Source organism: Gordonia sp. (in: high G+C Gram-positive bacteria) (genome assembly GCF_047600565.1).
Taxonomy (GTDB): Bacteria; Actinomycetota; Actinomycetes; order Mycobacteriales; family Mycobacteriaceae; genus Gordonia.
The window spans coordinates 911,017-968,687 of record NZ_JASGKN010000001.1 but is presented as its reverse complement, the minus strand read 5'-3'; the positions used below and the strand labels follow the sequence as shown (position 1 = coordinate 968,687).

The window sequence follows — 57,671 nt, the reverse complement described above, 5'->3', positions numbered from 1 at the left end:
CGGGCTGGAACCCGGCTACGACCGGATCCTCGTCGACGCACCCTGCTCCGGGCTCGGCTCGTTGCGCCGCCGCCCGGAAGCGCGCTGGCGCCGGAGTCCGGGTGACGTGCCGGAGCTGGTCGAACTGCAGAAGCAGCTGCTCTCCGAGGCACTCCGGCTGGTCCGCCCCGGCGGCGTGGTGGTCTACTCCACCTGTTCGCCGCACCCCGCCGAGACCACCGAGGTGATCGAGTCGGTGCTCGCCGAGCATCCGGAGGTCACTCAGGTCGATGCACGTCCGTTCGCGGCAGGCGACCTGATCGACCCGGAGACGCTCGGTACCGGCCCGCACGTGCAGCTGTGGCCGCATCGGCAGGACACCGACGCGATGTTCCTCGCGGTGCTGCGGCGAAGCTAGTGGCCGTACGTACACTCTGACGCATGTGTAATCGCCCTGACGCTCCTCGGCCCGCCGCCGGCCCGATGATCGCGCCCTCGATCCTGTCCGCCGACTTCGCGAACCTGCAGTCGGAGATCGCCGCCGTCGGCCCGTCGGACATCGATCCGGGCGTCGACTGGGTGCACGTCGACGTGATGGACAACCATTTCGTACCGAATCTGACCCTCGGCCTGCCGGTCGTGGAGTCACTGCTCAAGGCGACCGACATCCCGCTCGACTGCCATCTGATGATCGACGATCCGGGCCGCTGGGCGCCCCCGTACGCCGAGGCCGGCGCCTACAACGTGAGCTTCCACGCCGAGGCCACCGACGATCCGGTCGGCGTCGCGCGCGATATCCGCGCGGCCGGCGGCAAGGCGGGACTCGGCATCAAGCCGGGCACCGCTCTGGCCCCGTACCTGGACATCCTCACCGAATTCGACACCCTGCTGATCATGAGCGTCGAGCCGGGCTTCGGCGGACAGAAGTTCATGCCGGAGGTGCTCGGGAAGGTCCGGGAACTGCGCGCGAAGATCGACGCCGAACAGCTGAAACTGGTCATCGAGATCGACGGCGGCATCGGTGCATCGACCATCGAACAGGCCGCGGAAGCCGGCGTGGACTGCTTCGTGGCCGGCTCGGCCGTGTACGGCGGCGACGACCCCGCCGCACGGGTCGCCGAACTGCGCCGCCTGGCCGCCGAATCGTCGAGCGCCACGGCCTGAGGACCACACCGGTGACCGTCGCCCTCGGGGACCACGCGACCGACGAGCAGGCCCTGCAGCTCGCTGTGGAGGCGTCGTGGTCGGCGATGGGCGTGAGCACGCCCAATCCGCCGGTCGGCGCGGTCGTCCTCGACCGGGACGGCGTGGTGGCCGGAGTGGGCGCCACCCAGCCGGTCGGCGGACCGCACGCCGAAGTCATGGCGCTGCGGCAGGCGGGGGAGGCCGCCCGGGGCGGCACGGCCGTCGTGACTCTCGAACCGTGCGACCACACGGGCCGGACCGGCCCCTGCTCGCAGGCGCTGCTGGCGGCCGGCATCGCGGCCGTCCGCTACGCGGTGACCGACCCCCACCCGCAGGCCGCCGGCGGAGCGCAGACCTTGCGGGAGGCCGGCGTCGACGTCACCGGCGGCTTCGGCGACGAACTCGTCCGGAACGGTCCGCTCAAGCCGTGGCTGTTCCGGCAGGCGCACGGGCGGCCACTGGTGACCGCCAAGATCGCCTCGACCCTGGACGGCCGGATCGCCGCACCGGACGGCACCAGCCGATGGATCACCGGCCCGGCGGCACGCGCTCACGCCCACGACCAGCGGGCACGACTCGACGCGGTCGTCGTCGGCACCGGTACGGCGCTGGCCGACGATCCGTCGCTGACCGCGCGGCGGCCGGACGGGACACTGCGCTCGCATCAGCCGGCGCGGGTGGTGATGGGATTACGCGACCTGCCGCAGGATGCGCGGCTGCGCGACGGGACGGCTCCGCTGATCCAGGTGCCGTCACGGGACCCGGCCGACGTGCTGTCGGCGCTGCCGGAGGCTCTCTGGGTGCTGGTGGAAGGCGGGCCGGCGATCATCGGGGCGTTCCTGTCGGCCGGCCTGGTCGACGAGGTGCAGATCTATCTGGCGCCGTCACTCATGGGCGGCGGGACGCCGTCCGTGCTCGATCCGACGGTCACGACCCTGCAGGGTGTGCACCGGTTCCGGCGCACCGGGGTCGACGAGCTGGGCGACGATCTTCTCGTCACACTCGCCCGCTGACCCCGGGCGCCGCGGGGATTCAGTCCTTGCGGCGGTGACCGGCGAACCAGCCGATCACCCAGCCGGCCGCGAGAGTGGCCAGCAGCGCCAGCCACAGCGGGGTGCTCCAGGTCCATGCCAGGAAGCTGACGTTGGCGCTCTCGCCGTTGCTGAAGATGAAGATCGCGAAGACCACCAGCAGGACGATCGGGAACCAGTACTTCCCGATCAGATGTCCCAGACCGTGCTTGTGCTTGCGTTCGGTGTCGTCGGCCATGAAGTGCTCCTTGCTCGGTGGGCGTCCGCCCTGTCTGCTCCGGCGGTTTCGCCCGGGTTGAGTTCATCTAACACCACTGCGTGCGGTGGGCGCGGGCGATCACCGCGTCGCGTCGCGTGCTAGCGTCGACAGCAGAGTTCTCGGGGCGGGGTGCGAGTCCCCACCGGCGGTGATGAGGACGCGGTGACGCAGGTCACGGCGTTGTCGAGCCCGCGAGCGCCCGCGTCTGAAGCGGGGTCAGCAGATTCCGGTGCGATTCCGGAGCCGACGGTCATAGTCCGGATACGAGAGAACGACGAGCGCGGCGTGCGCCGCTCCCTGTCGTCCACTTTCTCCCAATGCTCACAATGCTGTGGAGATAGAGGAGACAGGTGTTTACCGGAATCGTCGAGGAGCGGGGCGAGATCGTCGCCCGCGATGACCTGGAAGCCGCGGCACGCTTCTCCATCCGAGGCCCGCTCGTCACCAGCGACGCCCGCTACGGCGACTCGATCGCCGTCAACGGTGTGTGTCTGACGGTGACCGCACTCGACGGTGACGTGTTCACCGTCGACGTGATGGAGGAATCACTGCGACGGAGTTCACTCGACGGCCTCGCACCCGGCGCCCCGGTGAACCTGGAACGGGCCATGGCGGCCGGCGGCCGGTTCGGCGGACACGTCGTGCAGGGCCATGTGGACGGCACCGGCACGATTCTCGCGATCTCACCGTCGGACAACTGGACCGTCGTGCGGATCGCGCTGCCCGACGACCTCGCCCGATACGTGGTCGAGAAGGGGTCGATCACCGTCGACGGCGTCTCGCTCACGGTGTCGGCGCTGGGCGACGCCGACCCGTCGTGGTTCGAGGTGTCTCTGATCCCCACCACGCTGTCCGAGACCGTTCTGGGTCGAGCCCGGGTCGGCGACATCGTGAACCTGGAGGTCGACGTGATCGCGAAATACGTCGAACGGCTGACCGCGAAGGGCGGACGAGCATGAGTGAGAAGACGTTGCGACTGGACGGCATCGAGCGGGCGGTCGACGACATCGCCACCGGCAAGGCCGTCGTGGTGATCGACGACGAGGACCGGGAGAACGAAGGCGACCTGATCTTCGCCGCGGAGAAGGCGACACCCGAACTGGTGGCGTTCATGGTCCGCTACACCTCCGGCTACGTCTGCGTGCCGCTGGAGAGCGACGACTGCGATCGGCTCGGCCTGCCGCCGATGTACTCGGTGAACCAGGACAAGCACGAGACCGCGTACACGGTGACCGTCGACGCCCGCGAGGGTGTGACCACCGGCATCAGTGCCGCCGACCGCGCGACCACCATCCGCAAACTCGCCGCCCCGGACACCGCCGCACACGACTTCACCCGCCCCGGCCACGTGGTGCCGCTGCGCGCGAAGGACGGCGGTGTCCTGCGCCGCCCCGGCCACACCGAGGCCGCGGTCGACCTGGCGAAACTCGCCGGACTCCGCCCGGCGGGTGCCATCTGCGAGATCGTCAGTCAGAAGGACGAGGGCGAGATGGCCCGCGCCGACGAACTGCGTGTCTTCGCCGACGAACACGATCTGGCCCTCGTCTCGATCGCCGACCTCATCGCCTGGCGCCGCAAGCACGAGAAGCACGTCGTCCGGGTCGCCGAAGCGCGACTGCCCACCGAGTACGGCGACTTCGTCGCGGTCGGCTACTCCAGCCCCTACGACGACATCGAGCACGTCGCCCTCGTCATGGGCGACATCCCGGGACCGGACGGCAAGGGCGAGGACGTGCTCGTCCGCGTTCACTCGGAGTGCCTCACCGGTGACGTCTTCGGCTCGCTGCGCTGTGACTGCGGACCGCAGCTGCATGCGGCGATGGAAGCCGTCGCCCAGGAGGGCCGCGGCGTGATCCTGTACATGCGGGGACACGAAGGGCGCGGGATCGGGCTGCTGCACAAACTGCAGGCCTACCAGCTGCAGGACGCCGGCTCGGACACCGTCGACGCGAACCTTCAGCTCGGACTACCCGCCGATGCCCGCGATTACGGTACCGGCGCGCAGATCCTGGTCGATCTGGGTGTCCGCTCGAATGCGGCTCCTCACCAACAACCCGGCCAAGCGCGTCGGTCTGGACGGCTACGGACTGCACATCTCCGAGCGGGTGCCGATGCCGGTGCGCGCCAACAAGGAGAACTTGAAGTACCTGCGGACCAAACGGGACCGCATGGGACACGACCTCGTCGGGCTGGACGACTTCCCGGACGACGACACGAAGGGAGAGGGCGCATGAGCGGCCACGGGGAGCCGACGCTCGAGCTCGGCGACGCCAAGGATCTGAAGGTCGCGATCGTGGCCTCGCAATGGCACGAGACCATCTGCACGGCCCTCCTCGACGGAGCCGAACGCGCCGCCCGGTCGGCCGGTGTCACCGATCCGACCGTCATCCGGGTGGCCGGCGCGATCGAACTCCCGGTGATCGTGCAGGCGCTGGCCCGCACCCATGACGCGGTGGTCGCCCTCGGCGTGGTGATCAAGGGGGAGACCCCGCACTTCGACTACGTGTGCGATGCGGTCACCGCCGGACTGACCCGAGTCTCGCTCGACGAGTCGACGCCGGTCGGCAACGGCGTGCTCACCACCCTGGACGAGGCGCAGGCACTGAACCGCGCCGGACTGCCGGACTCCTCGGAGGACAAGGGCGCCCAGGCCATGTCGGCGGCGCTCGCCTCGGCGCTGGTGCTCCGGGATCTCGATCTCGCACAGGCATGACCGGCGATCTGAGCGGTCACCCCGCCGAACTCGAGCAGACCCCGCCGGAGTGGGTCTACACCTACCGGCCGGAGGCGATCCGCACCATCGCCTCCGTGGTCGCGGCGGTGGTCGTCGCCATCCACCTCGTCTTCGGGCTGCTACTCGGGATCTCCTACACCGGCGTCAACGTCGGATGGCTCGACAAGAGCGCCCTCATCGTGCAGGGCCTGATCATCGCCGCCGCCGTGCTGCTCTTCACCCGTTCGCGGTTGCGGGTCGGTCCCCAGGGCGTCGGCGTCCTCAACCTCGTCTCCGAGCGGATCTACGGCTGGGACGTCGTCCAGGGCCTGTCCTATCCGGACAAGGCGCAGTGGGCGCGACTGCTGTTCCCCCAGGACGAGCACATTCCGGTGATGGCGGTCCAGGCCCGCGACGGTGATCGCGCCGTCGAGGCCATGCGCGAATTCCGCGAGCTGCAGGAGCGGTACTCGGGGCGCTCCACGGATTCCTGACCGGTCCCGGACCCACCCGATACGATCGGCGAATGACCGATCCGACGACCGACTCCGTCAGCGACTCCGTCACCGTCGCCGCCGATCCGGCGACCGTGTACGCGCTCATCACCGACCTGCCGACCCTCGCCTCGCTGGCCGAAGAGACGCAGCAGATGCGCTGGAAGAAGGGCACCGAGGCGGTGCCGGGCGCCGTGTTCACCGGCAGTAACCGCAACGGCGTTCGTCGATGGTCCACCACCTGCACGGTCACCGATGCGGACCCGGGCAAATGCTTCGGTTTCGAGGTGAAATCGGCCGGACTCGTCCCCATCGCGCGATGGCAGTACGAGATCGCGCCGGCCGCCGGCGGCTGCACCGTCACCGAGACCACCTGGGACCACCGACCCGCCTGGTTCCATCCCGTCGCACGCCTCGCCACCGGCGTCACCGACCGTCCCGCGACGAACGCCGAGCACATCCGCCTGACGCTGCAGCGACTCAAGGAGCTCGCCGAGGCGTGAGCCCCGCTCCACGACGGCCTGTCGGACGAGACGACTAACCTGGACGTCGTGGCCGATCCGACGACATACCGCCCAGCCCCGGGCACCATTCCGACGGATCCCGGTGTGTACAAGTTCCGCGACGCGCACGGGCGCGTCATCTATGTCGGCAAGGCGAAGAACCTGCGGGCCCGCCTCTCGTCGTACTTCGCGGACCTGTTCACGCTGCACCCGCGCACCCGGCAGATGGTGACCACCGCCGCGTCGGTGGAATGGACGGTCGTCGGCACCGAGGTCGAAGCCCTTCAGCTCGAATACAACTGGATCAAGGAATTCGATCCGCGATTCAACGTCCGCTACCGGGACGACAAGAGCTATCCGATGCTCGCGGTCACCATGAACGAGGAGTACCCCCGTGTCTTCGTCTACCGCGGCGCCCGCAAGCCCGGCGTCCGGTACTTCGGGCCGTACTCGCACGCCTGGGCGATCCGCGAGACCGTCGACCTGCTGACCCGGGTCTTCCCGGTCCGGACCTGCTCCAACGGCGTCTTCCGGCGCAACGCGCAGATGGGCCGGCCGTGCCTGCTCGGCTACATCGACAAGTGCGCCGCACCCTGCATCGGCCGAGTGACCGCGGACGAGCATCGGGAGATCGCCGAAGACTTCTGCGACTTCCTGTCCGGCAAGACCGACAGTCTCGTCCGCCGTCTCGAGAAGGAGATGACGCAGGCCGCCGACGATCTCGACTTCGAACGCGCCGCCCGGCTCCGCGACGACGTGTCGGCGCTCAAGCGGGCCATGGAGAAGCAGGCCGTGGTTCTCGGCGACGGTACCGACGCCGACGTCATCGCGATGGTCGGCGACGAACTGGAGACCTCCGTCGCCGTCTTCCACGTGCGCGACGGCCGGGTTCGCGGCGAACGCGGCTGGGTGGTCGAGGTCCAGGAGAACGCGACCCTCGGTGAACAGGTCGGCACGTTCCTGCTGCAGTTCTACGGTGACGAATCCGAGATGAGCACCGGCGTCCCGCGCGAGGTCCTGGTGCCGGAACGGCCGGAGGACGCCGACCAGCTCGCCGCTTGGCTGAGTGACCGCCGCGGCAGCCGGGTGTCGTTGCGGATTCCGCAGCGCGGCGACAAACGCGCCCTGGCCGAGACCGTGGAACGCAACGCCGGCGAAGCCCTCACCCGGCACAAGCTCAAGCGGGCCGGTGACCTGACGACCCGGTCGGCCGCCCTCACCGAGCTGCAGGAGGCGCTCGGCATGGACGGCGCCCCGCTGAGGATCGAGTGCATCGACATCTCCCACGTGCAGGGCACCGACGTCGTGGCCTCCCTCGTCGTCTTCGAGGACGGCCTGCCGCGCAAGTCGGACTACCGCCACTACTCGATCAAGGAGGCCGCCGGCGACGGACGGTCCGACGACGTCGCGTCGATCGCGGAGGTGACGCGGCGCCGCTTTCTGCGGCACCGTGCCGACAGTGATCCGCGCACGCCCGATACGAGCGGGGGCGACCTCGCGCCGGAGGCGTCGATCGACCCCGGCACCGGACGGCCGCGCCGGTTCGCCTATCCGCCCAACCTGTTCGTGGTGGACGGGGGAGCCCCGCAGGCGCACGCGGCGGCCGCCGTCCTCGATGAACTCGGCGTGACCGACGTGGCGGTGGTGGGCCTGGCGAAGCGTCTCGAAGAGGTGTGGGTGCCCGGCGACGACGATCCGGTGATCCTGCCGCGCAACTCCGAAGCCCTGTTCCTGCTCCAGCGCGTCCGCGACGAAGCGCACCGCTTCGCGATCACCTTCCATCGGTCCAAGCGATCCAAGCGGATGACCGCGTCGGCGCTCGACGGCATCGCGGGACTCGGCGCCACCCGTCGCACCGCGCTCGTCACCCACTTCGGGTCGGTGGCACGACTGAAGGAGGCCGGGGTCGAACAGATCGCCGAGGTCCCCGGCATCGGTGCGGCGACGGCGCGCAGCGTCTACGAAGCGCTGCACGAGGCCGCCTCGGACGGCGGTGAACCGGCACCGGAAAGCACGACCGGCGAGACGGCGAGCACCACGACTGAGAGGATGTCCGGGTGAGCGAAACGCAGAACCCGCCCACCGAGAACGGTGGGGAGAGTCCTGGTACCACCGTGCTGTTCGTGACCGGTATGTCCGGCGCCGGCCGCACGTCGGTGGCCAACGTGCTCGAGGACGACGGCTGGTATGTCGCCGACAACGTGCCGGTGTCGGTGATCGCGCAGGCCGTCGACGGTGTCCGCAGCAGCGAACTCGGTGCTCAGAAGGTGGCCATGGTGGTCCGGGCCAACGGACCCGGATTCGCCGAGGAACTGGCCACTCTGCGTGCCGAACTGGCCGACGGGGGAGCCCACACCATCCTGCTGTTCGTGGACGCCTCGGACGCGGTCCTGGTCCGGCGGTTCGAACAGGTCCGTCGCCGCCATCCGCTGCAGGGCACCGGAACCCTGTCGGAGGGGATCGCCGCCGAACGCGACATGCTCGCCGGGGTGCAGGCCGACGCCGACACCGTCATCGACACGTCCGACCTGTCGGCGACCCGGCTGCGCTCGATCGTCGCGAACGCGTTCCCGTCCTCCGGCGGCAAACGGCTCTCCATCGCGGTGCAGTCGTTCGGCTTCAAGTACGGCGTGCCCATCGACTCCGACCTGATCGCCGACATGCGGTTCCTGCCGAACCCGTACTGGCTGCCCGAACTGCGCGAGTTCAACGGCCGGGACGCGAGTGTCCGCGACTACGTGCTCGGTCAGCCCGACGCCATCGAGTTCGTCCGGCGGTACGTCGAGATCGTCGACATCGTGGCGCGCGGCTACCTGCGCGAAGGCAAGGGCTACATGACGATCGGCGTCGGCTGCACCGGCGGCAAACACCGCAGCGTCGCGATGAGCGAGGAACTCGGCCGGCTTCTGGCCGCCGAGACCGACGGCGACGGCAACCCCCTCTACGACGTCGAGGTCAGCCACCGCGATCTGGGGCGCGAATGACCGCGCCGCAGCCCCGCGAGGGTCTGCGGGCCGTCGCACTGGGTGGAGGCCACGGGCTCTACAACACGCTGACCGCTCTGCGGTACCTCACGCCGGACGTGACCGCCGTCGTCACCGTCGCCGACGACGGCGGCTCGTCCGGCCGGCTGCGCGGCGAACTGGACCTCATCCCGCCGGGTGACCTCCGGATGGCGCTGTCCGCCCTCATGTCGGCCCCCGCCGCGATCGCCGAGCGTGAGGCCGTCGATCCGGCCGCCGCCCGTCGGCTGCGGTTCTGGGCCGAGGTCCTCCAGCATCGCTTCGGCGGCGCAGGCGCCCTCGCCGGCCACCCCGTCGGCAACCTGCTGCTCTCGGGTGTCGACGAGGTCACCGGGAACATCGTCACGTCCCTCGACCAGCTGGTGGAACTGTTCGGCGTCGACGGCCGGGTGCTGCCGATGGCGACCGTTCCGCTGGTCATCGAGGCCGACGTGACTGGGCTGGAGGAGGATCCGCGGGTCAACCGGGTGATCCGCGGTCAGGTGGCCGTCGCGACCACGCCGGGCGTGGTCCGCCGGGTCCGCGTCACCCCCGACGCCCCGGCCGCCTGCCCCGAAGCGGTCGCCGCGATCGAGGACGCCGACCTGGTGACCTTGGGTCCCGGATCCTGGTTCTCCAGCGTCATCCCGCACGTCCTGGTGCCGGGACAGCTCGAAGCACTGCGCCGCACCCGGGCCCGCAAGATGCTCTTCGTGAACCTGGTGGCCGAGCCGGGGGAGACCACCGGTTTCTCGGTCGAGCGCCATCTGCACGTTCTCGGTGCGCACGCGCCGTCACTGTCGATCGACGATGTGATCGTTGACGCATCTTCGGTACCTGCTGGACGAGAACGTGAACATCTGGAGCGCGCAGCGAATAAGCTCGGAGCTCGACTACAGGTCGCTGACCTCGCTGCACCCGGCAGTGCGGTACACGATCCGGTGAAGGCGGCGCAGACCGTCGACCGGCTACTGGCGAGCTGACGGCGCAGGCTAGTCTGGACCGCTGAACGAACCGGGGGAGAACGACTGTGGGGGAGGACCACGTGGCGATGACCGCCGCTGTGAAAGACGAGCTGAGCCGTCTTTCCGTCCCGCAGCTGAGCTGCCGCAAGGCCGAAGTGTCGGCGCTGCTGCGCTTCGCCGGCGGACTGCACATCGTCGCCGGCCGAGTGGTGGTCGAGGCCGAAGTCGACATGGGCAACGTCGCACGCCGTCTCCGCCAGGAGATCCACGACCTGTTCGGCTATCCCTCCGACGTCCATGCGCTGCGCAGTGGAGGACTCCGCAAGAGCGCCCGCTACATCGTCCGCGTCACCAAGGACGGCGAGGCGCTCGCCCGCCAGACCGGGCTGCTCGATCCCCGCGGCCGTCCGGTGCGGGGCCTGCCGGCACAGGTGGTCGGCGGCAGCCTCGGCGACTCCGAGGCCGCCTGGCGCGGGGCCTTCCTCGCCCACGGTTCGCTGACCGAGCCCGGCCGTTCGTCGTCACTGGAGGTGTCGTGCCCCGGACCGGAGGCCGCCCTCGCCCTGGTCGGTGCCGCCCGTCGGCTCGGCGTGGTCGCCAAGGCCCGGGAGGTCCGCGGCACCGACCGCGTGGTGATCCGCGACGGTGAGGCCATCGGCAACCTCCTCACCCGCATGGGCGCCCACGACACGCGTCTCGTCTGGGAGGAGCGGCGCATGCGCCGCGAGGTCCGGGCCACCGCGAACCGTCTCGCCAACTTCGACGACGCCAACCTGCGCCGTTCGGCCCGGGCCGCCGTGGCCGCGGCCGCCCGCGTCGAACGCGCCCTCGAAATCCTCGGCGACGAGGTGCCCGACCATCTCGTGGCGGCCGGCCGGCTCCGCGTCGAGCACCGGCAGGCGTCGCTGGAGGAACTCGGCCAGCTCGCCGACCCTCCGATGACCAAGGACGCCGTCGCCGGCCGTATCCGCCGGTTGCTGTCGATGGCCGACAAGAAGGCCCGCACCGAAGGCATCCCGGACACCGAATCCGCCGTCACGCCCGAACTCCTCGACGAGGCCTGATCCGGCGGCCGGCCGGGCCGCTGCCGGCGTCGTCGATCAGCCCAGCCGATCCACCGGGGTGCCGGAGGTGACGAATCCCACCGGATTCGGCGAACAGATGAGGACCACGTGCTGACCTTCGGCGCCGGTCCGTTTAGGCTGGAAGGCGTGGCCCGGCTCAACCCCGCCGGCAACTTCACCCTCGCTAAGGAGAAACAGTGACTGTTCGGGTAGGCGTCAACGGATTCGGCCGGATCGGCCGTAACTTCTTCCGTGCGGTCGAGGCGCAGAAGGCGCTCGGCACCACCGACATCGAGATCGTCGCGGTCAACGACCTGACCGACAACAACACTCTCGCTCACCTGCTGAAGTTCGACTCCATCCTGGGCCGCCTGCCCGAGGACGTCAGCGTGGACGGCGACGAGATCGTCGTCGGCGACAAGCGCATCAAGGCGCTGGAGATCAAGGAGGGCCCGGCGGCCATCCCGTGGGGCGATCTGGGCGTCGACGTGGTCGTCGAGTCGACCGGCATCTTCACCGCGCGCGACAAGGCGCAGGGTCACCTGGATGCCGGCGCCAAGAAGGTCATCATCTCGGCCCCGGCCACCGATGAGGACATCACCATCGTGATGGGCGTCAACGACGACAAGTACGACGGCAGCCAGAACATCATCTCGAACGCCTCCTGCACCACGAACTGCCTCGGTCCGTTCGCCAAGGTCCTGAACGACGAGTTCGGTATCAAGCAGGGCCTGATGACCACCGTGCACGCCTACACCCAGGACCAGAACCTGCAGGATGCGCCGCACAAGGACCTGCGTCGCGCTCGCGCCGCCGCCATCAACATCGTGCCGACCTCGACCGGTGCCGCCAAGGCCATTGGTCTGGTCCTCCCGGAGCTGAAGGGCAAGCTGGACGGCTACGCCCTGCGTGTGCCGATCCCCACCGGTTCGATCACCGACCTGACCGCGACCCTGAACAAGGCCGCGACCGTCGACGAGATCAACGCCGCCATGAAGGCCGCCGCCGAGGGACCGCTCAAGGGCATCCTGAAGTACTACGACCAGCCGATCGTCTCCTCGGACATCGTCACCGACCCGCACAGCTCGCTGTTCGACGCCGGCCTGACCAAGGTCATCGGCGATCAAGTGAAGGCCGTGTCCTGGTACGACAACGAGTGGGGCTACTCCAACCGTCTGGTCGACCTCATCGGTCTCGTCGGCAAGTCGCTCTGACCCCATGGCTGTACGCACTCTCGAAGACCTCCTCGGCGAAGGCGTCGAAGGCCGCGGCGTTCTGGTCCGATCGGATTTCAACGTTCCCCTCGAGAACGGCGAGATCACCGATCCGGGCCGCATCATCGCCAGCGTCCCCACACTGTCGAAGCTGATCGACGCCGGCGCGAAGGTGATCATCACCGCGCACCTCGGCCGCCCGAAGGGCGAGCCGGACCCGGCGCTGTCACTGGCGCCGGTCGCGGCCCGGCTGTCGCAGGAGTTGGGCCGCAACGTCCAGCTCGCCGGCGACGTCGTCGGCACCGATGCGCTGGCACGGGCCGAAGGCCTCACCGACGGCGACGTCCTCCTGCTGGAGAACATCCGGTTCGACCCGCGCGAGACCAGCAAGGACGACGCCGAGCGAGAGCAGCTCGCCACGGCGCTGGTCGAACTGGTCGGCGACGACGGCGCCTTCGTGTCCGACGGATTCGGTGTGGTCCACCGCAAGCAGGCGTCGGTCTACGACGTGGCGAAGCTGCTGCCGTCGTACGCCGGTGACCTGGTCGCCACCGAGGTGGACGTTCTGCAGAAGATCACCACCGATGTGACCCTGCCCTACGCCGTGGTGCTCGGCGGTTCGAAGGTCTCCGACAAGCTCGGCGTCATCGAAGCGCTCGCACCCAAGGTCGACACCCTGGTGATCGGCGGCGGCATGGCCTTCACCTTCATCAAGGCGCAGGGCAGTCCGGTCGGCGACTCGCTGCTGCAGGAGGACATGATCGACACCTGCAAGGACCTCCTGGACCGGTTCGGCGACGTGATCCACCTGCCGCACGACATCGTGGTGGCCGACAAGTTCGCCGCCGACGCCGACACGTCCGTGGCGTACACCCGCGACGGTTTCACCGAGGGCATGGGCCTGGACATCGGTCCGGGCACGGTCGAGCGCTTCTCCACGGTGCTGCGGGCCGCCAAGACGATCTTCTGGAACGGCCCGATGGGTGTGTTCGAGTTCGAGAAGTTCGCCGCCGGCACCCGTGGTGTGGCCGAGGCGATCGTCGACGCCACCAAAGACGGCGCCTACAGCGTCGTCGGCGGCGGCGATTCGGCGGCGGCGGTCCGCTCGTTCGGTCTGCCCGACGACGCGTTCTCGCACATCTCCACCGGTGGCGGCGCTTCGCTGGAGTACCTCGAAGGCAAGGAACTGCCGGGCCTGGCCGTTCTGGATCAGGGGAACTGATGGCGACCCGTAAGCCGCTGATCGCCGGCAACTGGAAGTGCAATCTGAACCACCTCGAGGCCATCGCCCTGGTGCAGAAGATCGCGTTCGCCCTGCCGGACAAGTACTTCGAGAAGGTCGACGTGACGGTGATCCCGCCGTTCACCGACATCCGTTCGGTGCAGACGATCGTCGACGGCGACAAGCTGCTGCTCACCTACGGTGCGCAGGATCTGTCCGAACACGACTCCGGCGCCTACACGGGTGAGATCAGTGGGGCCTTCCTGGCGAAGCTCGGCTGCACGTTCGTGGTGGTCGGCCACTCGGAACGTCGTTCGCTGCACGGCGAGACGAACGAGGTCGTCCTGGCGAAGACGAAGGCGGCTCTGCGCCACGACCTGACCCCGATCGTCTGCATCGGGGAGGGACTGGAGGTCCGTGAGGCCGGGGAGCACGTCGCCTACAACGTCGACCAGCTGAAGGCCTCGCTGGCCGGGCTGACGCCCGCCGAGATCGGCAAGGTCGTCGTGGCCTATGAACCGGTCTGGGCGATCGGCACCGGTCGTGTCGCCAGCGCTCAGGACGCGCAGGAGGTGTGTGCGGCCGTCCGCGGCGCACTCGCCGAGCTCGCCGACCAGGCCACCGCCGACTCGGTGCGAATCCTGTACGGCGGCAGCGTGAACGCCAAGAACGTCGGCGACATCGTCGGTCAGAACGATGTGGACGGCGCCCTCGTGGGCGGTGCCTCGCTGAAGGCTGACGAGTTCGCGCAGCTGTCGGCGATCGCCGCGGGCGGTCCGCTGCTCTGACCCGCCGGGTGCCGGGAGCCTGCGAGCGGGCCCGATAAGAGGCAGCCGGACGCCCATCGCGTAGACTGGGGCAGGTCGCCCGGACTTCCCCGGAAGTCGGGTGGCCTGCCACAGTTCATCTCACCGAACAGGACCGTCGACTCGTGACCATCGCGCTCTCCATCGGCTTGATCATCACCAGCGTGCTGCTGATCGTTCTGGTGCTGCTGCATCGTGCCAAGGGTGGCGGTCTGTCCTCGCTGTTCGGCGGCGGCGTCCAGTCCAGCCTCTCCGGTTCGTCGGTCGTGGAGAAGAACCTCGACCGCATCACGATCTTCACCGGCCTGCTCTGGCTGATCTTCATCATCGGCTACGGCCTCAAGATCAAGTACTCCTGATCTGATCGCGCGGTGGTTCGCCGCGCAGGATTCCCGCGGCGGCGCGATACTGGAGCCTATGGCTCCCGACTCGACTGCACCGACGACCACTGAACCCGCTCCGATCGATCGAGCGACCGTCGAGCAGGCGATCCACACGCCGATGATCGACCACATCAAGGTCGACGACTCCGGCCGCGCGGCCACCGAGCCGCTGCGCGAAGACATCCGGTTCCTCGGCGGTCTCCTCGGCGACATCATCCGTTCGCAGTCCGGTGAGGCCACCTTCGACCTGGTGGAGAACTCCCGTAAGGACGCGTTCGCGATCCGTTACTCCGAGAAGAGCCGCGACGAGCTCGCCCAGCGCTACCTCACCCCCTCGGTGCACGAGCTGATGCCGGTGATCCGGGCGTTCTCGAACTTCGCGCTGCTGGCCAACCTGGCCGAGGACCTGCATCGTGAACGCCGCCGGCGCGTGCACCTGCTGGCCGGCGATCCGCCGGTGCCGTCGAGTCTGGCGGCGACCTATCGGAAGCTCTCGGACGCGGACCTGCCCGGCGACGCGGTGGGGAGGGCTCTGGCCCATGGTGGTGCCGTTCCCGTCATCACCGCGCATCCCACCGAGACCCGCCGCCGCAGCGTCTTCGACGCCCAGAACCGCATCACCGAACTGATGCGGCTGCGCAGCCGCACCGAACTCACGCCCACCGAGCACGATCGCGTCGACCGCGAGATCTCGCAGCAGATCCTCATGCTGTGGCAGACAGCGCTCATCCGGTTGCGGCGGCTGACCATCGCCGATGAGATCAGCACCGGTCTGCGCTACTACGACGCCTCCTTCTTCGAGGTGATCCCGCAGCTGAACCGGGACGTCCGGGAAGCCCTCACGGCCGCCTATCCGTCGGCCGGCCTGTCGGGTCTGTCGATGGTGACGATGGGCTCGTGGATCGGCGGCGACCGTGACGGCAACCCGTTCGTCACCGGCGAGGTCGTGAGGGACGCGACGACGAGGGCCGCGTCCACCGCGGTGCGTCATCATCTCGACGAGGTCGTCATGCTGCGTCATGAACTGGCCATGTCGTCGCGACTCGTCAGCCCGATCACCGCGGATCTGCGGGCCTTGAGCGGTGTGGCCGCCGAGGACGACGACGAGCCGTTCCGGTCGGCGCTCGCGACGGTGCGTGCCCGGCTCGCCGCGACCGGACGGGAACTCCTGGGCGACGACTTCCTCACTCCGGAGGAGCGTGGCTGGGCCGCGGGCGCCGAGCCGTACCCCGATGCGGCGGGCTTCCTCGCCGACCTGGACGTGATCGATGCGGCGCTGCGGGCGGTGGCCGACGACACCGTCGCCGACAACCGGCTGGGTCGCCTGAGGGAGGCCGTGCGGACGTTCGGCTTCCATCTGTCGAGCCTGGACATGCGGCAGAACTCGGAGACGCACGAAGAGGTGATCAGTGAGCTCCTCGACTGGGCCGGCGTGTGCCCCGACTACACGGCGCTGACCGAGGATGAGCGGATCGAGGTGCTGACCGAAGAACTGCGGTCACGCCGGCCGTTGACCACGCCGGATGCCACGCTCAGCGACCTGGCCGCCAAGGAGCTCGGCGTGGTGCGGGCGGCGGCGGAGGCGACGGCGCGGTTCGGGCCGGCCGCCGTCCCCAACTACATCATCAGCATGTGCCAGTCGGTCTCGGACATGCTCGAGGCGCTGGTGCTGCTCAAGGAGGCCGGACTCTACGGCCTGGACGGCGACGACCGGCCGGCCTGCGGGGTCCGGGTGATCCCGCTGTTCGAGACGATCGAAGACCTGCAGGCGGGCGCCGGGATCATCACGGCCGCGTTGGCCGTGCCGGAGTACCGGGCCCTCGTCACCGCACAGCAGGGCACCCAGGAGGTGATGCTCGGATACTCGGACTCGAACAAGGACGGCGGCTATCTGGCGGCGAACTGGGCGCTCTACCGCGCCGAACTCGACCTGGTGGCGGCCGCCCGGGAGGCCGACATCCGTCTGCGCCTGTTCCACGGTCGTGGCGGCACCGTCGGTCGCGGCGGCGGCCCCAGCTACGAAGCGATCCTGGCGCAGCCGCCGGGCGCCGTGCAGGGTGCCCTCCGGCTCACCGAACAGGGTGAGGTGATCGCCGCCAAGTACGCCGAACCGGTGAGTGCCCGGCGGAACCTGGAGACCCTGGTGTCGGCCACCCTGGAGTCGACGCTTCTGGACACCGAGGGCCTCGACGGCGACTCGGAGGAGGCGTACAGCGTCCTCGACGAACTCGCGGCGCTGGCCCGTGAGGCGTACAGCGATCTGGTGCACCGGACCCCGGGATTCGTGGAGTACTTCACCCAGTCGACCCCGCTCTCGGAGATCGGTGCCCTCAACATCGGCAGCCGCCCCACGTCCCGCAAGCAGACCACCGCGATCTCGGACCTGCGGGCGATCCCGTGGGTGCTCTCGTGGACGCAGTGCCGTGTGATGCTTCCCGGCTGGTACGGCACCGGCAGTGCGATCGAACGGTGGGTCAACGGCGACGCCTCCCGCCTGGAACGGCTCTCCGACTACTACCGGCGCTGGCCGTTCTTCCAGTCGGTGATGTCCAACATGGCGCAGGTGCTCGCCAAGTCGGACATGGGACTGGCCGAGCGGTACAGCGAGCTGGTGCCCGACGAGGCGCTCCGGGACCGCGTGTTCACGAAGATCGTCGACGAGCACATCCGGACCCTGGACATGTACGCGAAGATCACCGGCACCGACGACCTGCTGGTCGACAACGCGGCACTCAAGCGTTCGGTCTACAACCGGTTCCCGTATCTCGAGCCGCTGAATCTCATGCAGGTGGAGTTGCTCAAACGGTTCCGCGCGGGAGAGGACACCCCGGAGATCCGTCGCGCCATCCAGCTCACGATGAACGGTCTCGCGACCGCGCTGCGCAACAGCGGCTAGCTGTTCTTCCCCGTGAGGTTGGGAACGCGGTCGGCGGGGACTTGGCCTCCGATGCCGGTATGGGGTCGGTGATGATTGTAGTGATGAAGCCAGTCGACGTAGGTTGCTGCGCGGGCTTCCTCGCTTGAGTAGATGTGGGCGTAGGCCCATTCGGTGGCCAGTGTGCGGTTGAATCGTTCGACTTTGCCGTTAGTTTGCGGCCGGTACGGGCGCGTGTACCGGTGCGTGGTCTTCTCGCCGAGGGTTTTGTTGAACAGTGTCGAGCGGTAGCAGGAACCGTTGTCGGTCATCACCGCGGTCACGATGATCCCGTTGGCGGCGAAGAACGTCTTGGCCCGTAGCCAGAATCCGGCGGCGGTCTCTTTGCGTTCGTCGTCGAGGATCTCGCTGTAAGCCAGCCGGGAATGGTCATCGACCGCGTGGTGCAAGAACGCGTACCCGCGGCCCTTCCTACCGTTGTTGCGGTTGCCGATCGTGCGCCCGAGCATGCGATGACCACCACCATCAGGGATCCTGCCGAGTTTCTTGATGTCGACGTGCACGAGCTGACCGGGCTCATCGACCTCATACCGGTGTGGTGCAGGCTTGCGTACGGCCAACCCGGTCGCCTGGTCCAGGTGCGCCAGCAGCGGCATTCTGGTAGCGGGCCAGGACCCGCCCGACGGTCGAACGGGCGATCTGCAGGTGATAGGCGATCCGGTGTGGACCCCAGCGGCGAGTGAACCGCAACCCGATGATCCGGCGTTCGAGCCTGCGGGAGATTCGTTGCGGACAGCGCCGCGGACGCGATGATCGATCAGTCAGTGGCAGGCCGGCCCGATACCGATCAGCCCATCGCTTAGCAGTCGATGGTGAGCACTGGAATCGTTCAGCAGCTCGCCGCAACGGCCAACCGTCCTCGACGATCAGAACAGCAAGACGACGACGCCCCTCGGGGGTCAAGGGTGCATTAGCGTGAGTCACGAAGGCCTCCGTGGTGTGGAACTGAGTTGTGGTAACCCAAATCCTGCCCGGAGGCCTTCGCCTACCTCACACGTTCACAACGTCCCGGGGAAGAACAGCTAGCGCGCTCTCGCTTCGAACGGACACACCGTGCTCGCTTCGACAGGCTCAACGAGCGTTGCACGGCTGCACGCTCCTTGAGCTTGTCGAAAGGAGCCGAAGCGACTAGCGCAGCAGGCTCGCCGATTCCCGGTCGAGGAACCAGACGGTGCGCTCGGTGCCGTGCGCTCCGGCGCACGGCCAGTCGTCGCGAGAGGCCCCGGCGTGGGCTGCGGCCACCGCTTCAGCCTTCGCCTCGCCGGTGGCCAGGAACCACACTTCGCGGGACCGGTCGATCACCGGGAAGGTGAGCGAGATGCGCCGCGGCGGCGGCTTCGGCGAGTCGGTCACCGCCACCACCTCTAAAACTGACGGACGTTGTTGACAGTTGGGTCTTCCGGATGGGAAGGAAGACTGCATGACATCATCTGAACGCGATCTCGAGCGCCGAGCCAAGCACAAGCTGGCCGTGCTGCGTCATGCCGAGGAGGTCTCCGGCAGCGTCGCAGCCACGTGCCGCTACTACGGGATCTCGAGGACCTGCTTCTACAAGTGGCATCGCCGCTACGAAGAAGAAGGCTTCGAGGGGCTCAAGGACCGCTCCAGCGTCCCTCACCACCAGCCGAACAAGACCGACCCGGAGGTGATCGAGAAGATCCTCTGGCTGCGCCAGCAGTATCACTTCGGCCCCCATCGGATCTCGATGTACCTGAAGCGGTACCACGACATCACGATCAGCCCGTCCGGGGTCTGGCGGATCCTCAACAAGGTCGGGCTGAGCCGGCTGCCGGCATCGCAACGCTACAAACGCACCCAGACCCGGTGGAAACGCTACGAGAAGCAACGCCCCGGCCACCAGCTCCAGGTCGACGTGAAGTTCATCGAACCGCTGGGCCAGAGGGGGAAGAAGAAGCGTTACTACCAGTACACCGCGATTGACGACTGCACCCGCATCCGGGTGCTGCGCGCCTACCCGCGCAACGACCAGAAAATCGCGATCCAGTTCATAGACCACGTACTCTCCAAGCTGCCGTTCCAGGTCGAGCAGGTGCAGACCGACAACGGGCAGGAGTTCGGCCAAGCGTTCCACTGGCATCTGCTCGACAAGGGCATCAACCACGTCAAGATCCGACCCCGCACACCACGCTTGAACGGAAAGGTGGAGCGATCTCACCGGATCGATTCCGAAGAGTTCTACCGGCTCCTCGAAGGCGAGGTCATCGACGACGCCAACCTGTTCGCCGAACGACTCCAGCAATGGGAAGACCATTACAACTACGATCGACCACACGGCGCCCTCGGCGGGCAAACACCCTACGAACGACTCAAAGCCAAAGCACGAGACCCCCTGTCATAGGCCTCCGTCAGTTGCACAGCTAGCGCGCTCTCGCTTCGAACGGACACACCGTGCTCGCTTCGACAGGCTCAACGAGCGTTGCACGGCTGCACGCTCCTTGAGCTTGTCGAAAGGAGCCGAAGCGACTAGCGCAGCAGGCTCGCCGATTCCCGGTCGAGGAACCAGACGGTGCGCTCGGTGCCGTGCGCTCCGGCGCACGGCCAGTCGTCGCGAGAGGCCCCGGCGTGGGCTGCGGCCACCGCTTCAGCCTTCGCCTCGCCGGTGGCCAGGAACCACACTTCGCGGGACCGGTCGATCACCGGGAAGGTGAGCGAGATGCGCCGCGGCGGCGGCTTCGGCGAGTCGGTCACCGCCACCACCGGTGACGACCGCTCGGCAGTGGCCGCCGTGTGCGGGAACAGCGAGTTGATGTGTCCTTCCGGCCCCATGCCGAGAAGGTGGACGTCGAACACCGTGTGATCGCCGATCAGGTCGCGGTACGCCGCGGCCGCAGCCTCGATGTCGTCGCCGAACGCGCCGTCGCTGGCGGCCATCGGATGGACCCGTGCCGGATCGACCGGCACGTGGTCGAGCAGGGCGTCGCGGGCCTGTCCCTCGTTGCGTTCGGGATCGTCGGCCGGCACGAACCGTTCGTCGCCCCAATACAGGTCCACGCGCTGCCAGTCGATTCCCGGCCGGTCCGCGAGTGTGCGGAGCAGCGCGATGCCGACGGTCCCGCCGGTGAGCGCGATCGTGGCGGTGCCGCGCGCGTCCTGCGCGCGGCGGACGGCGTCGGCGAACCGGGCCGCCGCGGTGGCGGTGAGGACGTCGGCGTCGTCGAAGACCAGGGTCTCGAGTTCGCCGCCCATCACTTCTCCCGCTTGAGACCGGACAGGCCGAGCAGGGCCTGGTGGTAGATCTCGTCGCCTTCGAGGCGCCGGAGCTCCTCGGCGAGACATTCGGCGGTGGTGCGGCGCTGGAACGGTGCGCGACCGTCCGGGTGCCCGGTGCTGCGCAGCACGCCGCCCTGACTGTCGACGGTCATCTCCAGTTCGCCGTCCGAGCGGGTCAGCACGATCGCCCAGTCGCCGGTCGTGCGGGTGACCGGCACCTTCAGCTCCTTGTGCAGCCAGCCGCCGAACAGGTCGATTCCCGGATTGTCGGCCGGTCCCTGCACGAGCGCCGAGGTCACCTTGGTGTGCGGCGGACGGTCCATCGCGGAGGCGAGCATGGCGCGCCACGGCGTGATCGACGACCATGCGAGGTCGGTGTCACCGGTCGAGTAGCCCTTGCGGCGAGACTCCAGGAAGTCGGCGGGCTTGGCGGCCGCACGCGCATCGGTGATGCGGCGGGTCGCGAGGCTGCCGAGCCGGTCCTGTGCCGGCTTGTCGGGCGCATCGCCGGGCCACCAGGTGACGACGGGCGTGTCCGGCAGCAGGAACGGGGTCACGACGGCATGCGCGTGATCGGCGAGTTTGCCTTCCATCGCGAGCACCACGACCTCCGAGGCGCCGGCGTCACCGCCGACACGGATCTGGGCGTCGAGCTTCGACTTGTGGCGCCGGTCGCCGCGCGTCACCACGATCACGCGGCAGGGATGTTCACGACTCGCGTCGTTGGATGCGGCGACGGCGGCCTCGGCCTCGTCGCCCGGTGCCACATCGATGATCAGGGTCAGCACGCGGCCGATGGTGATCTCGCCACCGCGGCTGCGCATGCGGACCAGTTTCTTGCTGACCTCCTGGGTGGAGGTATCGGGAAGATCGACGATCATCGCAGCCTCCTCACGGCCGTCGCCAGGCGCGCCCGGTGCGCGCCATCATCTGGTCGGCGGACTTCGGGCCCCAGGTGCCGGCCTCGTACTTCTCCGGCTTGCCGGAGGATGCCCACTGGTCGAGCACGGGATCGAGGATCTGCCAGCTGAGCTCGACCTCCTCGTTGACCGGGAACAGCGACGGCTCGCCCAGCAGAACGTCCAGCAGGAGTCGTTCGTAGGCTTCCGGCGAGCTCACGGTGAAGGCCTCGCCGTAGCTGAAGTCCATGTTGACGTCGCGGACCTCCATGCTGGTGCCGGGCACCTTCGAGCCGAAACGCAGGGTGACGCCCTCGTCGGGCTGGATCCGGATGACCAGCGCGTTCTGGCCGAGCTCCTGGGTCATGGAGTCGTCGAACGGCAGGTGCGGGGCCCGCTTGAAGACCAGCGCGATCTCGGTGACGCGGCGGCCCAGCCGCTTGCCGGTCCGCAGATAGAAGGGCACCCCGGCCCATCGGCGGGTGTCCACTTCGACGGCGATCGCGGCGAAGGTCTCGGTGGTCGACGTGGGGGAGAAGCCCTCGTCCAGCAGGCCGACGACCTCCTCGGAGCCCTGCCAGCCCGGACCGTACTGGCCGCGGGCGGAGTTCTCCGGGATCGGTTCGATGTTGCGCACCGACGAGAGCACCTTGATCTTCTCGGTCTGCAACTGGTGCGAGGAGAACGAGATCGGCTCCTCCATCGCGACCAGCGCGAGGAGCTGCAGCAGGTGGTTCTGGATCACGTCGCGGGCGGCGCCGATGCCGTCGTAGTAGCCGGCGCGACCGCCCAGGCCGATGTCCTCGGCCATGGTGATCTGGACGTGGTCGATGCTCTGGGCGTTCCAGACCGGCTCGAACAGCTGGTTGGCGAAGCGCAACGCGAGGATGTTCTGAACGGTCTCCTTGCCGAGGTAGTGATCGATGCGGAACACCGACTCCTCGGGAAAGACGCTGTTGACGAGGGCGTTGAGCTCCTTCGCCGATTCGAGGTCGTGTCCGAACGGCTTCTCGATGACCACGCGCCGCCACGAATCGGGGCCGGTCGGCTCGGCCATGTCAGTGCGGCGCAGTTGGTTGAGAACCGTCGGAAACGCCTTCGGCGGGATCGCCAGATAGAACGCGTAGTTGCCGTCGGTGCCCCGCTCGTGGTCGAGGGCCGTGAGGGTCTCGTTCAGGGTGTCGAAGGCGGCGTCGTCCTCGAAGGAGCCCTCCACGAAGCGGATGCCCTTGGCCAGGCGATTCCACATCTCCTCACGGAACCCCGTGCGGCAGTTCTCCTTGACGGCTTCCTTCACCGTGGCGGCGAAGTCCTCGTGACTCCATTCGCGGCGGGCGAAGCCGACCAGCGCGAAGCTCGGCGGCAGCAGACCGCGATTGGCCAGGTCGTACACGGCGGGCATCAGCTTCCGGCGCGACAGATCGCCTGTCACACCGAAGATCACCAGCGCCGACGGCCCGGCGATCTGCGGCAGCCGCCGATCGTTCGGATCACGGAGCGGATTGGTCCACGCGGCCTTGCTGTTCTTCGGCGCTGAGGTTTTCGACCCTGGGGTGGTCTTCGACGTTGCGGCCACGGCTTCAGGCACCGCCGAGCTGGGCGGAGGTCGCGGTGAGCAGCTCGTCCCAGGCCACCTGGAACTTGTCCACGCCTTCGTTCTCCAGGACCTCGAAGACGTCCGGCAGATCGACTCCGACGGCCGTGAGCGAGTCGAACACCTCCCGGGACGGGCCCTCCTGGCCGACGATCGACTCGGTGTCGACCCAGCCGTGGTCGGCGAAGGCGTCCATGGTCTTGCCCGGCATGGTGTTCACCGTGTCGGGTGCGACCAGTTCGCTGACGTAGAGGGTGTCGGGGTAGTCGGGGTTCTTGGTGCCGGTGGACGCCCACAGCGGCCGCTGGGCACGCGCGCCGTGCGCCGCGAGGTCGGGGAAGCGGACCTCCTTCTGGAAGGTCTCCTGGTAGGCGGCGTATGCCAGACGGGCGTTGGCCAGCCCGGCCTTGCCGCGCAGTGCCAGGGCCTCCGGAGTGCCGATCTTCTCCAGCCGGGCGTCGATCTCGGTGTCCACGCGCGAGACGAAGAACGACGCGACCGACTCGATCGTGCCGATGTCGTGACCGTTGCGCAGCGCCTGATCCAGGCCGTCCAGGTAGGCGTCCATCACCTCCCGGTAGCGGTCCACCGAGAAGATCAGGGTCACGTTGACGCTGATGCCCTCGGCGAGCACGCGGGCGATCGCCGGAATGCCGGCCTTGGTCGCCGGAATCTTGATGAGTGCGTTCGGGCGGTCCACCAGTTTCCACAGCGCGATCGCCTGATCGACGGTCTCGTCGGTCTTGTGCGCCAGCCGCGGATCGACCTCGATCGACACGCGTCCGTCCACACCGTCGGTGGCGTCGAAGACGGGCGCGAACACGTCGCACGCCGACCGGACGTCGTCGGTGGTGATCGCGGTGATGACGGCGTCCACGTCGGCGCCCTGCTTGGCGAGCTCGGCGATCTGATCGTCGTAGGTGTCGGCCTTGGCGATCGAGTTCTGGAAGATCGCCGGATTGGTCGTCACGCCGCTGACCGAATGGGTGTCGATCTGCTCCTGCAGGCCGCCCGAGGCGATCAGGTCACGGGACAGGTCGTCGAGCCACACCGAGACGCCGGCCTCGGAGAGTTCAGCGAGCTTCGGATTCTGGGCCATGGGTCGTCTCCTCGGTGATGTCCGGTGGGGTGTCTGCCGTGAACGCTACTTGCCGAGGAGCCGCTTCGCGGCCGCTGTGACCGCGTCGGCGGTGATGCCGAACTTCTCGTACAGCGTCTGGTACGGCGCGGACGCGCCGAAGTGCTCGAGGGACACGATCTCGCCGGGCGCCGTGCTGATGCCGGCGCCGCCGTTGACGATGCGGTACCAGGACATGGCGATGCCGGCCTCGACGGCGACGCGGGGAACGCCGGCCGGCAGGACGTCGTCGCGGTACGACTGGTCCTGCTCGTCGAACCATTCGACGCATGGCATCGAGACCACGCGGGCGGCGATGTTCTGCTCGGCCAGCGCGGCGCGGGCCTCGACGGCCAGCGACACCTCGGAGCCGGTGCCGATCAGCACGACGTCCGGCGTGCCGTCGGTGTCGGCGAGCACATAGCCACCCTTGCTGACACCGTCGACGGAGGTGCCCTCCAGAACCGGCACGTTCTGCCGGGTCAGGGCCAACGCGACCGGACGGTCGCGGCGACCGAGCAGTTCACGCCAGGCGTGCGCCGTCTCGTTGGCGTCGGCGGGACGCACCACGTCGAGGTTGGGGATGGCGCGCAGCGCGGCGAGGTGCTCCACCGGCTGGTGGGTGGGGCCGTCCTCACCGAGGCCGATCGAGTCGTGGGTCCACACGTAGACCGGGTCGATCTCCATCAGCGCGGCGAGGCGCACCGCCGGACGCATGTAGTCGGCGAACTGCAGGAACGTGCCGCCGTAGGCGCGGGTGGGGCCGTGCAGCACGATGCCGTTGAGGATGGCGCCCATCGCATGCTCGCGGATGCCGAAGTGCAGGGTGCGACCGTACGGCTCGGCACTCCAGGTGGAGGTGCTGATCGAGGTCGGGCCGAACGACGGCTGGCCGGGCATGGTCGTGTTGTTCGAGCCGGCCAGGTCGGCCGAGCCGCCCCACAGTTCCGGCAGCACATCGGCGAGCGCCTCGAGCACCTTGCCCGACGCCGAACGCGTCGCCAGGTCCTTGTCGCCGACCTTCCAGGCCGGCAGCGAGTCGGCCCAGCCGTTCGGAAGGGTGTGGCTCTGCAGACGGTCGAACAGGTGCTTCCGGTCCGGATTCGCCGACGCCCAGGCGTCGAACGCGGTCTGCCACTGGGCACGGGCGTTCTTGGCGCGGTCGCCGAGTTCGCGGGTGTGGGCGATGACCTCGTCGGACACCTCGAAGCTCTTGTCGGGGTCGAAGCCGAGGATCTCCTTGGTCTTGGCGACCTCTTCGACACCGAGCGCACTGCCGTGCGAGGCGCCGGTGTTCATCTTGTCCGGTGCCGGCCACGCGATGATGGTGCGGAGAAGGATGATCGACGGCTTGTCGGTGACGGCCTTGGCCGCCTCGATCGCCTGCTCGATGGCGACGACGTCTTCGCCGCCCTCCACCTTCTGCACGTGCCAGCCGTACGCCTCGTAGCGTGCGGCGGTGTCCTCGGTGAGGGCGATGTGCGTGTCGTCCTCGATGGAGATGTGGTTCTGGTCGTAGAAGACGATCAGATTGCCGAGCTGCTGGGTGCCGGCGAGCGACGACGCCTCGGAGGTGACGCCCTCTTCGATGTCGCCGTCGGAGGCGATCACGTAGATCTCGTGATCGAACGGGCTCTGGCCGGGCGCGGCGTCCGGATCGAACAGGCCGCGCTCGCGGCGGGATGCCATCGCCATGCCGACGGCCGAGGCGAGACCCTGGCCGAGGGGGCCGGTGGTGATCTCCACGCCCTTGGTGTGGTGGTACTCCGGATGGCCCGGCGTGAGCGAGCCCCAGGTGCGCAGCGCCTTGAGGTCGTCGAGCTCGAGACCGAAACCGCCGAGGTACAGCTGGATGTACTGGGTGAGGCTCGAATGGCCGCACGACAGGACGAAGCGGTCGCGGCCGACCCATTCGGGGTCGGCGGGGTCGTGGCGCATCACGCGCTGGTACAGCGTGTAGGCCAGCGGGGCGAGGCTCATGGCCGTGCCCGGGTGGCCGCTGCCGCAGTGCTGGACCGCGTCCGCGGCCAGCAGCCGGGCGGTGTCGACGGCCCGGCTGTCGACGGCCGTCCAATCGGAGGGGTAGACCTGCTTGGTCAGCTCGCGAATCTCGTCTGTATCGGCCACGATCGGGAAGACTCCTGTGTATTGAGGCGTGCGGTGTCTCCAGCCTAGCGGCCCGGATTCGGGTGTGGGGACCGGGAGGGATACCATCGTGGACGAGCAGCGGCCCCGCTCGAGGAACCCGGGATCGTCCCCGGCGTGTTCGGTGTCCGGCGGCCTGCGGATTAAGGAGACCGGACGTTGAAGATCGGGGAAAGCGTGAACTCACGCGCTTCCGTCGGCGGCGACTCGCCGCAGACTCCGGTTTCCGGCTCCGATGCCGCTCCCGCCACGGGTGCGGCACGGGTCAAGGCCACTCTTCTGGCCTACATCGCGCTCACCAAACCCCGCGTGATCGAGTTGCTGCTGGTGTCCACCATCCCGGTGATGCTGCAGGCCCACCGCGGTCACGTCGACATCGGACTGATCCTGATCACGGTGGTCGGCGGCTGGATGGGCGCCGCGAGCGCCAACAGCCTGAACATGGTGGCCGACGCCGACATCGACCAGAAGATGAAGCGGACCCAGCGCCGTCCGCTGGCCCGTCACGCCGTTCCGGTGCGCAACGCACTGATCTTCGGTGTGGTGCTGGCCGTCGCGTCGTTCCTGGTCCTGTACTTCGGTACGGGTGACAAGTGGCTGCCGCCGGTCCTGGTCATGATCACGATCGCCTTCTACGTCGGCGTGTACACGCTGATCCTGAAGCGCCGCACCTGGCAGAACGTGATCTGGGGCGGCGCAGCGGGCTGCATGCCGGCCCTCGTCGGCTGGGCCGCCGTGACCGGCGATCTGAGCTGGCAGCCGGTCGTGATGTTCCTGGTGGTGTTCTTCTGGACGCCGCCGCACACCTGGGCACTGGCGATGCGCTACCGCGAGGACTACCGCGCCGCCGGCGTCCCCATGCTGCCGGTGATCGCCTCCGACGAGAAGGTCACCAAGCAGATCCTCGTCTACACGGTGCTCACCGTCATCACCTCACTGTTCCTGATCCCGGTGACCAGCTGGATCTACCTGTCGGTGGCCCTCCTGTCGGGCGCCTGGTTCACCTGGTGCGTGGTGAAGCTGTACGTGCAGACCCGCCGCGGCGCGGAAGTGAAGCCGCTCAAGATCTTCCTGCAGTCCAACGAGTACCTCGCGCTGCTGTTCTGCGGTCTGGCCGTCGACGCCGTGCTCGATCTGCCGACCATCGCGTCCTACTTCTGACCTTCTGCGGGGCGATCGAGGATCACCCCGGCAGCAGGACGGTGGTGCCCGTGGTCCGGCGGGCCTCGAGGTCGCGGTGCGCCCGCTCGGCGTCGACGAGCCGGTACGCCTGCCCGACGGTGACGGTGACCGAACCGTCGGCGAGAGCCCCCAGATAGTCGCCGGCCCGCCAGGCGAGCTCGTCGGGTGCAGCGATGAAGTGGGCGAGCGTCGGCCGGGTGACCGACAGCGATCCGAGCGCGTTGAGCCGTTGCAGATCGAACGGCGGCACCGGACCGCTGGCCGCACCGAACAGCACGACCGTCCCGCGGATCGCGGTGGCGGCGAGGGACTGTTCGAAGGTGGCTGCACCGACACCGTCGTAGACGACCGGAACCCCGAGTCCGCCGATCAGGTCGCGCACACGAGCGGCGAGGTCGTCCCCGTACCGCAGCACTTCGGCGGCGCCCGCCGCACGCGAGAGCGCCTCCTTGCGGTCGTCGGAGACGGTCGTGATGACGCGCAGGCCCCGGGCGACCGCGAGTTGCGTCAGGATCGATCCCACCCCGCCGGCACCCGCGTGCAGCAGGATCGTGTCACCCGATACGGGGTGGGCACTGCCGTCCAGGAGATAGTGGGCGGTCAGTCCGCGCAGCAGGGATGAGCCGGCGACCTCGTCGCTCACCCCGTCCGGCACCGCGACCGCCCGGGCGGCCGGAACGACCGCGAGATCGGCGTATCCGCCCGGCACATCGCACCAGGCCACCCGATCACCGACCGCATGGGTCGTGACGGCGTCCCCGACGGCCACCACCTCACCGGCACCCTCCAGGCCCGGCACGTAGGGGAGTGGACGCGGGTACATCCCGGCGCGGAAGTAGGTGTCGATGAAGTTCACTCCGGCGGCCCGGACGGCGACCAGCAGATCACCGGGTCCCGGTACCGGATCGGGCAGTGTGGCGGGGACCAGGACGTCCGGCCCGCCCGTCGAGGTGACGGTGATCGCATGCATGCCTCGAGTCTCGCACGCGGTACGGTCTCGGCTCCGCCGGCGGCACGACGCTCCCTGGAGAAGGTGGCTCCGCTGTTCTCCGGCGACTCGGTATCATCGAAGCCATGAGCGAAGAGACCGCGACCCCGACCGTGACCGACGACGCTCCGGTGACCGCGCCGGCGACCGCCCCGGTGCCCGCCGACGTCGTGTCGTCGATCCGCAAGTACGTGGCTTCCGAAGGAGGCAGCGCCAAGGCGGTCCTGCAGCCCATCGGCGAGGCCGGTGTCCGCATCACGCTGGTCGGCGGCCAGGACGGAGCGCTCGGCGACCGGGTGGTTCCCACGCTGGAACAGGCCAAGGCCGTCGTGGCCGAGGTGGACGGTCTCGAGGAGGCCGACGAATGGGATCGCTCGCTGACCTCCACGGTGAGCGTGGCGCCGTCGCACTGGCGCAAGATGGCCGGCTGGGTCGCCGGTCAGAAGCGCTTCCCGCGACCGCGTAACCGCAAGATCCTCGACTGACGCGAATCCTCGACCGGCCCGGTCTCAGTCGGTCAGTTCGATCGTGCGCGCCGCGCCGCGCGCACTGAACAGCAGCCAGCTTGCTCCGATCATCAGGAGCGAGGCGCCGAACATGTGCAGGATCACCAGAACCATCGGCAGGTGCGTGGCGTACTGGATGTAGCCGATCAGACCCTGCAGAAGCACGATGCCGCCGAAGATCAGTGCCGCGCGCTTCATGGCGAGTCCGGCGATCACGGCGAGCAGGATGAGGGCGAAAGCCGCGCCGACGAGAGTCCACACCGCATCGGCGTGCAACTGGCTCGCGTTCGCCGGATCCAGCGAGTTGCGGTGCGCCTTCTCGTCACCGGCGTGCGGTCCGGCTCCCGTGACGACCGTACCGAGGTAGATCGTCACCCAGGTGACCGCGTAGACGGTCCAGGCCAGAGCCACCGCGAGCCGGGCCGGCACCGTCGTCGCGTCGCCCCGGTCGAGCGGCTCGGGCCGGGTGCGGAACACCAGCCACGTCGCCAGCGAGATGATCCCGATGGTGGCGAGGAAGTGCAGTGACACGACCCACGGGTTGAGGTTCGTAAGGACCGTGACGCCGCCGATCACCGCCTGCAGCGGAATGCCGAGCGCGACGACGGTCGCCAGACGGCGTGCGGTGCGATCGACGGGCCGATAGCGCATGGCCGCCACCCACGTGGCGATCGCGATGACCGCGAGGACGAAGGTCAGTGTGCGATTGCCGAACTCGATCACGCCGTGGTAGCTGAGCGGCGGGGTGTACTTGCCGCCGCCGCACTGCGGCCACGTCGGACAGCCGAGCCCGGACCCGGTGAGGCGCACGGCGCCGCCGGTCACCACGAGCAGCACGTTGGCCGCCAGATTCGCGATCGCCCAGCGGTACAGGAACGTCAGCGTGGGAGCGCGGAACCCGAACCAGCCCGACATCGTCGACGAACCACTGCGTGTGTCATTCAAACTTGAACCACCTGACGGCGAGCACGCTGCCGACAGCGGCCCAGATGAGCAGGACGACGACGCCGAACACGTCGAACGACGATTCGGCGGCGCGGGTCAGCGCCTCGGTGAGCGCGCCGGACGGCGTGCACCGGGCGAAGGTGCGGACGGCGCCGGGGACGTGTTCGTCGAAGACGACGAGCCCGGAGAAGGCGAGCAGGACGAACCAGATGAGGTTGCCGAGCGCGAGGACCACCTCGGCCTTCATCGTCCCGCCGAGCAGCAGGCCCAGGGAGGCGAAGGTGATGGTGCCCAGCGCGATGATCACGACACCCATCGCCAGGCCGGCGATCGACGGCCGCCAGCCGAAGGCGAAGCCCAGGCCACCGATGATCAGCATCTGCAGCGCGACCACTCCGACGACGGCGAGGGACTTCCCGGCGATGAGGCCCCATCGCGGGATCGGGGTGGCGCCGAGCCGCTTGAGGGCCCCGTAACGACGGTCGAAGCCGACGGCGATGGCCTGCCCGGTGAAGGCGGTCGACATGATCGCCACCGCCATGATCGCGGGCACGAAGGTGGCGGCCCGGTCGGCGGTGGTGTCGCCGAGCGGTGTGCTCAGCGGGAGCAGGCACAGTCCGACCAGCATGGTGATCGGGATGAACATGGTGAGCAGCAGCTGCTCGCCGTTGCGGAGAAGAAGTGTCAGCTCCATCCGGGTCTGTGCGGCCACCATCGCGCCGACCGAGGCGGGCCGGGGGGCGGGAGTGAACGTGCCGGGTGCGAAGCGGGCGGTCATGAGCGCACCTCTCGCCCGGTCAGTTTCAGGAAGACGTCCTCGAGACTGTCGCTCGCTGCGCTGATCTCGGTCGCCAGGACATCCTGTTCGGCGCACCAGTTCGCCACCGTGGACACCAGGGCGGGGGTGAGGTCCCCGGTGACCGTGTAGGTGCCGGGGGACACCGCGACGCAGTCGTAGCCGGCGCCCAGTGCCTGCCCGAGCGCGGCCGGATCGATCGGCGAGGCCGTGACGATGCGCAGCTTCTCGTGGTCGTGGGCTCGGGTCAGGTCGGCAGGCGTGCCGGCGGCGGCGACGCGTCCGTGGTCGATGATCACGATCTGATCGGCGAGCTGTTCGGCCTCGTCGAGCAGATGGGTGGTCACCAGGACCGAGACGCCGTCGGCGCGCAGACTGGAGATCAGGTCCCACACCAGCAGCCGGGCGTGAGCGTCGAGGCCGGCGGTCGGCTCGTCCAGGAAGACGAGTTCGGGACGGCCGACGAGCGCGCAGGCGAGAGCCAGACGCTGCTGCTGGCCGCCGGACAGCCGGCGGTACGACGTGCCGGCCGCGTCGGACAGGCCCAGGACGTCCAGCAGCCAGCCCGGATCCAGCGGGTCGGCGCTGTAGGAGGCGCAGAGCCGAAGCATCTCCCCGGCCTTGGCGCCCGGGTAGGCGCCGCCGCCCTGCAGCATGACCCCGATCCGTTCCCGGAGACGGTCGTTGTCGGCGATCGGATCGAGGCCGAGGACACGGACCGTGCCGTCGTCGGGAGCGGTGAAGCCTTCGCAGATCTCGACGGTGGTGGTCTTGCCGGCGCCGTTCGGGCCGAGCAGCGCGAGCACCTCGCCGCGGGGCAGAGTGAGGTCCAGGCCGTCGACCGCGGTCACGTCGCCGAAGCGTTTGACCAGTCCGTCGACCGCGACGGCGGGGACGGGATCGGTCGCGGAATGCACGGGCTCAAGAGTAGGCCTGCCGGGGCCGGCGTCCGCGACCGGGTCAGGTGCGTCGCCGGTGTCGCCACCACTGGCGCGTCGGATGGTCGATGAAGAAGAACGCGCTTGTGACCAGGGTCATGAGCAGACCGGTGGCCAGGCCCTGAGCGACCACGAGCGGTGGCGTGTCCGAGCTGGTGGGCATCACGACGACGGCGATGATCGCGGACACGACGACCGTGCCGACGCGGAACCAGCGGGTGGTGGCCCACGCGGCGAGCGGAATGATCGCCCACAGCAGATACCAGGCCTGAACGAACGGGAAGAACACCACGAAGGTCGCCATCGCGATGCCGAGGCCGCCGAGAGGATGGATGCGGCCGGCGATCACGGCGAGCAGCCACCGGATCACGAACAGGCCGGCGATCAGCTGACCGATCGGACGGGCCACATCGAGGATCGCCTGAGTCTGCTCACCGAGGCCCAGCCAGAGCCCGATCCGGCCGGCCACCACCGACAGCAGGGTCGGCATGGACATCCACGAACGGACGATTCCGCCGGTCGACAGCGTCGAGGTCCATCCGAAACCGAGTCCGGTTCCGACGCAGATCCCGATCACCACGACCGCGGTGATGGCACCGGACAGCGCTGCGGCGCGCAGGAGAGCGACGATGGAGGTCCGCGACCGCGCCCACCATTGCGAGACCGGAGCATTGCGCAGCGCGGGGAGCGTCGCGCCCCATCGGACGGCCAGCGCGACTCCGACGAAGCCGAGTGCGAGCGCCGACGCGACCTTGATCATCGTGGAGGCGGCGATCACCGCGATACCGGCGATCAGGATCCAGCCTGCGGCGGAGGGCAGATAGGGCCGTCCGGGTTCGCTGAGTCGGCCGGTGCCGTAGATCGCGCGGAACGACCACTCCATGCCGACCAGCATCATGCCGATCATCAGGGCTTCGTTGTGGATTCCGCCGACGAGATGCAGGATCAGCAGCGGGTTGAGGGCCCCGAGCCAGAGCGCCGCCACCGACGAGACTCCGCAGCGTCGTGCCAGGCGGGGCAGCGCCCAGACGATCAGGCCGACACCGAACAGGGCGACCAGGCGGTGCAGGAAGACGGCTGCAGTGATGTTGTCACCGGTGACACGGGTGATCTGCTCGCCGATCCAGAGGAACAGGGGACCGTACGGCGCCGGAGTGTCCTTCCAGAGATTGGGCACCGAGAGCGTCAGGGGATGGTCGACGCCCAGGCCGCGCATCGGGCTGTACGTGTACGGATCCATGCCGCGGAACGCGATCGCGCTCTGCGCCAGGTACGAGTACACGTCCTTGGACAGCAGCGGCGGCGCCACCAGGAGCGGGGCGATCCACATGACGAGCGTCCGGTCGGCCTGACCTCGGCTCATCCGCCGTGCCGGGCTCCGTCCCTCGGCGACCTCCACCCCGTATCGGCCGATCGCGTAGCGCCCGAGCAGCACCCAGGCGACCACCAGCATCATCGTGCCGCCGATGGAGATCGTCAGGGCGGTGGAGAACATCCGGGACGGCAGCGACAGCAGCCGCATGCCGACGATGGGGTTCTGGAGGACTGGAACCATGCCGGTGCCGAGGGATCCGATCAGGATCAGAACGGCGCCGGTGGTGCCGAACAGCCGGATCCGGCGCAGGCGCTTGTCTTCGAGCGCGTTGAGCGGCCCCACCTCGGATTCGGAGTGGTGCATCCGGGCCAGGGTCACGCCGTAGTCGCCGGTGGCATCGATGTCCGTCGAACGCGGCCTGCTCAGGCCGAGGTAGTCGAGTGCGGGACGCACACCGGGGACATGAGGCACGGATTCGACTGTAGGCGACGGCTGCGCCGGGATCGGCCGGACCCGCGGGACGAGTGGGGGCGGTGTGGCTTAGGCGACCCTTGCTGGAACGCCGGGAACAATTACGACACAATAATGTTGTGAAAAGCGTGGAGGAGCGAAACGACCTGCTCACCGAGCAGTTGACGGAAGGGTCCGGCGCCGACGGCCAGACCCGCGCCGCCGTCGTGTCCCTCCTCGTGGACGAAGGTCCGCTCACCGCCGGCGACATCGCGGAGCGGCTGGGCATCAGTCCCGCCGGCGTCCGCCGCCACCTGGACATCCTGACCGCGGCCGGCGACATCGAGCCCGCCGCCCCCGGATTCGGGAAGGGCGGCCGCGGCCGTCCCGCGAAGTGGTACCAGCTCAGCCCCGCCGGGCGCGGCAAACTGCGGCACGCCTACGACGATCTGGCCGGCGCCGCGCTGCGTAAGCTGCGCGACATCGCCGGCGAGGACGCCGTGCAGAGCTTCGCCGCCGACCGCATCGACGGGATCGTCTCCGAGATCGCCCCGGCCTCGTCGTCGGGCGACGTGGTCGCGACCGTCGAGCAGATCGCGGACGCGCTGACCAGTGCCGGCTACTCGGCCAACACCCGCGAGGTGGGCACCGGCGTGCAGATCTGCCAGCACCACTGCCCGGTGGCGCATGTGGCCGCCGAGTTCCCCGAACTCTGTGAAGCCGAGACCGCCAAGTTCACCGAACTCCTCGGCACACACGTTCAGCGACTGGCCACCATCGCCAACGGCGATTGCGTGTGCACCACGCACGTACCTCTCCACCCGCCACCGGACACCGCGGCTCCCGAACGAACCCTGCCGACACAGCCCACCCATGGAAAGGCCTCACGATGACGGTCACCGATCCCGCCGGCACCACCGCGCCCGGCGCTCCCGCTCTGACGCAGGAGGAGACGATCGCCTCCTTCGACCGCTACGGCTACGGCTGGGCGGACAGCGACGCCGCCGGCGCCTCGGCTCAGCGCGGTCTGTCCGAGGCCGTCGTGCGCGACATCTCGGGCAAGAAGAACGAGCCCGAGTGGATGCTGGAGCAGCGCCTCAAGGCCCTGCGCATCTTCGATCGCCAGCCGATGCCGACGTGGGGCGCCGACCTGGATGGCATCGACTTCGACAACATCAAGTACTTCGTGCGGTCCACCGAGAAGCAGGCCCAGTCGTGGGAAGACCTGCCCGAGGACATCAAGAACACCTACGACAAGCTCGGCATCCCGGAAGCGGAGAAGCAGCGTCTGGTCGCCGGTGTCGCCGCCCAGTACGAGTCCGAGGTCGTCTACCACCAGATCCGCGAGGACCTGGAGGAGAAGGGCGTCATCTTCCTGGACACCGACTCGGGTCTGCGTGAGCACCCCGAACTGTTCCAGGAGTACTTCGGCACCGTCATCCCGGCCGGCGACAACAAGTTCTCCGCCCTCAACACGGCGGTCTGGTCGGGCGGCTCGTTCATCTACGTTCCGCCGGGTGTGCACGTCGACATCCCGCTGCAGGCCTACTTCCGGATCAACACCGAGAACATGGGCCAGTTCGAGCGAACGCTGATCATCGTCGACGAGGGTGCCTACGTGCACTACGTCGAAGGCTGCACCGCGCCGATCTACAAGTCGGACTCGCTGCATTCGGCGGTCGTGGAGATCGTCGTGAAGAAGGGCGGCCGCTGTCGCTACACGACCATCCAGAACTGGTCGAACAACGTCTACAACCTCGTCACCAAGCGGGCGAAGGCGGAGGCCGGCGCCACCATGGAGTGGGTCGACGGCAACATCGGCTCGAAGGTGACGATGAAGTACCCGGCCGTCTGGCTGACCGGCGAGCACGCCAAGGGCGAGGTCCTCTCGGTCGCGTTCGCGGGCGAGGGCCAGCACCAGGACACCGGCTCCAAGATGGTGCATTCTGGCGCCGTACACCTCCAGCAACATCGTCTCCAAGTCGGTGGCGCGCGGCGGTGGCCGATCCTCGTACCGCGGCCTGATCAAGGTCAATCCGGGTGCCCACGGCAGCCGGTCGACGGTCAAGTGCGACGCCCTGCTGGTCGACCAGATCAGCCGGAGCGACACCTACCCGTACGTCGACATCCGCGAGGACGACGTCACCATGGGCCACGAGGCGACGGTCTCCAAGGTCAGCGACGATCAGCTGTTCTATCTGATGTCGCGGGGACTGACCGAGGACGAGGCGATGGCCATGGTCGTCCGCGGTTTCGTGGAGCCGATCGCCAAGGAGCTCCCGATGGAGTACGCCCTGGAACTCAACCGGCTCATCGAGCTGCAGATGGAAGGAGCGGTCGGCTGATGACGGCCACCGACAAGACCACCGATTCGGGAGTGGTCGTCAACAAGGGTGAGCTGTTCACCTCGTTCGACGTGAACGCCTTCGAGGTACCGGCGCAGCGTGAGGAGGCGTGGCGGTTCACCCCGTTCCGCCGTCTGCGCGGCCTGCACGACGGCACCGCCGTCGCGACCGGACAGACCACCGTGGAGGTGACCGGCGCCGGGAGCGAAGCGAGCGGGCCGAATCAGACCGGCGCCGGGAGCGGCGTGAGGGTCGAGACCGTCGGCCGCGACGACAAGCGGCTCGGTGCGGGCGGTGTGCCGTTCGACCGGGTTGCCGCGCAGGCCTACTCGTCCTTCACCCAGGCCACGGTCGTCACCGTCGAGAAGAACGCGCAGGTCGACGAGCCCATCACCGTGACCGTCACCGGCCCCGGACAGGGCGAGACCGCGTTCTCGCACATCCAGATCCATGCCGAGCCGTTCAGCAAGGCGACCGTCGTGCTCGACCAGCGTGGCGGCGGGACCATCGGCGAGAACGTCGAGTTCATCGTCGACGACAGCGCCCACCTGACCGTTGTGAACGTGCACGACTGGGATGACGACGCCGTGCACGTCACCGCGCATCACGTGTCCGTGGGCCGCGACGCGGTCCTGCGGCACTTCGCGGTCAGCCTCGGCGGCGATCTGGTGCGGCTTTCGCCGCGCGTGCAGTACACCGCGCCCGGCGGCGACGTCGAGATGTGGGGCCTGTACTTCGCCGACGGCGGCCAGCATCTCGAACAGCGGCTTCTGGTCGACCACTCCGCCCCGAACTGCCGATCCCTGGTCACCTACAAGGGCGCGCTGCAGGGCGATCCGTCCGGCGACAAGCGCAAAGAGGCGCACACCGTCTGGATCGGCGACGTGCTGATCCGTCCGTCCGCGGAGGGCACCGACACCTACGAGCTCAACCGCAACCTGGTGCTCACCGACAACGCCCGCGCCGACTCGGTGCCGAACCTGGAGATCGAGACCGGCGAGATCGTCGGCGCCGGTCACGCGAGTGCCACCGGCCGCTTCGACGACGAGCAGTTGTTCTACCTGCAGGCCCGCGGCATCCCCGAGGAGCAGGCGCGCCGCCTCGTCGTGCGCGGTTTCTTCGGCGAGGTTCTCGCCAAGATCCCGGTGCCCGACGTCCGGGAGCGGCTGGAAGCCGCCGTGGAAGCCGAACTCGAAGCCGCCGGCGCCTGACCCGCCCGCGCATCAGCCCCGCTCGACCGAGCCTGTCGAAACGAAAGAAAGAACTATGACCACCCTGGAAATCCGCGACCTCCATGTCGACGTCGCCCAGTCCGATCCCGACGCCGAGCCGATCCACATCCTCAAGGGCGTCGACCTGACCATCAAGTCCGGCGAGACGCACGCGATCATGGGCCCGAACGGCTCGGGCAAGTCGACACTGTCGTACGCGATCGCCGGCCACCCCAAGTACGAGGTCACCTCGGGCAGCATCACCCTCGACGGCCAGGACGTCCTGGAGATGACCGTCGATGAGCGCGCTCGCGCCGGCCTGTTCCTGGCCATGCAGTACCCGGTCGAGGTGCCCGGCGTCTCGATGTCGAACTTCCTGCGCAGTGCCGCCACCGCGGTCCGCGGCGAGGCCCCGAAGCTTCGCCACTGGGTCAAGGAGACCAAGGAGGCGATGACCGAACTGGAGATCGATCCGGCCTTCTCCGAACGCAGCGTCAACGAGGGCTTCTCCGGTGGCGAGAAGAAGCGTCACGAGATCCTGCAGCTGAGTCTGCTCAAGCCGAAGATCGCGGTGCTCGACGAGACCGACTCCGGTCTGGACGTCGACGCGCTGCGCATCGTGTCCGAGGGCGTCAACCGCTACAAGGAGCGTGAGGACGGCGGCGTGCTGCTGATCACGCACTACACGCGCATCCTCCAGTACATCAAGCCGGACTTCGTGCACGTCTTCGTCGACGGCCGCGTGGTCGAGTCGGGTGGTCCGGAACTGGCCGACGAGCTCGAGAAGAGCGGCTACGTGCGTTTCACCGGTGGCGCCAAGACCGCCGCCGCTGCAGCGAAGTAAGTCCATGACCGTCACCAGCTCGGACCGGCCCGCTCGCGGGCTCCCGGCGCCGACGGACTTCGACGTCGCGACCGTCCGCGCAGACTTCCCGATCCTGTCTCGAACGGTCCGCGACGACCGCCCGCTGGTCTACCTGGATTCGGGTGCCACCGCGCAGCGTCCGGTGCCGGTCCTCGACGCCGAGCGTGACTTCCTGCTGCACCACAACGCGGCGGTCCACCGGGGCGCGCATCAGCTCGCCGAGGAGGCGACCGATGCGTACGAGGATGCGCGCGCCGCGATCGCCGGCTTCGTCGGTGCCGCAGTCGACGAGATCGTGTTCACCAAGAACGCCACGGAGGCGCTCAACCTGGTGGCGTACACCCTCGGTGACGATCGCTGCGCCGGACTGTTCGGCGGTACTCCGCTCGGCGCCGGCGACACGATCGTCGTCACCGAACTCGAGCATCACGCGAATCTGGTGCCGTGGCAGGAACTGTGCCGTCGCACCGGTGCCACGCTGCGCTGGTACGGCGTCACCGACGACGGCCGGATCGATCTCGATTCGCTGACTCTCGACGACTCGGTGCGGGTCGTCGCGTTCACGCATCAGTCGAACGTGACCGGTGCGGTCGCGGACGTCGCCGAACTCGTGCGGCGCGCCCATGACGTGGGCGCGTACGTCGTGCTGGACGCCTGCCAGTCCGTGCCGCACCTGCCCGTCGACTTCACCGCTCTGGGCGTGGACTTCGCCGCGTTCTCCGGGCACAAGATGCTCGGGCCGAACGGGGTCGGCGCGCTGTACGGGAAGGCGTCGCTGCTCGCACAGTTGCCGCCGTTCCTGACCGGCGGATCGATGATCGAGACCGTCACCATGGAGGGCTCGACGTACGCGGCACCGCCGCAGCGATTCGAGGCCGGTACGCAGATGGTCTCGCAGGTCGTCGGCCTCGGCGCCGCGGTGCGCTACCTGGAGAACATCGGCATGGAGGCGATCGCCGCGCACGAGCACGCCTTGACCGCCCGGGCCCTGGAGCTGCTCGGCGGGATCGACGGGCTGCGGATCATCGGCCCGGCCACGCCGGAGAACCGCGGGGGAGCGGTCTCCTTCGTCGTGGACGGCATCCACGCGCACGACCTCGGCCAGATCCTCGACGACCGCGGTGTCGCGATCCGGGTCGGGCACCACTGCGCCTGGCCGCTGCACCGCCGGTTCGGTGTCGCCGCCACCGCGCGGGCGTCGTTCGCCCTGTACAACACGCTCGACGAGGTGGACGCCCTCGCCGACGCGATCGGTGAGGCGCAGCGCTTCTTCGGCGTGCCGGGGGAGGACGCCTGATGCGGATGGAGCAGATGTACCAGGACGTCATCCTGGATCACTACAAGCATCCGCACGGACGCGGTCTGCGGGACCCGTACGAGGCGGAGGTGCACCACGTCAATCCGACCTGCGGTGACGAGGTCACCCTCCGCGTGCATCTCGACGGCGACACCGTCGCCGACGTGTCCTACGACGGTCAGGGCTGCTCGATCTCGCAGGCGGCCACGTCCATCCTGTACGACCAGATCGTCGGCCTCGACACCGCCGAGGCTCTCAAGACCGTCGACGCCTACAACGCCATGCTCACCTCCCGCGGCGAGGATCCCGGCGACGAAGACCTCATCGGCGACGGCATCGCACTCTCCGGAGTCAGCCGCTATCCGGCGCGGGTCAAGTGCGCCCTGCTCGGCTGGCTCGCCTTCAAAGATGCGCTGGCCCAGGCGCATTCAGCCCCGTCAAGGAGTACGTCATGACCGATCCGAAGACCGCTCTGCCGAGCATCGATGACGTGGAGGAGGCCATGCGCGACGTCGTCGACCCCGAGTTGGGTATCAACGTCGTCGACCTCGGCCTCGTGTACGGCATCGAGGTGAACGACGACGCCGGCGCCAAGCTGGACATGACGCTGACCTCGCCGGCCTGCCCGCTCACCGACGTCATCGAGGATCAGACCCGCAGCGCCCTGGTCTCCAGCGGTCTGTGCACCGACATCGAGATCAACTGGGTGTGGCTGCCGCCGTGGGGTCCCGACAAGATCACCGACGACGGCCGCGAGCAGCTGAGAGCCCTCGGCTTCACCGTCTGAGGCCGTGCCGGCCGGTCCGGTCGGTACCGTGGGGAATGAACCGCCCACCGCGACCGTTGAGGAAGACATGAGTGCTATTGATCTGACCGGCCAGAACTTCGAGCAGACGGTCATCGACAACGACATCGTGCTGGTCGACTTCTGGGCTTCCTGGTGCGGTCCGTGCCGCCAGTTCGCCCCGACCTTCGAGGCGGCGTCCGAGAAGAATCCGGACATCGTGTTCGGCAAGGTGGACACCGAGGCCGAACAGCAGCTGGCCGCTGCCGCGAGCATCCGTTCCATCCCGACGCTGATGGTCTTCAAGAAGGGCCATCTGATCTTCAACGAGGCCGGAGCCCTGCCCCCGCAGGCACTGGATTCGCTGATCGACCAGGTGAAGGACCTCGACGTCGACAAGGCGATCGCCGAGGCGCAGGCCACCCAAGGGGACCAGGCGCCGGGAGATCCCCAGTAGAACCTCAGGCCGGCGGGCGGACCGCGCTCCGCACCGTCAAGCCGATCACACGTCCCTGCAGCCGTAAGGGCAGTCGCCGGAACACCGACCACATCGTGGACAGTGTTCCGGCGACGTCGTCTCTGGAGCTCAGGTAGGCCCGCTGTGCGGGCGCCGGCAGGCGGAAGAACGCGTCGAAGAACGCGGTGAGTTGGGAGCCGTCGAGCCCGAGGAGGACGCCGAGTCCGATGAGCCGGATCCGGTACACGCTCCGTGCGCCGCGGGGCCACAGTGCCCGTCGGGGGCAGGTGCCCTCGCTGATCGCCGCGACCAGAACGTCGGCCGCGTTGAGCGATGCGGCGATGCTGTAGCCGGTCGCCGGATTCATCAGGCCGCCGGCGGCACCGAATCGGAGTGGGGCGTCGTCGGCCTGCTTCCACGGGTGGCGGCCCGCGGTGAGAGGGAAGTCGACGAGCTCCGGCCGACCGTCCGCCGCGGGACGACCGAGCCGGGCGCCCAACTCCTGCGGATCGGGTGCGGGCCGTCCGGCCAGGCAGGTCTCCTCGATCAGCTCCGCGCCGTGGCCGACGTCGACGCGGTACACGAACGAGGGCGACTTCTCCGGCGTGCTCCGCCAGTCCATCAGCACCATGTCCGCGTTCGCCATCCCGTTGGTTGAGCCGGGCGACGAAGGAGCCCGTGTCGAAACCACACCCCACGCCGTCTGCCGCACGACGTCGCCGACCGCCCGTCCGCCGCGTGCGTCGATCACCACATCCCCGCGCAGCGTCCGGCCGTCGTCGAGGGTCGCAGTCCGCGCGGTCAGTTCTGTGACCCGCTGCCGTTCCAGCTTCGCACCGGTGACGTCGAGCGTTCGGTGCAGGGCCGCGGCGTCGAGCACTGCGTAACCGCGGTCGATGTCACGACGTCCGGGCGTGTAGATGGTGACGACGGGCGACCGGGCGGCCACTACCGCGTCGGCGTCAAGCCAGCCGGGGAGGTCGTCGGTGAACAGGCCGAGGGTGGCGGTCCAGGGTGTGTCCGGGTCCGGGTCGATGAGTGTGACGTGATGGCCTGCGGCCAGAGCTCGGTGGGCGAGGCCGCGGCCTGCCGGTCCGGCTCCGACGACGAGCAGATCGGTCACAGGCTCCCGGTCGCCAGCAGGCCACCGTCGACGCGGAGGGTCTCACCGGTGATCCAGGCGGCGTCGTCGCCGACGAGGAAGGCGACGGCGCGGGCGATGTCCTCGGGTGATCCGAGGCGCTGCATGGGGTAGGCGGAGGCGGCTTGGTCCTCGCCGCCGGCGACGAGCGCGTCGGCGAACCTGGTCTTGATGATGCCGGGCGCGATCGCGTTGACGCGGATGGCCGGAGCCAGCTGCCACGCGAGTTCTTCGGTGAGCCGGATCAGCGCCGCCTTGCTCGACCCGTAGGCCGCGATCACGCCTGTCGAGCGGAGGCCGGCGACCGAGGCGATGTTGATGACGGCGCCGCCCGAACCGGCCATGCCGGCCTTGTAGGCCTCCTGGATGTACCCGAGCGCCGCCACGACGTTGGTGTCGAAGATCTTCCGGACGGCGTCGAGATCGGCGTCCATGAGCGGACCGTAGGTCGGGTTGATCCCGGTGTTGTTGATCAGGATGTCGATGCCGCCGTTCTGGACGGCGGCGGAGATGGCCGCGGCCCGGTGGTCGGCATCGCCGGTGTTGCCTGCGACCGGCGTGACGGTGGCGCCGGGAACCGCGGCGACGATCTCTTCGGCGGCCGACTTGAGCGCGTCGTCCTTGCGTCCGGTGATCACGACGGCGGCACCGCGGGCGGCGAGTTCGGTGGCGATGGCCAGGCCGATACCGCGACTGCCACCGGTGACGACGGCGGACTTTCCGGACAGGTTCTTCTGCGCAGCTGTGCTCATGCCGTCCAGGCTAACGCCGCCGGCGTGAGTTCGGTCACCGGAGTCCGCGACTGCCGGTGAGGGCACCCTATTGTCGATCGGGTGACCTCCCGAATACTGCCGTCGATCGCGATCGGGGCCGTGGTGGTCGGTGCGGTCGGTGTGCTGGCGCACCTCACGGGTCTGGTCAGCAACTGGGCTGCTCGTGTCGCGGCGTTCGCGCCCTATCTGATGCTCGTGGGCGTCCTCGGTTTCGTGGCCGCACTCGGTCTCCGGTCGACGACGATGAGTTCGAAGCGCGGATAGTCCTGGGCCAGCACCGCCGCGACCGTATCGAGCAGGGAGTGGCCGGCCGACGGTGCAGACGACCACGGAGACCGGGTCGCCGACGGTGATCGGGCGCCGGGTCGGGGCCTGCGCAGCGCTGTCGCCGGTGTCGGTGTTCGGCCGTCGGCGTCGGGTGAGCGTGCCGATGGCGGCCCCGGCGACGGTCGTCGCGACACCGAGCAGCATGGTCAGGAGCCGCTGGAGGGCCGTCAGGTCGCCGCGGAGCATCTGCCCGAGGTACCGGGCGATACCGCTGGTGATCGTGGTCAGCAGGTAGCGCGTCTCGGTGGACAGGGCCGAGGAGGTACCGGCGATGCTGCTCAGCGTCGCCTTCGACCGGCCTTCGTGGTGGCAGCGGGAGACGAAGTAGCGCAGGCGGGACCGGGCGGGGGTGATGTAGTGGTCGACCGCGAACGCGGTGTGCCGACGGATGTGAGCGTCCGGTTCGGCGCGGGTGAGCTGGATGCCCATCAGCGTCTCCTCGCAGCCGGCCGGTAGATCGGCGATGCGTCCGAGGTCTTCGTGGAAGCCGCCGATCGCGGCCAGCGCCGTGCGGCGTACCGCCATGGCGGCACCGATCGGATTGCGGATCGCGGCGCCGTCGGCGGGCATCCCGCGGTAGTCGCAGCCGACGACCCAGCCGAATTCGTCGGGGAACCATCGCGGTACCGCGTCGGTCCAGACCGGACGGACCGCGCCGCCGATGGCGGGCGTGTCCTGATCAGCCATCCCGTTCCGGACCGCCGCGAGGCCGCCCGGTGCGAGCACGGCGTCGTCGTCGAGGTAGACGAGAAGGTCGGCGACGGACTCGGTGAGGGCCGTGTTGCGCGCTCCGGAGAGCCCCGGACCGCCGGTACTCGCCAGGACCCGGACGCCCGGTGTATCGGAGTAGTGGCCGGCGAGGCGGACGCGCAGGTCGGCGTTGTGGTCGACGACCACCAGAACCTCGTCACCGTGGTGGAGTTGTCGGTGGGCGGCGTCGACGGGCCGGAGGAGGAGCTCCCAGCGATCGAACGTGTAGCAGCAGACGACGACACACAGCGATGGCGTGGTGGTCTCGTTCGGCAAGTCCCGCTCCTGTCAGATAGGTGAGGCTTACCTCGGCTAGGGGACCCTTAGTTCAAATAGCGAGCCGGTGCGGCGACGAATCGGCTCATTGCGTCTGAGATCACAGCCGGCGCCAGGACCGTCGGGTGATACGACGTCGACAGATCGAAACCGTCGTGCACGCCGACCGCCTCGACGACGATTCCGGCCGGATCCGGGTGATCGACGCGGACGCCGTACCCGCCGTCTCCGGGCCGGCACCAGGGATACAGACCGAACTCGGGGAGGGCATGGACACCCGAGAAGGTCGAATGCGCCCTCCCCGGACGCGGCTCACCGGTGCCGGTCCCTCGTCGGGTCAGTTCGGACACGGTCAGGGCGGAGTGCTCGCCGGACGCGCCGGCGACCGCTCCCGACAGGCGCCGATGCAGACAGGCCGCGCCGTCGCCGTTCCGGTGGGGCAGACGCAGTCCGGTGACGACGTTGTTCAGGGGACGTGCGCCCGGGCTGCCGTAGCGGCGCAGGTCGACCGTGGTGGTGATCGCGTCGTCGAGGTCGATGCCGGCCTCGCGCAGAGCAGCGATGCGCCGGTGCCGCTCCGTTCGCGCCAGCGACGGATGTCGGCGACACCGTCGGCGTCGATCCGGGCGAGGTGCGCCGCCGCCGGCCCGGTGACCGGGTCCGCGGGGTACGGTCCCGGCTCGTCGGCGACCGGCTCGGGGTCCCGGGCCTGCCGCAGTACCTCGCGCATGCGGCGCGGATCCCGTCCGAAGGTGCGCCACACCGCACCGGGCAGACCCTGTCCTCGGCGTGAGATCGCGCGCCGGAGGTCGGGATCGGCCGGATCGACGGCACCGGTCACGACCAGGTGAGTCATCACCGCGAGCGCGACCTCACCGAGCCCGTGGTCGTGTTCGGTGCGCAGGTAGCGTCCGGCCAGCGTCAGCCGGAACGGAGCGCCGGCCGGTGGGCCGTTCAGCAGGTCGAGCGGGCTGCGCGGCTCGTCTTGCACGGTGACGGCATCGACGACCCGATCGGCCCGATGCGTCCAGTGGGAGCGGTCCGACCGGGGTTCGAGGCCGAGCCGGGCAGCCGGCCCGAGCGCCGCGAAGTCGTGCAGGCGGGACCGGGCCACCTCTGCGGAGGGGAGCTCGATCGGCCCCAGCACGACGGTCACCCTCGTGCCCGCATGCAGGCGATCGAGGACCGTCGCCCGGACCGAATCGGTCGTCCTTCGCGAATCCCTCACCCCATCAGGTTAGTGCACCCTTAGTTCACGGAGTCGCCCGATTAGGTCGTGGGGCCGACAGCACTAGAATGGGATGTCGTGATCACTGCGACCGACCTCGAGGTTCGAGCGGGTGCCCGAACCCTGTTGTCGGCACCCGGCGACGCCCTGCGCATCGCCCCCGGCGACCGGATCGGACTGGTCGGTCGCAACGGTGCCGGCAAGACGACCACCTTGCGGATTCTGGCCGGGGAGACCGAGCCCTACGCCGGATCGATCCGTCGCAGCGGCCCGCTCGGGTACCTCCCGCAGGACCCCAAAGAAGGCGATCTGAGCGTCCTCGCGAAGGACCGGGTTCTGTCGGCGCGCGGTCTGGACGAGATCCTGCAGCAGATGGCCAAACAGCAGACGCTGATGGCCGAGACCGCCGACGACAAGATCCGTGACCGTGCCATCGACAAGTTCAGCAAGCTCGAGGAACGGTTCGGTGCACTCGGCGGCTATCTCGCCGAGTCCGAGGCCGCGCGCATCTGCAACAGTCTCGGCCTTCCCGACCGCGTGCTGGAGCAGCCGCTGCGCACGCTGTCCGGCGGTCAGCGCCGGCGGATCGAGTTGGCCCGCATCCTGTTCGCCGCCTCCGACGGCTCCGGGAAGTCCGATACGACGTTGCTGCTCGACGAGCCGACGAACCATCTGGACGCCGATTCGATCAACTGGCTCCGCGGCTTCCTCCAGAATCACGAGGGCGGCCTGGTCGTCATCTCGCACGACGTCGATCTGCTGGCCGACGTCGTCAACCGGGTCTGGTTTCTGGATGCGGTGCGCGGTGAGGCCGACGTCTACAACATGGGCTGGCAGCGCTACCTCGATCAGCGCGCCACCGACGAGCAGCGACGCCGCCGCGAGCGCGCGAACGCCGAGAAGAAGGCCGGCGCGCTGCGTGAGCAGGCGGCCAAGCTCGGCGCGAAGGCCACGAAGGCGACCGCCGCGCAACAGATGCTCAAGCGTGCGGAGAAGATGATCGACGAGCTGGAAGAGGAGCGTGTCGCCGACCGGACCGCGAAGATCCGGTTCCCCGATCCGGCGAAGTGCGGCAAGACCCCGCTGACCGCGAAGGGCCTCACGAAGGTCTACGGATCACTGGAGATCTTCACGGGTGTGGATCTGGCGATCGATCAGGGCAGCCGGGTCGTGGTGCTCGGGCTCAACGGTGCCGGCAAGACGACGCTGCTGCGCCTGCTCGCCGGTACCGAGAAGCCGGACCGCGGCACCGTGGAGGCCGGATACGGTTTGAAGCTGGGCTACTTCGCTCAGGAGCACGACACCCTCGACGACGCGGCGACCGTGTGGGAGAACATCCGTCACGCCGCGCCGGATGCGGGGGAGCAGGACCTGCGCGGTCTGCTCGGCGCGTTCATGTTCACCGGTCCGCAGCTCGATCAGCCCGCCGGCACCCTGTCCGGCGGCGAGAAGACCCGTCTCGCCCTCGCCGGCCTCGTGTCGTCGGCCGCGAACGTGTTGCTCCTCGACGAGCCGACCAACAACCTCGATCCGGTGTCCCGCGAACAGGTGCTGGACGCGCTGCGCAGCTACACCGGCGCCGTCGTCCTGGTGACGCACGATCCCGGTGCCGCCGCGGCGCTGGACCCGCAGCGTGTGATCCTGCTGCCCGACGGCACCGAGGACCACTGGTCCGACGAGTACCAGGAGATCATCGAACTCGCGTGACGAACGGTTCGACGAACCGAATCAGCAAGGCTCAGGACGTACGTCCCGACGGGATCGAACGGATCGGAACCCGCCCGTGTGGTGATTCGCCGGGGATCGTGCTGGAATGCTGACTGGTCGTCGGCGCCGAGATGTTCTTCACCTCTACGTATGCGGATTCCGTCTGGCCGCTCAGAACGGTGGTGATCATGTCGGCGGGGGACCGCAGCTGATATCCGGCCGGAACGTAGTCCACCTCCAGCTGGTAGTTGCCCGGCGGGAGCGGCAGATCCTGTGGTGTCACGACCTCTTCGTAGGTCCCGTCGGGAAAGTGGACGCGGACGTGGATACCGCTGACATCGGTGAGTTGGGTGTCGTCGAGACCTCGAATGCTCAGCACCCCCGACTGCTCGGCCTGACTCGGGTCTGAGGGCGCCGACGGAACCCCGGATTCGCTCGGGGCGACGCTGGCCGAGGGCGCGGAGGACGACGTCGAGGCCGGAAGCGGCAGGGTATCCGACGGGTCGACGGCACCGGCGCTGCCGGCCAGTGTGCCGCCGGTGAGGAGGACGACCGCCGACGAGGCGGCCAGCCCGGAGAGGATTCGTGCGTACATGACGTGCTCGGCTTCTCCCCGACAGAGAGGAAATGGTTGGGGGGGGTGGTGCCTAGGCCGGGCTGGCCCAGACCACGATGTTGTCCTGATAGCCGAGGGGCGGACCGACGAACGGCCCGCCGCAGGTGACGAGGGCCAGTGTCTCCGGACCGTCGAGCCGGTTGAGCTGGTCGGTCGGCAGGCCGCCGTTCTTGTTGACCTCGTCGACCCGGGTGACGCGGTAGTCGTGCTGTCCGTGTCCGGCTGTGGTGAGCGAGACGGTGTCGCCCGACTTCAGGCCGGGGAAGCGGGCGGCGAACCCTTTGCCCTGGCTGACGTCGTCGACATGACCGGTGACCACCACGGTGCCCTTCCCTGAGCCGGGCAGCGCCGACCCGACCCACCAGCCGACCTCGTTGATGTCGGTGGGCGGCAGCAGGACACCGTCGGTGTCGGTGTCGACGGTCGCCACCTCGGCCGCGGCACCCTGCACCGTGAGCTTGACCGGTGCGGACACGTCGTCGCTGTGTGCGGCGACCGGCGGCGGCATCCCCGACTGTGCACCGCCCGCCTCCTTCTCCTGCCCGCAGGCGGTCAGCGCCAGCAGGGTGGCGATCGCGGCCAGAACGGCGAGGACGACGCGCGTCACCGAACGCATCAGGAGATCCGGCCGGAGGGAATCGACTTGATCGGCACTCGGCCCTGATGGACGGGAACCGGTGTGCCGTGGTCATCGGTCACCGGCCGCACCTGGATGTCGACGACCGTGGTCTCGTGCACCCGGACCGCGCAGTCCTGGGCTGCCGGACCGGCCAGGACGTAGCCGCGAGGCATCCCGGTCACCTCGAGCTGGCAGGGCCCGGCCGGGTAGGGGACGTCCACCGTGGTGGATCCGTCGAAGGACTTGCCGCCGTAGGTGCGGAACTGAACGCCGTCGACGACGTCACCGTTCGTGACGTTCAGTCCCTGCACCAGCAGATGGCTGGGTCCGGTGGCCGGGGGAATGGTCGTGGGGAACGTGGAACCGGAGCCGGGACGGCTCGTCGACGCGGGCGTGGACGGCTGCGACGACTGGGCCGGATTCGACTCCGGCGGGCTGCTCGCGGACGGCGTGCTGTCGTTCGACGGATCGGCGGCGGGAGTCGATGCGGCCGGGACGTCGCTGGCCGCCGGTGACTCGGTGGTGTCGGCGAGCGCGCTGCCGCCTGCGACCGCCGCGAGTGTGAGACCGGACGCTGCGACGAGGGTGCCGAGCAGTCTTCGGATCTTGCGAGGATTCATTGTTCTTACCTGCGTTCTCCCCAACCAGAGATTCGAACCCGACGCCCTGTATGTCGCCTGTGAATCAGCTGTCGTTACGGACGTTTCCGCAGGTTATCGCATTGTTATGTAGGAGATTCGCCCTGTTTGGGGCGGTTCGTCCGATCATGATCGCCGACCGAGGGAGCCCCGATCACGAGGGTGGCGGCGGCGGCCAGCGCGATCCAGAAGCCCCTGTGCGCCCGGTGTCCGGGTGATCGCCGACCATGAATCGGCAGTCTAGTTGTTCTTCCCCGGGACGTTGTGAACGTGTGAGGTAGGCGAAGGCCTCCGGGCAGGATTTGGGTTACCACAACTCAGTTCCACACCACGGAGGCCTTCGTGACTCACGCTAATGCACCCTTGACCCCCGAGGGGCGTCGTCGTCTTGCTGTTCTGATCGTCGAGGACGGTTGGCCGTTGCGGCGAGCTGCTGAACGATTCCAGTGCTCACCATCGACTGCTAAGCGATGGGCTGATCGGTATCGGGCCGGCCTGCCACTGACTGATCGATCATCGCGTCCGCGGCGCTGTCCGCAACGAATCTCCCGCAGGCTCGAACGCCGGATCATCGGGTTGCGGTTCACTCGCCGCTGGGGTCCACACCGGATCGCCTATCACCTGCAGATCGCCCGTTCGACCGTCGGGCGGGTCCTGGCCCGCTACCAGAATGCCGCTGCTGGCGCACCTGGACCAGGCGACCGGGTTGGCCGTACGCAAGCCTGCACCACACCGGTATGAGGTCGATGAGCCCGGTCAGCTCGTGCACGTCGACATCAAGAAACTCGGCAGGATCCCTGATGGTGGTGGTCATCGCATGCTCGGGCGCACGATCGGCAACCGCAACAACGGTAGGAAGGGCCGCGGGTACGCGTTCTTGCACCACGCGGTCGATGACCATTCCCGGCTGGCTTACAGCGAGATCCTCGACGACGAACGCAAAGAGACCGCCGCCGGATTCTGGCTACGGGCCAAGACGTTCTTCGCCGCCAACGGGATCATCGTGACCGCGGTGATGACCGACAACGGTTCCTGCTACCGCTCGACACTGTTCAACAAAACCCTCGGCGAGAAGACCACGCACCGGTACACGCGCCCGTACCGGCCGCAAACTAACGGCAAAGTCGAACGATTCAACCGCACACTGGCCACCGAATGGGCCTACGCCCACATCTACTCAAGCGAGGAAGCCCGCGCAGCAACCTACGTCGACTGGCTTCATCACTACAATCATCACCGACCCCATACCGGCATCGGAGGCCAAGTCCCCGCCGACCGCGTTCCCAACCTCACGGGGAAGAACATCTAGTTCGGCCGGTCCGATGCCGGCCGGCGCACGGAGTCCTCGACGAGGTCGAGGACCGCCTGCAGGTCATCCGTCGACTGACCGGTCGCCAGACGGGACACGAGTCCGTCCAGCACCAGATCCAGATAGGTGACCAGAACCTCGGTCGGCACGTCCTTGCGGAGGGTGCCGTCCTCCCGCTTGCGCTCCAGACGGGCCAGAGTGACCGCCTCGAGCTCCTCGGTGTGGGCCTCCCAGGCCTGACGGAACGCCGGATCACTGCGGATCTTCCGCACGATCTCCAGACGTGTACCCAGCCAGTCGAAGTCGCTCGGACGCGCGAGCATGTCGCGCATCACCTGGACCAGACCCTCTTGGGCGGCGACGTCGGCCATCCGTTCCTCGTCCTCCCGGGCGAGAGCGAGGAACAGAGCCTCCTTGTCTTTGAAGTGGTGGAAGATGGCACCCCGGGACAGTCCGGTGGCCTCTTCCAGCCTCTTCACGGTGGCGCCGTCGTAGCCGTACTCGGCGAAACAATGCCGCGCGCCGTCGAGGATCTCTCGACGACGCGCGGCAAGCCGGTCATCGCTGACCCGTGGCATGGATCAATCAGCTCTTGATCATGTTCCGCAGCACGTACTGCAGGATGCCGCCGTTGCGGTAGTAGTCGGCCTCACCGGGCGTGTCGATGCGGACGACCGCGTCGAACTCGACCTTGCTGCCGTCCTCCTTGGTGGCGGTCACGTGGACCGTCTTCGGGGTGACGCCCTGGTTGAGCTGCTCGATGCCCTCGATGTCGAAGACCTCGGTGCCGTCCAGACCCAGGGTCTTGGCCGACTCGCCCTCCGGGAACTGCAGCGGCACGACGCCCATACCGATCAGGTTCGAACGGTGGATGCGCTCGAAGGACTCGGTGATGACGGCCTTGACGCCCAGCAGGACGGTGCCCTTGGCGGCCCAGTCGCGCGAGCTGCCCGAGCCGTACTCCTTGCCGCCCAGCACGACCAGCGGGATGCCGGCCTTCTGGTAGTTGACCGACGCGTCGTAGATGAACGACTGCGGTCCGCCGTCCTGGGTGAAGTCACGGGTGTAGCCGCCCGAGACGCCGTCCAGGAGCTGGTTCTGCAGGCGGATGTTCGCGAACGTGCCGCGGATCATCACCTCGTGGTTGCCTCGACGGCTGCCCAGCGAGTTGTAGTCCTTGCGCTCCACACCGTGCGCGTCCAGGTACTGGGCGGCCGGGGTGCCGGGCTTGATCGGGCCGGCGGGGGAGATGTGGTCGGTGGTGACCGAATCGCCCAGCAGCGCCAGGACGCGGGCGCCCTTGATGTCGGAGACCGGCTCCGGATCGAGCTGCATGCCGTCGAAGTACGGCGCCTTGCGGACGTAGGTGGAGTTCTGGTCCCACGCGAAGGTGTCGCCGTCGGGGGTGTTCAGACCCTGCCAGCGCTCGTCGCCGTCGAAGACGGTGGCGTAGGACTTGCGGAACATGTCCTGGTTGATCGCCGTCTTGATGGTGTCGTCGATCTCCTGGGCCGACGGCCAGATGTCCTTCAGGTAGACGTCGTTGCCGTCGTTGTCCTTGCCGAGCGAGTCGTGCTCGAAGTCGAAGTCCATGGTTCCGGCCAGGGCGTAGGCGATGACCAGCGGCGGAGACGCCAGGTAGTTCATCTTCACGTCCGGGCTGATGCGACCCTCGAAGTTGCGGTTGCCCGAGAGGACGGCGGTGACGGTCAGGTCGTTGTCGTTGACCGCCTTGCTGATCTCCTCCGGCAGCGGACCGGTGTTACCGATGCAGGTGGTGCAGCCGTAACCGCCCAGGTAGAAGCCCAGCTTCTCCAGGTACGGCCACAGGCCGGCCTTCTCGTAGTAGTCGGAGACGACCTGCGAACCGGGCGCCATGTTGGTCTTGACCCACGGCTTGGAGGTCAGGCCCTTCTCGACGGCGTTGCGGGCCAGCAGGCCGGCGCCGAGCATGACGGACGGGTTCGAGGTGTTGGTGCACGAGGTGATGCCTGCGACGGCCACGGCGCCGTGGTCCAGGACGAAGGTGTTGCCGTCCGAGGTCACGGTGACCGGCTTGGACGGGCGGCCCTCCGAGCCGTTGGCGGCCGAGACGACGGCGTCGTCCTCGGAGAAGGACAGCTTGGCCTCGTCCGGGGAGATCGAGACCGGATCGGACGACGGGAAGCTCTCGTCGAGGGCCTCGTCCAGGCCGTTCTGCGGCGCCGGATGGTTCTCCTCGACGTAGTTGTGGATGTCCTTGCGGAAGGCGACCTTCGACTCGGACAGCAGGATGCGGTCCTGCGGGCGCTTCGGGCCGGCGATCGACGGAACCACGGTGCTCAGGTCGAGCTCGAGGTACTCCGAGTAGGCGGGCTCGTGCGAGGCGTCGTGCCACATGCCCTGCTCCTTGGCGTAGGCCTCGACGAGCGCGAGCTCCTCGTCGGTGCGGCCGGTCAGGCGCAGGTAGTTCACGGTCTCCTCGTCGATCGGGAAGATCGCGCAGGTGGAGCCGAACTCCGGGCTCATGTTGCCCAGGGTGGCGCGGTTGGCCAGCGGCACCTCGGCGACGCCTTCGCCGTAGAACTCGACGAACTTGCCGACCACACCGTGCTGACGGAGCATGTCGGTCACGGTGAGCACGACGTCGGTGGCGGTGACGCCCGGCTGGATCTCGCCGGTCAGCTTGAAGCCGACGACACGCGGGATCAGCATCGACACCGGCTGTCCGAGCATGGCGGCCTCGGCCTCGATACCGCCGACGCCCCAGCCCAGGACGCCCAGACCGTTCTCCATGGTGGTGTGCGAGTCGGTGCCGACGCAGGTGTCCGGGTAGGCCTGGCCGTTACGGGTCATGACGACGCGGGCCAGGTACTCGATGTTGACCTGGTGGACGATGCCCATGCCCGGCGGGACGACCTTGAAGTCGTCGAAGGCGCCCTGGCCCCAACGCAGGAACTGGTAGCGCTCGCCGTTGCGCTGGTATTCCAGCTCGACGTTGCGCTCGAACGCGTCGGCGCGGCCGAACACGTCCAGGATGACCGAGTGGTCGATGACCATCTCGGCAGGGGAGAGCGGGTTCACCTTGTTCGGGTCGCCGCCGAGCTGGGCGACGGCCTCGCGCATGGTGGCGAGGTCGACCACACAGGGCACACCGGTGAAGTCCTGCATGAGGACGCGGGCCGGGGTGAACTGGATCTCGACGCTCGGCTGAGCGTTCGGGTCCCAGTTGGTGAGCGCGTTGATGTGCTCGGTGGTGATGTTCGCGCCGTCCTCGGTACGCAGCAGGTTCTCGGCGAGGACCTTCAGGGCGTAGGGAAGCTTCTCGGTGCCGGGGACGGCCGAGAGGCGGAAGATCTCGTAGGAGTTGTCGCCCACCTCAAGGGTGCCCTTGGCGCCAAACGAATCGATACTCACGTGTGCTCCACTCTCATCGTGCGTGTGTGTCGCCGGCGGGCTGCGCCGACGGGGCTCTATCTTTTTTGGCTTGAAACCCGAGCGATCCGAAACGGGCTGAGGCTTCTGATCGCTACGCACGCCATCATAGCAGTACGCGCGTACTGGTTTGGCCCAACCCCGTGCACAGTTCGTGAATTCTGCGGCGGCGCCGGTCGCGGATCGGATCGGTGTTCTTCTGCCGTATGGTGAGCGCGACGACGACAGCGATCGAGGAGCAGTTCATGAGCGGTCCGGTGACCATCACCCTGGCGGCGCCGGTGTCGACCACCGACCAGTGGAAGAACCTGGACATCGCGGGGATCGCCGCTCAGCTGAAGCAGACCGGCGTGTACGCGCCGGACGCCGATCGGCCCGGTCTCGAGGCGCTCGTCGCTCGCGGCGCGAAGGACGGCCACCACCTGCACTACGTGGTGCTGGAGGAGTCGTTCACCCCGTTCACGGTGAACCGCGATATCGCCAACACGCTGCAGAAGCAGGTCGGCGGCACGGTGATCGTGTTCACCCCGACCGCGACCGGCACGTCGTCCACCGAGTTCAGCCGCGTCCAGCTCGAAGACGGCACGAGTGAGATGACGACGATCTCGAATCCGGTGCAGGCAGCGAACGAGATCTACGATCGCGCGACCGATCCGTATGTGAACTGGACGGCCGTCACCATCGGGCTGATCGTCGCGGTTCTCGTCGGCGCGGTCCTCGCGCGGTTCTGGCAGCTGCGTTCCCGGCGTGTCGCCGCGGCGGCACCGGTCCCCGGCGACGTCGCCGAGGACGCCGCGGAGGCCGTCGATACGGCCGCCGCCTCCGACGACGCGTAGTCGTCGATCGTCCACTTCGGCGCCGACTCTTCACCGTTATCGAACTGTGACGGGCATCTCTGTTTCGCGTTTCAGCAGTTCAGTGCATTTCCGCAGGTAATCACGCGTGTGTAATTCAGCCACCTGGGGTTTCAGGTGTGACTGATGTGACGTACGGTGCTAGAGACACATTTGGTGCGCCCGGGGAAGGGGCTCTGCAGTGGGACTGGAGAGTCATGGGCACCCAATGCGCCGACTAGCTAGGGAGTACGACGGTTGATGCGAGCAACTCAGAGCACACGTGACGCTCGGAGCACGCCTGCGGTCCGAGGCGTGCGCGCCATGCTGCGCGGTACCGCCGTGGGTGCCGTCGGCCTGGTCGCCGTCCTGGTGGCCGGACCCGCCTACGCCGCACCGAAGCAGGACTCCTCTCCGGTCGCCGGCCTGGTCAATCAGATCGCCGACGTCGATCAGAACCTCTCCCAGCTCTCGCAGCTCGTCGCCGCGAAGAGGGAGAACGTCAACCGCACGCTGGTCGACTTCCAGAACGCCGTGGCCGCCCAGCAGGTCGCCGCCGCTGCCGACGACGCGGCGCAGGCCTCGCTCAAGCAGACCCGCGAGCAGGTGGATGTCGCCCAGCGCGCCTTTGACGAGTTCATGCGCTCGGTCAACCGTCAGGGCAACAACATGGGGTCGATGACCAAGTACGTCGCCTCCGACGATCCCGACAAGGTCCTCGAGCAGATGACCGCCGTCGAGCAGACCGGGCGCCAGCAGCGAGCCACCATCGAGAAGCTCCGCATCATCCGCAACCAGCAGGCCAACCGGGTCGCCGCCACCGCAGCGACCCGTCGCCAGACCGATCTGGCCGCACAGACCGCCACCGCCCGCCGGCAGGACGCCCTCGCCGCCGCGCAGCAGGCGCAGCAGGCCGTCACCGCGCAGCAGAGCCAGCGGGACTCGTTGGTCAAGCAGCGCGCCGAACTCACCGAGAAGCTGGCTCAGGCCAAGGGCGAGAAGAAGGCCTCCGGGCCCGTCACCGGCAAAGACCTGGCCGACGCCGTCAAGAACCTGCCGACCAACAAGGCCGCCGACGACGACGTGGCCGGTCAGGCGGGCGGCGCCGTCGCCGACGTCGCGCTGCAGGCCACCTCGCAGCTTCTTGAAGGGCTGCTCGGCAACATCACGCTCCCGAACTCCGAACTCCTCAACGAGCTCGGGATCGGCGGCTCGGCCCCGCTGTCCACCGGACCGAACGGCACCATCAGCCGGATCGGCACCGGATCGCTCGGTTCACTGATCGGCGGCGGTGTCGGTGGAGGGGCGGTTCGCCCGGGTCTGCGCGGGCCGCAGGCCGTCGAGATGGTCGTCAACCGCGCCAAGTCGGTCCTCGGCACCCCGTACGCGTGGGGTGGCGGCGACGCCAACGGCCCCACCCTGGGTATCCGGGACGGCGGCGTGGCCGACATGCACGGCGACTACAACAAGATCGGCTTCGACTGCTCGGGCCTGATGATCTACGCCTTCGCCGCGGTCGGCATCGAACTGCCGCACTACACCGGTTACCAGTACACCTCCGGGCCGCACGTCCCGCTGGCCGAGATGCAGCGCGGCGACATGATCTTCTACGGACCGAACGCCGGTACCCACGTGGCCATGATCCTCGGTGACGGCACCATGATCGAGGCTCCGGAATCGGGTGACGTCGTCAAGATCTCGCCGGTCCGCACGGACGGCGCCATGCCGTACGTCGTTCGCCTCCTCTGAGTACGGCACGGGCCGGTAGGCTGGCGGACGCATCGCTGCACCCCGACCCACGACGAGGAGTCACGGTTTGAGTTCACCTGTCAGCGCGGACGTCGCCCTCACGCCCGAGGACGTCAAGCTGCTCGAGCGCACCATGTATGAGGTCAAGCGTGTGATCGTCGGCCAGGATCAGCTGGTCGAACGCATCCTCGCCGGCCTTCTGGCCCGCGGCCATCTGCTCCTCGAAGGTGTGCCCGGCGTCGCCAAGACACTCGCGGTGGAGACCTTCGCGACGGTGGTCGGCGGCGACTTCGCCCGCGTGCAGTTCACCCCCGACCTGGTGCCCACCGATCTCATCGGTACCCGCATCTACCGGCAGGGCCAGGAGAAGTTCGACACCGAGCTCGGGCCGGTGATGACGAACTTCCTGCTCGCCGACGAGATCAATCGCGCCCCGGCCAAGGTTCAGTCGGCCCTGCTCGAGGTGATGGCCGAACGCCAGATCTCCATCGGCGGCGTCACCTATCCGCTGCCCGATCCGTTCCTGGTGATGGCGACCCAGAACCCGATCGAGAACGAAGGCGTCTATCCGCTGCCCGAGGCCCAGCGTGACCGCTTCCTGTTCAAGGTGATGGTCGACTACCCCTCCGTGGAGGAGGAGCGCGAGATCGTCTACCGCATGGGCGTCGAACCGCCCAAGGCCTCGCAGGTGCTCGATCCGGCCACCACTCTGCGTCTGCAGAAGGTCGCGTCCAACGTCTTCGTGCACCATGCGCTCGTCGACTACGTCGTCCGGGTCATCAACGCCACGCGCCGCCCCGCCGATCTCGGCCTGTCGGACGTGCAGACCTGGCTCTCGTACGGCGCCTCGCCGCGCGCCACCCTCGGCATCGTCGCCGCCGCCCGCGCGCTGGCCGTCATCCGCGGCCGCGACTACGTGGTGCCGCAGGACATCGTCGAGATCATCCCGGACGTGCTGCGTCACCGTCTCGTGCTCAGCTACGACGCGCTGGCCGACGAGGTGACCCCGGACCAGATCATCACCCGGATCCTGCAGACCGTCGGTCTGCCGCAGGTCAGCGCCGCGTCGGTGCCGCAACCCGCGGCGCAGGCTCCGGCGCCCGCCCCGCAGGCCGCGGCCGAGGGTCATGCCGCCGGGTAGCGATATGCCGTCGCTGCACGGCGGGTCCCTCGACGACCCGCAGTTGTCGGCGGCGCTCAATACTCTGGAACTCACCGTCCGGCGCAAGCTCGACGGTGTGCTGCAGGGTTCGCACCTGGGCCTGATTCCCGGACCGGGTTCGGAGCCGGGGGAGGCCCGCGAATACCAGCCGGGCGACGACATCCGCCGGATGGAGTGGTCGGTGACCGCTCGCACCACGCAACCGCATGTGCGCCAGATGATCGCCGACCGCGAGCTGGAGACCTGGTTCGTGGTCGACGGGTCCGCCAGTCTCGACTTCGGGTCCGGCGAACACAGCAAACGTGATCT

At 68.5% G+C, this 57,671-nt stretch carries 51 protein-coding genes, 6 pseudogenes and 1 riboswitch (2 of these 58 only partly in view); of the genes and pseudogenes, 34 read left to right on the top strand and 23 right to left on the bottom strand.

All coding sequences use genetic code 11. The features are described 5' to 3' along the window. The 3 genes in view from QM774_RS04710 to ribD are tightly spaced (at most 23 nt apart) and all read left to right on the top strand, a layout consistent with a single transcriptional unit that may run on beyond the window. A protein-coding gene (locus tag QM774_RS04710) for an RsmB/NOP family class I SAM-dependent RNA methyltransferase (protein WP_414974777.1) crosses the window boundary here: on the top strand, positions 1-397 show its end. It extends 1,028 nt beyond the left edge of the window; only the last 397 of its 1,425 coding nucleotides appear in the window; its start codon lies off the left edge, out of view; it ends in the stop codon at positions 395-397. Between the two features lie 23 nt (positions 398-420). Next, a complete protein-coding gene (gene rpe / locus QM774_RS04705; RefSeq protein WP_414974776.1) occupies positions 421-1,143 on the top strand; it encodes a ribulose-phosphate 3-epimerase in 723 nt (240 codons plus the stop codon). A gap of 11 nt (positions 1,144-1,154) precedes the next feature. Beyond that, positions 1,155-2,177 carry a bifunctional diaminohydroxyphosphoribosylaminopyrimidine deaminase/5-amino-6-(5-phosphoribosylamino)uracil reductase RibD gene (gene ribD / locus QM774_RS04700; protein ID WP_414974775.1) on the top strand — a complete coding sequence of 341 codons (1,023 nt, stop codon included), beginning with the start codon at positions 1,155-1,157 and terminating at the stop codon, positions 2,175-2,177. A 19-nt stretch (positions 2,178-2,196) separates the two neighbouring features. Here ribD and QM774_RS04695 read toward each other — a convergent pair whose 3' ends face one another. After that, the gene (locus tag QM774_RS04695) at positions 2,197-2,433 is read right to left on the bottom strand and encodes a lipopolysaccharide assembly protein LapA domain-containing protein (protein ID WP_414974774.1); all 237 of its coding nucleotides are present in this window, start codon (positions 2,431-2,433) and stop codon (positions 2,197-2,199) included. 132 nt (positions 2,434-2,565) lie between these two features. After that, positions 2,566-2,731: riboswitch (FMN riboswitch) on the top strand. 73 nt (positions 2,732-2,804) lie between these two features. Here QM774_RS04695 and QM774_RS04690 point away from each other — a divergent pair. The 14 genes and pseudogenes from QM774_RS04690 (at position 2,805) to ppc (ending at position 17,716) form a co-directional block, all read left to right on the top strand. After that, the gene (locus QM774_RS04690; protein ID WP_414974773.1) at positions 2,805-3,413 is read left to right on the top strand and encodes a riboflavin synthase; all 609 of its coding nucleotides are present in this window, start codon (positions 2,805-2,807) and stop codon (positions 3,411-3,413) included. Next, positions 3,410-4,688: pseudogene (locus QM774_RS04685) on the top strand (bifunctional 3,4-dihydroxy-2-butanone-4-phosphate synthase/GTP cyclohydrolase II). The gene QM774_RS04690 and the pseudogene QM774_RS04685 overlap by 4 nt, the downstream one beginning before the upstream one ends. Then, positions 4,685-5,167, top strand: a complete 483-nt coding sequence (ribH, locus tag QM774_RS04680; protein ID WP_414974772.1) for a 6,7-dimethyl-8-ribityllumazine synthase — start codon at positions 4,685-4,687, stop codon at positions 5,165-5,167. The pseudogene QM774_RS04685 and the gene ribH overlap by 4 nt, the downstream one beginning before the upstream one ends. Next, positions 5,164-5,661 (top strand): PH domain-containing protein, encoded by a 498-nt coding sequence (locus QM774_RS04675; protein WP_414974771.1) that lies wholly within the window; start codon positions 5,164-5,166, stop codon positions 5,659-5,661. The genes ribH and QM774_RS04675 overlap by 4 nt, the downstream gene beginning before the upstream one ends. Positions 5,662-5,693: 32 nt before the next feature. Then, positions 5,694-6,164 (top strand): SRPBCC family protein, encoded by a 471-nt coding sequence (locus tag QM774_RS04670; RefSeq protein ID WP_414974770.1) that lies wholly within the window; start codon positions 5,694-5,696, stop codon positions 6,162-6,164. A 48-nt stretch (positions 6,165-6,212) separates the two neighbouring features. Beyond that, positions 6,213-8,225 carry an excinuclease ABC subunit UvrC gene (uvrC, locus tag QM774_RS04665; RefSeq protein WP_414974769.1) on the top strand — a complete coding sequence of 671 codons (2,013 nt, stop codon included), beginning with the start codon at positions 6,213-6,215 and terminating at the stop codon, positions 8,223-8,225. Further along, positions 8,222-9,148: an RNase adapter RapZ gene (gene rapZ, locus QM774_RS04660; protein WP_414974768.1), complete on the top strand. Its 927-nt coding sequence runs from the start codon at positions 8,222-8,224 to the stop codon at positions 9,146-9,148. The genes uvrC and rapZ overlap by 4 nt, the downstream gene beginning before the upstream one ends. Then, positions 9,145-10,149: a gluconeogenesis factor YvcK family protein gene (locus tag QM774_RS04655; protein ID WP_414974767.1), complete on the top strand. Its 1,005-nt coding sequence runs from the start codon at positions 9,145-9,147 to the stop codon at positions 10,147-10,149. The genes rapZ and QM774_RS04655 overlap by 4 nt, the downstream gene beginning before the upstream one ends. A 62-nt stretch (positions 10,150-10,211) precedes the next feature. Next, complete coding sequence (gene whiA, locus QM774_RS04650; protein ID WP_414974766.1) at positions 10,212-11,195, top strand: DNA-binding protein WhiA; 984 nt, start codon at positions 10,212-10,214, stop codon at positions 11,193-11,195. Positions 11,196-11,392: 197 nt separating this feature from the next. Then, on the top strand, positions 11,393-12,409 hold the full coding sequence (gene gap, locus QM774_RS04645) for a type I glyceraldehyde-3-phosphate dehydrogenase (RefSeq protein ID WP_414974765.1): 1,017 nt from the start codon (positions 11,393-11,395) through the stop codon (positions 12,407-12,409). Between the two features lie 4 nt (positions 12,410-12,413). Further along, on the top strand, positions 12,414-13,631 hold the full coding sequence (locus tag QM774_RS04640; RefSeq protein ID WP_414974764.1) for a phosphoglycerate kinase: 1,218 nt from the start codon (positions 12,414-12,416) through the stop codon (positions 13,629-13,631). After that, on the top strand, positions 13,631-14,419 hold the full coding sequence (tpiA, locus tag QM774_RS04635; RefSeq protein WP_414974763.1) for a triose-phosphate isomerase: 789 nt from the start codon (positions 13,631-13,633) through the stop codon (positions 14,417-14,419). Before QM774_RS04640 ends, tpiA begins: the two co-directional genes overlap by 1 nt. A gap of 143 nt (positions 14,420-14,562) precedes the next feature. Beyond that, positions 14,563-14,796 carry a preprotein translocase subunit SecG gene (secG, locus tag QM774_RS04630; RefSeq protein ID WP_414974762.1) on the top strand — a complete coding sequence of 78 codons (234 nt, stop codon included), beginning with the start codon at positions 14,563-14,565 and terminating at the stop codon, positions 14,794-14,796. Positions 14,797-14,854: 58 nt separating this feature from the next. Next, positions 14,855-17,716, top strand: a complete 2,862-nt coding sequence (gene ppc, locus QM774_RS04625) for a phosphoenolpyruvate carboxylase (protein ID WP_414974761.1) — start codon at positions 14,855-14,857, stop codon at positions 17,714-17,716. Here the strand turns inward: ppc and QM774_RS04620 are convergent. Both QM774_RS04620 and QM774_RS04615 read right to left on the bottom strand, forming a co-directional pair. Beyond that, positions 17,713-18,679 (bottom strand): annotated as a pseudogene (locus QM774_RS04620) (IS481 family transposase). The gene ppc and the pseudogene QM774_RS04620 sit on opposite strands and share 4 nt — an antisense overlap. Before the next feature lie 204 nt (positions 18,680-18,883). Further along, positions 18,884-19,177 (bottom strand): annotated as a pseudogene (locus tag QM774_RS04615) (6-phosphogluconolactonase); the annotation flags it as partial. On the opposite strand from QM774_RS04615, the gene QM774_RS04610 reads away from it, so the two are divergent. Then, complete coding sequence (locus QM774_RS04610; protein ID WP_414974760.1) at positions 19,176-20,114, top strand: IS481 family transposase; 939 nt, start codon at positions 19,176-19,178, stop codon at positions 20,112-20,114. The pseudogene QM774_RS04615 and the gene QM774_RS04610 sit on opposite strands and share 2 nt — an antisense overlap. 125 nt (positions 20,115-20,239) lie before the next feature. On the opposite strand, the gene pgl is transcribed toward QM774_RS04610, so the two are convergent. From pgl to tkt, 5 genes are all read right to left on the bottom strand, one after another. Beyond that, entirely contained in the window at positions 20,240-20,962 is a 723-nt protein-coding gene (gene pgl, locus QM774_RS04605; protein WP_414974759.1) for a 6-phosphogluconolactonase, read from the bottom strand. Continuing rightward, positions 20,962-21,867, bottom strand: a complete 906-nt coding sequence (locus QM774_RS04600; RefSeq protein ID WP_414974758.1) for a glucose-6-phosphate dehydrogenase assembly protein OpcA — start codon at positions 21,865-21,867, stop codon at positions 20,962-20,964. The genes pgl and QM774_RS04600 overlap by 1 nt, the downstream gene beginning before the upstream one ends. A gap of 10 nt (positions 21,868-21,877) precedes the next feature. Beyond that, on the bottom strand, positions 21,878-23,359 hold the full coding sequence (zwf, locus tag QM774_RS04595) for a glucose-6-phosphate dehydrogenase (RefSeq protein ID WP_414976593.1): 1,482 nt from the start codon (positions 23,357-23,359) through the stop codon (positions 21,878-21,880). 106 nt (positions 23,360-23,465) lie between these two features. Next, positions 23,466-24,578: a transaldolase gene (gene tal, locus QM774_RS04590; protein ID WP_414974757.1), complete on the bottom strand. Its 1,113-nt coding sequence runs from the start codon at positions 24,576-24,578 to the stop codon at positions 23,466-23,468. A 45-nt stretch (positions 24,579-24,623) separates the two neighbouring features. Beyond that, positions 24,624-26,723 carry a transketolase gene (tkt, locus tag QM774_RS04585; RefSeq protein WP_414974756.1) on the bottom strand — a complete coding sequence of 700 codons (2,100 nt, stop codon included), beginning with the start codon at positions 26,721-26,723 and terminating at the stop codon, positions 24,624-24,626. 177 nt (positions 26,724-26,900) lie between these two features. On the opposite strand from tkt, the gene QM774_RS04580 reads away from it, so the two are divergent. Then, entirely contained in the window at positions 26,901-27,902 is a 1,002-nt protein-coding gene (locus tag QM774_RS04580) for a heme o synthase (RefSeq protein ID WP_414974755.1), read from the top strand. Positions 27,903-27,924: 22 nt separating this feature from the next. Here QM774_RS04580 and QM774_RS04575 read toward each other — a convergent pair whose 3' ends face one another. Then, positions 27,925-28,893: a quinone oxidoreductase family protein gene (locus tag QM774_RS04575; protein WP_414974754.1), complete on the bottom strand. Its 969-nt coding sequence runs from the start codon at positions 28,891-28,893 to the stop codon at positions 27,925-27,927. A gap of 104 nt (positions 28,894-28,997) precedes the next feature. Between QM774_RS04575 and QM774_RS04570 the strand changes: the two genes are divergently transcribed. Beyond that, positions 28,998-29,396, top strand: coding sequence for a hypothetical protein (locus tag QM774_RS04570; protein WP_414974753.1), 399 nt, complete (start codon positions 28,998-29,000; stop codon positions 29,394-29,396). Positions 29,397-29,420: 24 nt separating this feature from the next. Here QM774_RS04570 and QM774_RS04565 read toward each other — a convergent pair whose 3' ends face one another. The 4 genes from QM774_RS04565 to mptB are packed head-to-tail and all read right to left on the bottom strand — an operon-like array spanning position 29,421 to position 33,882. Further along, positions 29,421-30,332 carry a COX15/CtaA family protein gene (locus tag QM774_RS04565; RefSeq protein WP_414974752.1) on the bottom strand — a complete coding sequence of 304 codons (912 nt, stop codon included), beginning with the start codon at positions 30,330-30,332 and terminating at the stop codon, positions 29,421-29,423. 22 nt (positions 30,333-30,354) lie between these two features. Next, positions 30,355-31,140: an ABC transporter permease gene (locus QM774_RS04560; RefSeq protein WP_414974751.1), complete on the bottom strand. Its 786-nt coding sequence runs from the start codon at positions 31,138-31,140 to the stop codon at positions 30,355-30,357. Beyond that, entirely contained in the window at positions 31,137-32,075 is a 939-nt protein-coding gene (locus QM774_RS04555) for an ABC transporter ATP-binding protein (protein ID WP_414974750.1), read from the bottom strand. The genes QM774_RS04560 and QM774_RS04555 overlap by 4 nt, the downstream gene beginning before the upstream one ends. Positions 32,076-32,118: 43 nt before the next feature. Further along, positions 32,119-33,882, bottom strand: coding sequence for a polyprenol phosphomannose-dependent alpha 1,6 mannosyltransferase MptB (mptB, locus tag QM774_RS04550; protein ID WP_414974749.1), 1,764 nt, complete (start codon positions 33,880-33,882; stop codon positions 32,119-32,121). A 128-nt stretch (positions 33,883-34,010) separates the two neighbouring features. Between mptB and QM774_RS04545 the strand changes: the two genes are divergently transcribed. The 8 genes and pseudogenes from QM774_RS04545 to trxA all read left to right on the top strand — a co-directional run bounded on the left by QM774_RS04545 (position 34,011) and on the right by trxA (position 40,820). After that, positions 34,011-34,754 carry a helix-turn-helix transcriptional regulator gene (locus QM774_RS04545; RefSeq protein WP_414974748.1) on the top strand — a complete coding sequence of 248 codons (744 nt, stop codon included), beginning with the start codon at positions 34,011-34,013 and terminating at the stop codon, positions 34,752-34,754. Next, positions 34,751-36,206, top strand: a pseudogene (gene sufB, locus QM774_RS04540) (Fe-S cluster assembly protein SufB). Before QM774_RS04545 ends, sufB begins: the two are co-directional and overlap by 4 nt. Continuing rightward, positions 36,206-37,417: a Fe-S cluster assembly protein SufD gene (gene sufD / locus QM774_RS04535; protein ID WP_414974747.1), complete on the top strand. Its 1,212-nt coding sequence runs from the start codon at positions 36,206-36,208 to the stop codon at positions 37,415-37,417. Before sufB ends, sufD begins: the two are co-directional and overlap by 1 nt. Positions 37,418-37,472: 55 nt before the next feature. Beyond that, on the top strand, positions 37,473-38,261 hold the full coding sequence (gene sufC / locus QM774_RS04530) for a Fe-S cluster assembly ATPase SufC (RefSeq protein WP_414974746.1): 789 nt from the start codon (positions 37,473-37,475) through the stop codon (positions 38,259-38,261). A 4-nt stretch (positions 38,262-38,265) separates the two neighbouring features. After that, positions 38,266-39,579 (top strand): cysteine desulfurase, encoded by a 1,314-nt coding sequence (locus tag QM774_RS04525; protein WP_414974745.1) that lies wholly within the window; start codon positions 38,266-38,268, stop codon positions 39,577-39,579. After that, entirely contained in the window at positions 39,579-40,034 is a 456-nt protein-coding gene (sufU, locus tag QM774_RS04520) for a Fe-S cluster assembly sulfur transfer protein SufU (RefSeq protein WP_414974744.1), read from the top strand. Before QM774_RS04525 ends, sufU begins: the two co-directional genes overlap by 1 nt. Beyond that, the gene (locus QM774_RS04515; protein ID WP_414974743.1) at positions 40,031-40,366 is read left to right on the top strand and encodes a metal-sulfur cluster assembly factor; all 336 of its coding nucleotides are present in this window, start codon (positions 40,031-40,033) and stop codon (positions 40,364-40,366) included. Before sufU ends, QM774_RS04515 begins: the two co-directional genes overlap by 4 nt. A gap of 67 nt (positions 40,367-40,433) precedes the next feature. Then, positions 40,434-40,820, top strand: coding sequence for a thioredoxin (gene trxA / locus QM774_RS04510; RefSeq protein ID WP_414974742.1), 387 nt, complete (start codon positions 40,434-40,436; stop codon positions 40,818-40,820). A 4-nt stretch (positions 40,821-40,824) separates the two neighbouring features. Here the strand turns inward: trxA and QM774_RS04505 are convergent, their stop codons facing one another. From QM774_RS04505 to QM774_RS04485, 5 genes and pseudogenes are all read right to left on the bottom strand, one after another. Continuing rightward, a complete protein-coding gene (locus tag QM774_RS04505) occupies positions 40,825-41,943 on the bottom strand; it encodes a lycopene cyclase family protein (RefSeq protein ID WP_414974741.1) in 1,119 nt (372 codons plus the stop codon). Then, positions 41,940-42,713 (bottom strand): SDR family oxidoreductase, encoded by a 774-nt coding sequence (locus QM774_RS04500; protein ID WP_414976592.1) that lies wholly within the window; start codon positions 42,711-42,713, stop codon positions 41,940-41,942. Before QM774_RS04500 ends, QM774_RS04505 begins: the two co-directional genes overlap by 4 nt. An 828-nt stretch (positions 42,714-43,541) precedes the next feature. Beyond that, a pseudogene (locus QM774_RS04495) lies at positions 43,542-44,087 on the bottom strand (glycosyltransferase family 2 protein); the annotation flags it as partial. A 47-nt stretch (positions 44,088-44,134) separates the two neighbouring features. Beyond that, positions 44,135-44,437: a hypothetical protein gene (locus QM774_RS04490; protein WP_414974740.1), complete on the bottom strand. Its 303-nt coding sequence runs from the start codon at positions 44,435-44,437 to the stop codon at positions 44,135-44,137. Positions 44,438-44,553: 116 nt separating this feature from the next. Further along, the gene (locus tag QM774_RS04485) at positions 44,554-45,234 is read right to left on the bottom strand and encodes a hypothetical protein (protein ID WP_414974739.1); all 681 of its coding nucleotides are present in this window, start codon (positions 45,232-45,234) and stop codon (positions 44,554-44,556) included. A gap of 159 nt (positions 45,235-45,393) precedes the next feature. On the opposite strand from QM774_RS04485, the gene QM774_RS04480 reads away from it, so the two are divergent. After that, positions 45,394-47,022: an ABC-F family ATP-binding cassette domain-containing protein gene (locus QM774_RS04480; RefSeq protein ID WP_414974738.1), complete on the top strand. Its 1,629-nt coding sequence runs from the start codon at positions 45,394-45,396 to the stop codon at positions 47,020-47,022. A 31-nt stretch (positions 47,023-47,053) separates the two neighbouring features. Here QM774_RS04480 and QM774_RS04475 read toward each other — a convergent pair whose 3' ends face one another. The 3 genes from QM774_RS04475 to QM774_RS04465 are packed head-to-tail and all read right to left on the bottom strand — an operon-like array spanning position 47,054 to position 48,877. Further along, on the bottom strand, positions 47,054-47,617 hold the full coding sequence (locus QM774_RS04475) for a hypothetical protein (RefSeq protein WP_414974737.1): 564 nt from the start codon (positions 47,615-47,617) through the stop codon (positions 47,054-47,056). 52 nt (positions 47,618-47,669) lie between these two features. Next, positions 47,670-48,254: a class F sortase gene (locus QM774_RS04470; protein WP_414974736.1), complete on the bottom strand. Its 585-nt coding sequence runs from the start codon at positions 48,252-48,254 to the stop codon at positions 47,670-47,672. Then, complete coding sequence (locus QM774_RS04465; protein ID WP_414974735.1) at positions 48,254-48,877, bottom strand: hypothetical protein; 624 nt, start codon at positions 48,875-48,877, stop codon at positions 48,254-48,256. The genes QM774_RS04470 and QM774_RS04465 overlap by 1 nt, the downstream gene beginning before the upstream one ends. A 360-nt stretch (positions 48,878-49,237) precedes the next feature. On the opposite strand from QM774_RS04465, the pseudogene QM774_RS04460 reads away from it, so the two are divergent. Further along, positions 49,238-50,204 (top strand): annotated as a pseudogene (locus QM774_RS04460) (IS481 family transposase). Here QM774_RS04460 and QM774_RS04455 read toward each other — a convergent pair. Together QM774_RS04455 and acnA are read right to left on the bottom strand one after the other, a co-directional pair. After that, a complete protein-coding gene (locus QM774_RS04455; protein WP_414974734.1) occupies positions 50,201-50,782 on the bottom strand; it encodes a TetR/AcrR family transcriptional regulator in 582 nt (193 codons plus the stop codon). The pseudogene QM774_RS04460 and the gene QM774_RS04455 overlap by 4 nt on opposite strands. A gap of 7 nt (positions 50,783-50,789) precedes the next feature. Next, complete coding sequence (acnA, locus tag QM774_RS04450; RefSeq protein ID WP_414974733.1) at positions 50,790-53,600, bottom strand: aconitate hydratase AcnA; 2,811 nt, start codon at positions 53,598-53,600, stop codon at positions 50,790-50,792. Positions 53,601-53,863: 263 nt separating this feature from the next. Here acnA and QM774_RS04445 point away from each other — a divergent pair, with 263 nt between their 5' ends. The 4 genes from QM774_RS04445 to QM774_RS04430 form a co-directional block, all read left to right on the top strand. Continuing rightward, entirely contained in the window at positions 53,864-54,454 is a 591-nt protein-coding gene (locus tag QM774_RS04445) for a DUF6676 family protein (RefSeq protein WP_414974732.1), read from the top strand. Positions 54,455-54,775: 321 nt separating this feature from the next. Next, complete coding sequence (locus QM774_RS04440; RefSeq protein WP_414976591.1) at positions 54,776-56,200, top strand: NlpC/P60 family protein; 1,425 nt, start codon at positions 54,776-54,778, stop codon at positions 56,198-56,200. Between the two features lie 67 nt (positions 56,201-56,267). Beyond that, complete coding sequence (locus QM774_RS04435; protein ID WP_414974731.1) at positions 56,268-57,341, top strand: AAA family ATPase; 1,074 nt, start codon at positions 56,268-56,270, stop codon at positions 57,339-57,341. Then, positions 57,328-57,671 carry the beginning of a DUF58 domain-containing protein gene (locus tag QM774_RS04430; RefSeq protein ID WP_414974730.1) on the top strand. 589 nt of this gene lie beyond the right edge of the window, so the window shows 344 of its 933 coding nt (coding positions 1-344); its start codon is at positions 57,328-57,330; its stop codon lies off the right edge, out of view. Before QM774_RS04435 ends, QM774_RS04430 begins: the two co-directional genes overlap by 14 nt.

Bases quoted from the DNA above. Each gene is read 5' to 3' on its own strand.
- rpe (WP_414974776.1), top strand. From the start codon at position 421: ATGTGTAATCGCCCTGACGCTCCTCGGCCCGCCGCCGGCCCGATGATC.
- QM774_RS04695 (WP_414974774.1), bottom strand. From the start codon at position 2,433: ATGGCCGACGACACCGAACGCAAGCACAAGCACGGTCTGGGACATCTG.
- ribH (WP_414974772.1), top strand. From the start codon at position 4,685: ATGAGCGGCCACGGGGAGCCGACGCTCGAGCTCGGCGACGCCAAGGAT.
- QM774_RS04675 (WP_414974771.1), top strand. From the start codon at position 5,164: ATGACCGGCGATCTGAGCGGTCACCCCGCCGAACTCGAGCAGACCCCG.
- QM774_RS04670 (WP_414974770.1), top strand. From the start codon at position 5,694: ATGACCGATCCGACGACCGACTCCGTCAGCGACTCCGTCACCGTCGCC.
- QM774_RS04655 (WP_414974767.1), top strand. From the start codon at position 9,145: ATGACCGCGCCGCAGCCCCGCGAGGGTCTGCGGGCCGTCGCACTGGGT.
- QM774_RS04640 (WP_414974764.1), top strand. From the start codon at position 12,414: ATGGCTGTACGCACTCTCGAAGACCTCCTCGGCGAAGGCGTCGAAGGC.
- tpiA (WP_414974763.1), top strand. From the start codon at position 13,631: ATGGCGACCCGTAAGCCGCTGATCGCCGGCAACTGGAAGTGCAATCTG.
- ppc (WP_414974761.1), top strand. From the start codon at position 14,855: ATGGCTCCCGACTCGACTGCACCGACGACCACTGAACCCGCTCCGATC.
- QM774_RS04610 (WP_414974760.1), top strand. From the start codon at position 19,176: ATGACATCATCTGAACGCGATCTCGAGCGCCGAGCCAAGCACAAGCTG.
- pgl (WP_414974759.1), bottom strand. From the start codon at position 20,962: ATGGGCGGCGAACTCGAGACCCTGGTCTTCGACGACGCCGACGTCCTC.
- QM774_RS04600 (WP_414974758.1), bottom strand. From the start codon at position 21,867: ATGATCGTCGATCTTCCCGATACCTCCACCCAGGAGGTCAGCAAGAAA.
- tal (WP_414974757.1), bottom strand. From the start codon at position 24,578: ATGGCCCAGAATCCGAAGCTCGCTGAACTCTCCGAGGCCGGCGTCTCG.
- QM774_RS04575 (WP_414974754.1), bottom strand. From the start codon at position 28,893: ATGCATGCGATCACCGTCACCTCGACGGGCGGGCCGGACGTCCTGGTC.
- QM774_RS04570 (WP_414974753.1), top strand. From the start codon at position 28,998: ATGAGCGAAGAGACCGCGACCCCGACCGTGACCGACGACGCTCCGGTG.
- QM774_RS04565 (WP_414974752.1), bottom strand. From the start codon at position 30,332: ATGTCGGGCTGGTTCGGGTTCCGCGCTCCCACGCTGACGTTCCTGTAC.
- QM774_RS04560 (WP_414974751.1), bottom strand. From the start codon at position 31,140: ATGACCGCCCGCTTCGCACCCGGCACGTTCACTCCCGCCCCCCGGCCC.
- sufD (WP_414974747.1), top strand. From the start codon at position 36,206: ATGACGGCCACCGACAAGACCACCGATTCGGGAGTGGTCGTCAACAAG.
- sufC (WP_414974746.1), top strand. From the start codon at position 37,473: ATGACCACCCTGGAAATCCGCGACCTCCATGTCGACGTCGCCCAGTCC.
- QM774_RS04525 (WP_414974745.1), top strand. From the start codon at position 38,266: ATGACCGTCACCAGCTCGGACCGGCCCGCTCGCGGGCTCCCGGCGCCG.
- sufU (WP_414974744.1), top strand. From the start codon at position 39,579: ATGCGGATGGAGCAGATGTACCAGGACGTCATCCTGGATCACTACAAG.
- QM774_RS04515 (WP_414974743.1), top strand. From the start codon at position 40,031: ATGACCGATCCGAAGACCGCTCTGCCGAGCATCGATGACGTGGAGGAG.
- trxA (WP_414974742.1), top strand. From the start codon at position 40,434: ATGAGTGCTATTGATCTGACCGGCCAGAACTTCGAGCAGACGGTCATC.
- QM774_RS04500 (WP_414976592.1), bottom strand. From the start codon at position 42,713: ATGAGCACAGCTGCGCAGAAGAACCTGTCCGGAAAGTCCGCCGTCGTC.
- QM774_RS04475 (WP_414974737.1), bottom strand. From the start codon at position 47,617: ATGTACGCACGAATCCTCTCCGGGCTGGCCGCCTCGTCGGCGGTCGTC.
- QM774_RS04470 (WP_414974736.1), bottom strand. From the start codon at position 48,254: ATGCGTTCGGTGACGCGCGTCGTCCTCGCCGTTCTGGCCGCGATCGCC.
- QM774_RS04465 (WP_414974735.1), bottom strand. From the start codon at position 48,877: ATGAATCCTCGCAAGATCCGAAGACTGCTCGGCACCCTCGTCGCAGCG.
- QM774_RS04455 (WP_414974734.1), bottom strand. From the start codon at position 50,782: ATGCCACGGGTCAGCGATGACCGGCTTGCCGCGCGTCGTCGAGAGATC.
- QM774_RS04445 (WP_414974732.1), top strand. From the start codon at position 53,864: ATGAGCGGTCCGGTGACCATCACCCTGGCGGCGCCGGTGTCGACCACC.
- QM774_RS04440 (WP_414976591.1), top strand. From the start codon at position 54,776: ATGCTGCGCGGTACCGCCGTGGGTGCCGTCGGCCTGGTCGCCGTCCTG.